A 57,671-nucleotide genomic window follows, 5' to 3' on the forward strand; every position below is an offset into this window, starting at 1 on the left:
ATGGGTGCTTGTGACAGTGTTAACATTGTAATTCGCCAGACGATACTGCAACTCACCCCGCCGAAAAATATGCTAGGACGTGTTGCTGCGATGAATGGCATCTTTGTTAGCTCAAGCAATGAACTTGGTGCATTACAATCCAGTGTAGTGACACGTTTTGTTAGCGTAATTCCCGCGATGTATATCGGAGGGTCACTGGCATTTGTCTGCGTTGTTTTTACCAAGCTCAAAACTAAAGATTTACTGAATTTTCGTTTTAGCCCTTAACGACTTTGATTTTAAACGCTAATCCATATGAAAGACTCATTGCCTGCGTCATCTGGCTCTTCTAAATTTATTAATTTTTCCATTTTTGTGTGGCTCATTTTACTGTGCCTGCAATCGAGCTATATCGTCATTATTGGTGGGCCTAGCTATCTGTTTTGGACGTCAACTGGCTTCCTATTTTTATATATCTTCAGTATTCACCCTAGCACTTTAAAAAATCGTATCATTTTATTATTAACAACTTTGCTCCTCATTTATTTAGCGCTGCACTCATTGTTCTGCACTTATCTCATGCTCGCTTTTTACTGCATTTTCTACCTCTACTCTGGTCCATATCGTTATAAAAAACTAATCAAACTCGGTGGATTATTCTTGATTATGATTGTCTTTGCACTCTACCAAACTCAATCTTTACATGAATTAAAAGAAAAATATGCACCTCATGAAACAGGTGAAACTTGGCAGCAATACGGCGCTCTTTAAAAGAATGATAAAAAACCCCGCTGATTACAGCAGGGTTTTATAAAATTAGTCTTGTGAATCAGGATACAACGGACGATTTCCGGGACTAATTCGATTGATATGTAGGAACGTCATATGACGCTCATACTTATCCAGAATGTCATTAATCACTTGCTCTTTGGTATAACCAACCAAATCATTATCCTGAGAACCTTCATACAAGAAAGTCTCTAAACGATAATAATGCTGCTTGCCACGTTTTCCACGCTCACTAAATGTTGGGGCGATATAACGTACTGGCCAGATCTGATAAACAAAGTTATGCTCTTCTTCGATATAAATCGTCAAATCTAGATGGTAAAGCGTATCGCTATCTTCGATTTCGGTCTGAGTAACTTCAACATTCATTCCGCGTTTCATTAACTCATCCGCAACCGTCTGTACCGCAGGTTTACATACACTGTCCAGCATACGTTGCGTTTCATGGCTACCGGGATGATGCATCACACGCGATAGTCGCTGTTTCCAATTCAGAATATCGACATTCCCCACCACAGGAGCAGCATTTAAACTGCGACTGGCTTTGCGATAATCCTCTAAACGTAAAGATTTATACAATCCAGCCATTACCAATAGCATCACAAAACTGAATGGCAGCCCCATAATCACCGTGGCACTTTGTAAGGCCGTGATTCCATTTGCCATCAACATGGCAATCGTCAACAATCCAATCGCAATTGCCCAAAACACACGTAACCAGCGCGGTGCATCATTGTCTACATTTGAAAACTTGGTGGTGAAGTTACCCAGTACTAAAGCGCCTGAATCGGCAGAAGTCACATAGAATAATAGTCCTGTAATCGTAGCGATTCCCGCAATAAAGGCAAAGCCGGGATATTGAGCCAACAAATCATAGAAACCATGTGCAGGATCGGTTAACACCGTTTGCGCCAAATCGTTATTACCATCAAAAATAACATTGTATAAAGCGCTATTCCCAAAGATAGATAACCACGTAATGGTAAAGAGTAACGGGATAATTAAAGTACCGCAGACAAACTCACGAATAGTACGACCACGTGAAATACGCGCCAAGAACAGCCCTACAAATGGCGACCAAGCCACCCACCATGCCCAAAAGAACAAAGTCCAACTATTCATCCATTCTTTTGGTTGTTCAAATGCAAAGCTATCTAAAGCCAAGCTTGGAAAACGGCTAATGTAGTCACCAAAGTTTTGTACCAGCGCATTGAGTAGAAACTCAGTATTCCCCAAGAACAACACAAATAGCATCAAACCAATGGCGGCATAAATATTGATCTCAGATAGGACTTTAATTCCCTTATTCACCCCTGCTGTCACTGAAATAATGGTGACAATCACCGCAACCAAGATCAAACTGGATTGAATCCATAAACCTTCTGGCCAGCCAAATAAAACATGCAGACCATAATTGATCTGAACAACGGCGATACCACAGGTGGTCGCAATACCAAAAATGGTACCAATAACGGCTGCAGTATCGACACTATGCCCAATCGGGCCGTCAATTTTGTTGCCGAAAATAGGGTACAACGCTGAACGAATGGTCAACGGCAGATTGTAACGATAACTGAAATAACCTAAAGCCATTCCGACTAAGGCATACATCCCCCAACCCGTTAAGCCATAGTGAAATAATGTCCACACCATGCCTTGACGAGCAGCTTCATAGGTTTGCCCCTCACCCACAGGTGGATTCATATAATGCGACAGTGGCTCAGCCACCGAGAAGAACATTAAATCTGTACCAATCCCTGCGGCGAATAGCATCGCCGACCAACTCAGTAAACTAAATTCAGGTTTGGAATGTTTTGGACCTAATTTGATATCGCCATAACGAGAGCAAGCGATAAAGACGACAAAGATTAAGTAAAGCGTAGCGGCTAATAAATAGTACCAACTAAACTTATCACTGACCCAAGCGAGCACCACATTCAACATGTGATTGGCGAAGTCATTGAATAAAATCGTAGTGAGTGAAAATATTAAAATAATGAGCGCTGAAACATAAAAGACCACACGATTTAACTGATCTTTTGTTTGAATAGATGAATCATCAACTGCTCTTGGATTATCTGTTACCATACAATCCTCAAGTAAAATTAAATTATAAAAATGTTGTTTTTCTCAATAACTCAACCACGATTTATTGACGAAAACAACGAGAAGGCACAGCAGCGAACAGTCATTTGGTGAATAACCTATCGCGAGTGAAGCTGTATTTTTGTAATCAACAGTATTGTAAAAAATGATTTCCCTTTGATGATCAGACCATTGATCCGAACACAAAATTCAATCAATTAAACCTACAATTCTGACACCTTAACAGGTATCTCCGATGATACCTTTAAGAGTTGTGTAAAACGACCCTGTTGCAAATATGATACTTTTTATTGATTGAACGTTCAATCAATAAAAAGTATCATTATATTGTGTTATAATTTTTGTGCATCCAGTGTTTTATATAACGCCTTAATTTTTATAGGCATTTATGGCATATACACATGACTAAACGCAGAGTTAAACCAGAGCATGAGCGGCGTGAAGAAATCGTAAACGCTGCATTTGAAGTGATTTATGAGGTCGGTTTGTCGCAAACCACCATCGCTCAAATTGCCAAAAAAGCCCAAGTTTCGACAGGTATCGTAAGTCACTATTTTGGTGATAAACAGGGCTTGATCAACAACTGTATGAGAGAAATGCTGAAGCGCTTGCATCTAATTTCTCTGCAATACAAGGCTGCCACAATAGATTCACAGCCAGAAAACCAGATTAAGGCAATTATTGACTCAAACTTTGACATTAGTCAGGTCAACAAAATCGCAATGCGCGTTTGGTTAGATTTTTGGTCTGCCAGTATGCATATTCCAGAACTTGCTCGTTTACAACGGATTAATGATCGACGTTTGTATTCAAATCTAAAGCACCAATTCTTGCAATTGATGCCAGAAGACAGAGCAAATATTGCGGCAAGCGGTCTTGCTGCACTGATTGATGGATTATGGTTACGTGGTGGTCTAATTGAAGATGACGGATTTGATCGTCAGGCTGCGCGAAGCATTGCATATGATTATTTAGATACGCAACTTGAACTTGCAAAACCAAAATTACAGGAGAGACAAAATGAATGATGTGCAGATTCATCCATTGTATATCCATGGTCAATACGTCAATGCCACCAGTGGTGTGAGCTTTGACAGCATCAACCCTGCCAATGGCAAAGTCATTGCCACAATTCAACAAGCCTCGCAACAAGATATTGAAACCGCTGTTCAAAGCGCCCAACAAGGACAAAAAGTTTGGGCAGCGATGACTGCGATGGAACGTTCTCGTATTTTACGCCGTGCTGTTGATATTCTTCGTGAACGTAATGACGAACTGGCGAAGCTTGAAACGCTTGATACTGGTAAAGCCTATAGCGAAACATCAACTGTTGATATTGTCACGGGTGCTGATGTACTTGAATATTACGCAGGTCTTGCAACGGCAATTCAAGGTGAACAAGTTCCTTTGCGTGAATCAAGTTTCTTTTATACACGCCGTGAACCACTCGGTGTGGTTGCTGGGATCGGCGCTTGGAACTATCCAATTCAAATCGCTTTATGGAAATCTGCTCCTGCCCTTGCCGCGGGAAATGCGATGATTTTCAAACCAAGCGAAACCACTCCATTGACTGCATTTAAACTTGCTGAAATCTATACCGAAGCAGGACTTCCAGACGGCGTATTTAATGTCGTACAAGGTGCAGGTCGTGACATCGGACAATGGCTCACTGAACACCCTGTAATCGAAAAAATCTCTTTCACGGGTGGTGTTGAAACAGGCAAAAAAGTAATGGCCAGTGCCGCAGGTTCTACACTTAAAGAAGTCACGATGGAACTCGGTGGTAAATCACCCCTGATTATTTGTGAAGATGCCGATCTTAACCGTGCCGCAGATATTGCAATCATGGCTAATTTCTTTAGCTCAGGCCAAGTTTGTACCAATGGCACGCGCGTTTTTGTTCCAAAATCACGTTTAGCCGAATTCGAAGCAGCGATTGTAGAACGTGTACAGCGTATCCGCCTCGGTGACCCGATGGATGCTGAAACAAATTTCGGTCCACTAGCAAGCTTCCCACACATGGACAAAGTGCTTTCCTATATCAATGCAGGCAAACAACAGGGCGCTAAATTGTTGATAGGCGGTGAGCGTGCAACGGGACAATTTGCCCAAGGCGCTTATGTGCTACCTACTGTTTTTAGTGATTGCACCGATGATATGCGTATTGTTCAAGACGAAATCTTTGGACCTGTCATGAGTATCCTCAGTTATCAAACTGAGGAAGAAGTGATTCGCCGTGCCAATAATACTAACTTTGGTCTCGCTGCGGGTGTCGTCACGCAAGATATTAGTCGAGCGCACCGTATTATTCATCAAATCGAAGCTGGGATCTGCTGGATCAATACGTGGGGTGAATCTCCTGCTGAAATGCCAGTAGGTGGCTATAAGCAGTCTGGTGTTGGTCGTGAAAATGGTCTCACCACTTTAGGGCATTACACCCGCATTAAATCCATTCAAGTTGAGCTTGGTGATTACCAAAGCATTTTCTAAAAAGCATCGCGCTTTATCTTCAGTTGATCAACTGAAACACCATGCTTTCAGTTGATCATACAAACAAATAAAGGCTAATTATGAATAAGCAAGAATACGATTATATTATTATTGGTGCAGGTTCAGCAGGTAATGTCCTTGCCGCACGTTTAACTGAAGATGCAGATATCTCAGTATTATTATTAGAAGCAGGCGGTCCAGATTATCGTTTAGATTTTCGTACACAAATGCCAGCCGCATTGGCCTTTCCCCTCCAAGGTCGCCGTTATAATTGGGCTTATGAAACTGATCCTGAGCCACATATGAACAATCGTCGTATGGAGTGCGGTCGCGGCAAAGGACTTGGCGGCTCATCTCTGATCAACGGCATGTGTTATATCCGTGGTAATGCGATGGATCTAGAACAATGGGCAAACATGAAAGGTCTTGAGGATTGGACCTACGCAGACTGCTTACCGTATTACAAAAAAGCTGAAACCCGCGATATTGGGGAGAATGACTATCATGGTGGTGATGGCCCCGTTTCAGTCACTACCCCAAAACAAGGCAATAATGAACTGTTTCACGCCATGATTGAAGCTGGCGTACAAGCAGGTTATCCGCGTACTGATGATTTAAATGGTTATCAGCAGGAAGGCTTTGGTCCGATGGATCGTACTGTGACACCGCAAGGTCGTCGTTCAAGTACCGCTCGTGGTTACTTGGATATGGCAAAAGGTCGTCCAAATCTCACCATCGTAACCCATGCAATGACCAATAAAATCTTGTTTAACAATAAACAAGCGGTGGGTGTTGAGTACATCATTGGTACTGATCAAGCCAATATGAAACAAGCACATGCCAAACGTGAAGTATTACTCTGTGCAGGTGCAATTGCATCACCACAAATCTTACAACGCTCAGGTATCGGTGAAAGCACCTTCTTAAAATCAATGGATATTGATGTGGTGCATGACCTGCCTGGCGTGGGTGAAAACCTGCAAGACCATTTGGAAATGTATTTGCAATACCAATGTAAAAAACCTGTGTCACTCTACCCGGCTCTGCAATGGTATAACCAACCTGCAATTGGTGCTGAATGGTTATTTTTGGGCAAAGGTATTGGTGCAAGTAACCAATTTGAAGCAGGCGGTTTTATCCGCAGTTCGGAAGAATTCGACTGGCCAAATATTCAATATCATTTCTTGCCAGTGGCGATTAACTACAATGGCAGTAATGCAGTAAAAGAACATGGTTTTCAAGCCCATGTCGGCTCAATGCGCTCACCTTCTCGCGGTCGAGTCAAACTCAAATCAAAAGACCCATTTGAGCATCCAAGTATCCTATTCAACTACATGTCAACCGAACAGGACTGGCGAGAATTCCGTGATGCGATCCGCATTACTCGTGAAATCATGGCTCAGCCTGCACTAGATCCATATCGTGGTGAAGAAATTAGCCCAGGTAAACACATTCAGACCGATGCGGAATTGGATGAGTTTGTACGTAATCATGCCGAAACTGCATTCCACCCATCATGTAGTTGTAAGATGGGTGAAGATGATATGGCAGTAGTAGATGGTCAAGGTCGCGTCCATGGTATACAAGGTTTACGTGTGGTCGATGCATCCATCATGCCACTGATCATTACAGGTAATTTAAATGCCACCACCATTATGATGGCAGAAAAAATTGCTGATCAAATTCGTGGAAAAAAATTACCACGTTCACAAGCACCTTATTACAAAGCAGGATCAAGTCCTGCTCGTCAAACACCTTTACGTCCATTTGCATAACCTAGTCCAGTTATGTTCAGCACCTTAAGTTTTAAGGTGCTGCCAACCATTAGGAAAATTCAAATGAAAAGAATTTTATTTACACTTCCTTTCATCGCTTTGATTCATACGGCGCATGCAACAGAAGCAACTACTGAAACAGCATCTCCATTCAGTGCCAATCTCACACTCGCAAGCCAGTATGTATCACGCGGTTTCCAACAAACTTGGGGCAAACCCGCATTACAAGGCGGTGTAGATTATAATCATCCAAATGGCTTTTTTGCTGGGACATGGGCTTCAAATGTCAGTGATGATTTTATTCGCGACGCTTCGATCGAATGGGATGTTTATACTGGCTATAGCCACAGTATTGGTGATTTGTCTCTAGGTATAACAGCAGCCTATTATTTCTATCCTGGTGCAAAAACCACAGCTGAAACAGGTCATACCAGTTTTGACTATGGAGAAATTATTCCAGAAATTAGTTATGGGCCGCTCACAGTCAAATATGCTGTGACCTATACCCAAGACTATTTTGGCAATAACTCGGATACACTCGCTATAGGTGATAACAAGCATTCTCGTGGATCAGGCTACCTAGATGTCAATTGGCATCAACCATTGGGGCAAGGTTGGTCTGCAGATGCACATTATGGTAACCAACGTATTAAAAACTTTTCGGCCGCAAGCTTTCAGGATGCAAGCTTCGCAATTAATAAGGAACTGCCTTATAACCTATCCAGCAGCTTGATCTATAGCAAAGCATGGGATAAAGAGGGCTTTTACCAACAGTATAGTAATGGCAATCCAAATGCTAAAGTTTCAAATCCAATTGATTCAACAGTAACATTCTCCATTACCAAGAGCTTTTAATTAAACCAATAAAAAGCTGCTCAATGCAGCTTTTTTATTACCTTTAAATTAGGCTTTAATCAATTGGATATCCGATCCTGCTCGTTTCGGATCAATCAAAATTTTTGCATGTTGTTCTGGATCACGTAAGGCTTCAAAGGCATTGCTCACCCCTTCCAAGCCCACCACACCTGTAATCAGTGGTGAAACATCAATTTTACCTTCCGCAATCATATGTAAGGTGTCACGAAACTCAAGTGGCGTATAACCCAATACATACTGGATTTCCAATTCTTTATTGATCGCCAATGCAGGTTCGATCTTATCGCTCTGCATACAAACCCCTACTCCCACGATACGTGAGAACAATGGTGCACCCTCCAAGATCTGCTGCATAATGCCTGCCACACCAACACACTCAAAAATCACGGGGCGCTTCGGTAATAGTCCGAGCTTGTCACCCACTCGCATCGCATTGACCCATGGCAATGAGAAGGTCTGCACTTTATCAAAAATCCCCATTCCCATATTAATCGCTTCAGAAACATTCCCCAACAAACCCAGCCCTTTCCAATTACTAAATGGAGATTGCTGTTTAGGATCAACCAATACATCTGCACCACACTGCTCAGCCAACCGACGACGATTTGGTGAAAAATCGCTGGCAACGACAGTTTTTACCCCCATCGCTTTGAGCATAATAATCACGCCCAAACCAACAGGACCACACCCCACCACGATTGCAGGCTCATTTTTCTTAATTCTGCTGCGACGAACTGCATGTAAAGCAACGGCCATAGGTTCTGTCAATGCAGCACGATCGGCATCCAAGCCATTAGGAACTTCAAACATTAGGCTGGATTGAACTAAAACTTGTTCTGCATAACCACCTGATGCAGTTGGTGAAAGTCCAGTTGGCACATAACCTTGAGGGTCAACATTTAATAGTGGCATTGCACAAACCAGAGTATCGGCTTTTAATTTGCGACGGGTTTTTGGACCATAATCTAAGACTTTGCCACAGAACTCATGACCGAAAACAAGTTTATCAGAGGATTTTGCTACCCCATTAAAACCGACTCGTGCTGCCAAATCATGCATATGATCACAGTGATGTTGCATATGTAAATCCGAGCCACAAATTCCACAACGTACTACCTCAAGTAATACTTGTCCTTTAGCTGGAACTAATTGAAGGCTATCTTCCAACTTCAGCTCAGTGTTATGGCAAACTAGCGATTTCATAGGATGCTTTCCTTATTGTTTTATTGCATTTGTTAGCCCTTCAATTTTTTCGATTGAAATCACCTGACTAACATATTTCATCCTAATTTTGACAAACTGTATTGTCAGAATCCATGACCCAAATATCAATATCTTTATCAAATGAGGTCAGCTCTTGCTCAGCAGCTCAACTCACCGAGCAAATAATAAACAAATAAAATGAATCGGTATGGTTATTAGATCAAAATAAGAATATTTATATTTTAAAGCCTAAACGTACTTTTGTGTTAAAGCCACATCAATCGTAATTTTGTGCTGCATGATTAAAAAAGAGCTAAGGCAAAACCTTAGCTCCATATAACTTACTTCCAAGTTTCACGGATCATATCAACAGCTTTTTCAGCAATCATAATCGCAGGTGCATTGGTATTACCATTCACTACTGTTGGCATAATCGACGCATCAATGACTCGAAGTCCTTCTATACCATAGACTTTAAGCTCTGGATCAACCACAGCCATCTCATCTACACCCATTTTGCAGCTGCCCACTGGGTGATATACCGTATCGACTCGCTGACGCAAAATCTCTCGAATATGATCATCAGATTGCACATTGGCAGTAAACATATCTTCTTTGATCTTTTCACTCAAAGCAGGTGCTTGCATCAACTTCTGCGTGACTTTAAATCCATCCACCATATCTTGAAGGTCTTGCTCATCTTCAAGGAATTTAAAATCAATTAATAGCGGATCATCTACATTTTTACCACTCAATTTGACCGAACCACGTGCACGTGGATTGAGCAAACACACATGGCATGAAATACCATGTCCTGTATGCATCGTTCTGGCATGGTTATCCACCACAGCAATCACAAAGTGCAACTGTAAATTAGGCTTATCCAATTCAGGACGAGTTTTTAAGAAACCACCACATTCAGCATAATTGGTCGTGATCAGACCACGGCGCTCTTTACGATAACGCCCAATCTGTTTAAGCAAATCCAGACTTCCGCCCATCGACATACCAAAAGTTCCGTCCATGAGTTTAGCTTTATAAGCAAAAATAAAGTCTGGATGGTCATGCAGGTTTTCACCCACACCTGCTAAATCTTTAATGACAGGAATGCCGTGTTTCTCTAATTCTTGACGGGGTCCAATACCAGAAAGCATCAATACTTGAGGTGATTTGAAAGCACCAGCAGACAGTAAAACTTCTTTATTCGCATCGATAACAATCGTTTGACCTTTATGTTTAAACTCCACACCTACAGCGCGGCCATTTTCGATCACAATCCGTGACACCATGGCTTGTGTAATCACATGCAGATTTGGACGCTTACCTAAATAAGGAAATAAATAACCTTTCGCCGCGCTCCAACGTTCACCATTTTTTTGCGTGACTTGATAAACACCCAGACCTTCTTGCTCTGCCCCGTTAAAGTCATCATTCAGTGGATAGCCCACTTGTTTAGCTGCTTCAATAAAGATTTTTTGATAAGGATTATCTGAACGTAATTCACTTACATTTAACGGACCATGCTGTCCATGATACTCATTCTTAATTCTTTCGTTATGTTCTGACTTTTTAAAATACGGTAGCACCTCATCGTACGACCAACCCGTATTCCCTAAAGCAGCCCAGTGATCATAATCATCCCGATGTCCACGAATATAGACCATTGCATTAATAGCCGAGCTACCCCCTAAACACTTTCCACGAGGTTGGTAACCTTTACGCCCATTTAAACCTTTTTGTGGAATCGTCTCTAAAGCCCAATTATTCAATTTCGTTGGAATACTGATGACCGCTGCCGCAGGTGTATTGACCAGCCAGCTATTTCCATCACCACCTGCTTCTAATAAACATACAGAAATATTTAGATTTTCAGATAATCGACCAGCCAGTACACAACCCGCTGAACCACCACCAATAATTACAAAATCAAAAGCTGTTTGTGTCATCTCTAATACTCTATTTTTTCTTTTTAAAAAGTGCATGCATTATGCCAAAGATGGCATTTAAATACTGTTGTCGTTGTCTAACTTTCTAAAATAATTGTAGACAAAACAGAAAGTACTTTTAAATTACTTACTCTGCCCATAAAATACCCCAAAATTCAATACATTAAAATAATGATGAAACACTTCCAACAGAATCACAGCCCCTTATTTCAGGCACATCCTCAAAAATTACGCTGGATGGGAATAAGTCTGATCATTTTTTCAATAACATTCATGCTACTGCCAATATTATTTATTGATCAGCACAACAACCATTCGAATAAGCAAATTTTTCATTTACTTTTCATGCTCATGACTGGGCTTGTACTTTACTTTATAAAATTTCAGCTCACTACAGAAAAAGCAGTCGTCTCTCTTGGCAAGATTTTCATCGCAACTACATTTCAAGCTGACTTAACCCATTCCATACACTTAAAGATGCCACAAAACCATCAACAGCTCGAACTTAATCGTAAACTAACCTTATTTAAACGCCCAGATCCTCAAACTTTTTGGCAACAACATGCCATACTGACATTTCCTCAAAACAAAGTTAATGGTTCTTTATTTCGTCCTCCCTTAAACCAGCTATATCTACACCTTTTTTCCAAAAAACAAGTCGATAAGCTCTTTCAAATTCTCAAACAAGAATGGCAATTTAATCCTGAATATATCGAAACACCATCACCACGACAATTACAACAGGAACGTCAGGCTCAAGACATTGGTAAACGAACACCATCCATTATTATGATTTCTGTTTTCATTGGAATTATAGGTGCAGTATTACCTTTCCAATTCTCAAATGGATTACATTTCGCTATTGAGCCTTATAGTCCACTTCCTATTTTTATGCTTTTAGCTTTGTTGATCATTTATCCCTTCATTAAAGCTGAAAAGAAAAAGTATCCATTAATCAGCGCCACAATCTGTAGCTTTGTTCTAGGCTGTAGCTTGTATTTCCTGGCTTTACAATGTAATCGTCTTTATAGCGAACACACCAGTAGCCAACAAGTCATCCATATGACCTTTGAGCAAATGGATCATCGTTCACAAGTCTGGCGACTTGACCCCATCTTGGCACAAAAATTTAAGCTACCTTATATTTATATCCATCAAGACTGGCAGGGCTATAATGCTGATTTAAAACAGGGAAAACATTATGAAGTGACCATTCGACAAGGTCTATTTAATGATTATTTTGTAGATATAGATAGTTTTAAAAAAGCGGAACTGGCGCGATAAAAATATCGATTTTTATCACAAAATATTATAGAAAATCACTGGTGCAATATAAATACGAGTGTTATGGCTTTTTATCCAACAACTCAATCACTGAACCCAAGGAGTTAAGCTTTAAAAAATCCAGACATAAAAAAACCGCTAAACTAGCGGAATTTTATCTCATCTTTAAGATGATGGTCGGAGCAGTAGGATTCGAACCTACGACCCCCTGGTCCCAAACCAGGTGCACTACCAGGCTGTGCTATGCTCCGTTTGTGGGGTGAATGACGGGATTCGAACCCGCGACAACCGGAATCACAATCCGGGGCTCTACCAACTGAGCTACATCCACCATAACGTTTGATTCTATGTACCAAGCTACCCATAAATGGCGCGCCTGACAGGATTCGAACCTGTGACCATCCGCTTAGAAGGCGGATGCTCTATCCAACTGAGCTACAGGCGCATAACGATGATAATACTATCAAGCGATACTTCGCCGATCTTAAACCAATGTTTTACAACATTATTTAAATGGTCGGAGCAGTAGGATTCGAACCTACGACCCCCTGGTCCCAAACCAGGTGCACTACCAGGCTGTGCTATGCTCCGATTTCTCTCAGCTTTTATTGTATCGCACATCGTGCGGTACGGTGTGCATTCTAGGCTTGACGCCCTAGAACGTCAACACCTATTTTTCAAAAATATTAAAAACCCTTATCAAATGTATATTTAACAAGCATTTTGGTTGTTTTTAACGCTTCAATGAAGCACTAAAGTTCAACATACGATCTAATGGTAATTTGGCACGTTCAGACAAAGCAGGATCAACGTGTATTTCTTGATCAGCATGTTGTAATACATGCAAAATTCCATCTAGTTCGTTCATTGCCATCCAAGGACAATGCGCGCATGAACGGCAGGTTGCACCTTCGCCTGCTGTCGGAGCTTCAAATAACTCTTTATCTGGCGCCGCTTGTTGCATTTTATAAAAAATACCGCGATCTGTTGCGACGATCATTTGTTTATGAGGCAAAGTCTGTGCTGCTTTGATCAGTTGCGAAGTACTACCCACTGCGTCAGCAATATCAACTACAGACTCAGGAGATTCTGGATGCACTAACACAGCAGCATCAGGATAAAGCGCTTTCATTTGGGCGATGCCACGCGCACGAAATTCCTCATGTACGATACAAGCACCATCCCACAATAACATTTCAGCGCCCGTTTTCTTTTGAATATAACGCCCTAAATGCTGATCAGGTGCCCAAATAATTTTTTCACCTAAACTATCCAAATGTTCAATGATCTCAACCGCACAACTTGATGTGACCACCCAGTCTGCACGTGCTTTTACCGCCGCTGAAGTATTGGCATACACCACCACAGTATGATCAGGATGCTGATCACAGAACGCAGAAAACTCATCTACAGGACAACCAATATCTAGTGAACAGGTTGCTTCTAAGGTTGGCATGAGAACCGTTTTTTCAGGAGATAAAATTTTTGAGGTTTCACCCATAAACTTCACTCCAGCAACCACAAGTGTTGTTGCTGGATGGTCACGACCAAAACGAGCCATTTCCAAAGAATCTGAAACACAACCACCTGTTAGTTCTGCAAGTTCTTGCACGTCAGGATCACAGTAATAGTGAGCCACGAGTACAGCATTGCGCTTCTTAAGCTCGGCTGCAATTTGAGCAAATTTTTCTTGTTTCACTTCTGGGCTGAGGCTATGGTCCTTTGGCTCACCCAAACGATCTAAATGCGCCTGCACAATATTTTTGGCTTCGTTCGCAATTAAATTCGTATCATTCATAAAACGTCTTCTCTATCCTGCGTGTTTGCATCACTGCAAACTTATAACGTGGGTATCAGGTGATCATTTGGGATAAATCACATCGTCCACAAACAAGCGATATTAAAAAAGCCTCACTGTGGAGGCTGTATTATAGCGCAAATTTACGAACGATAATCGGCATTAATTTTCACATAGTCATAAGATAAATCACAGGTGTATACCGTGTCTTTGGCCTGACCTCGACCTAAATTAACACCAATTGTAATTTCGGTTTGTGCCATAACCCGTGCACCAGCATCTTCTGTGTAATCTTCGGCTGCGCCGCCATCTTTACAGATTTGTACATCGTCTAGCCACACCTGAATTTTGGAGACATCTAAATCTTTGACGCCAGCATAACCAATCGCAGCCAAAATACGCCCCCAGTTCGGGTCTGATGCAAAAAGCGCGGTTTTCACTAAGGGTGAATGGGCAATACTATAGGCAATATCACAACACTCTTGGGTATTTGCACCACCTTCTACAGCAACGGTAATAAACTTGGTTGCTCCCTCACCATCACGGACAATCAACTGTGCTAAACGGTTCATGATACGTGCCAGTACCTCTAACACTTTGGTATACCGTGCATCATCTTTTGAGGTAATTTCAGTTCCACCTGCTTGACCCGTTGCTACAAGTATACAAGAGTCATTGGTTGAGGTATCACCGTCAATCGTAATTCGATTAAATGAATGTTCAACTGTGGTCTTTAATAAGCTTTGTACCAAATCACGACTAATCGGCGCATCTGTCGCAACGAAACTCAACATGGTGGCCATATTTGGACGGATCATTCCAGCGCCTTTACTGATCCCCGTCATGGTATAGGTGATCCCATCAATTTCAAATTGTTCAGATGCACCCTTTGGTACAGTATCTGTGGTCATAATGCCAGAAGCAGCATCCGCCCAAGCAGACGGTTGTAATGTATTTAGTGCGGGTTGAAGTCCAGCCAACAAGCGCTCCATCGGAAGCTGCTCACCAATAACACCTGTAGAAAAAGGTAAAACCTCAAAACTGTTTACCCCAGTCAGTTCAGCCAACTGCGCACAAGTATCTTGAGCATTTTTCAAGCCCGTTGGTCCGGTACCTGCATTGGCGTTACCAGTATTAATCACTAAATAACGAGGATTTCCTTGCGCGAGATGAGCTTTGGAAACATGGACAGGTGCAGCACAAAATGCATTTTGGGTAAATACACCCGCAACATTTGAGCCTTCTGCCAATTCAAAAATGACTAGGTCTCGTCGATTTGGATAACGTACATACGCCTCAGTTGAGCCAATTTTTACACCCTGCACCACATGCATAAGTGGCATCGTTACGTCACCAACAGCCATTTTTAAACTTCCATTCAATTTGTTATGAAAAAGTAAATGAATACATACCTTATATATGAGACTCGGAAAGGTCATCTACAACCTGCGTAGTGTTTGTAATATCCCGTTTCTGCGATAGATAAAACAAATGCAATAAGTGAACAGGTTTTGAAGAGACAATGCCTTTGGTTACTTTGGGCGAAACCAAAGTAACTCGAACCGAAGGTTATTCCTAACATTGGATTACGCTAAGCAAGACACCGCCTCGCTAATAAATGAGTTACGGTTCAAGTCATAAAATATGTTGATTCATATCTGCTTTGGTAGCTTATTCCAAAAAGAAATGAAAATCGAGTATTAACAATACAGATTATGGAATTTGGTTTTGCTCTAAACTCAGTAAAATCTGCTTCTTATCTAGACCACCTGCAAAACCCACCAATGCCCCACTCGAACCAATCACCCGATGACACGGCGCAACAATCGAAATTGGATTTTTCCCATTGGCAGCGCCCACGGCACGAACAGCTTTTACATTACCAATCTGAAGCGCAATATCCTTATAACTTCGAGTTTGCCCAAAAGGAATTGTCAGTAACGCTTGCCAAACTTGTTGTTGAAATGCAGTTCCTTGAAAATCTAAAGGCAAGTCAAATTGCTGACGTTGCCCTGCAAAATATTCATCTAATTGTTGCTTAACTTTAAGGAGAATGGGATGTTGATTGTTTTCAATCAACTGAGCTAAACGTACACGCTTATGATCTTCATTGTCCCACATGACAGCTACTAAGGCCTGATCATGAGCAACCAGCTTTAATGCACCTACTGGAGATTCCATATACATATAAACCAGTTGCATCAACGATTTCCTTTGAGCTATTCCACCTCTCTTGAAGAGAGCGTATTTTAATTTGAGGAGAGTTTCATCAATACCAGACCAGAAACAATCAACACGGCTGCAATCATCCGCATTGCCGTCATTGGTTCATTCAGTACCACAATTCCTATCACAAACGAACCAATTGCACCAATACCCGTCCAAACCGTATAAGCTGTACCTAGGGGTAAAGTTCTCATTGCAGTTGCAAGTAAGCCAAAGCTCAAAATCATAAAAACAAGGGTGATGACTGTCGGTGTTAAACGGGTAAACCCCTCTGACAGTTTCATTGAATACGCCCAAATAATTTCGAAAATACCTGCCAAAATTAAAATTGCCCACGCCATTTTGTCTCTCATACATAGCAAGGGTTGGGTCGTCCCAACATGATTCTTTAGCGAGAGGTCGTCCTACTCTGTGAATTAGTGTAATTTAAAATACGATGATTATGTGAATTGTTATGTATCTAAAACAGGTGATGTTCAAGAATTTTCACACTCTCAATGCCAAACTACACGATCTACTCGCATTAACTCACAGGCGCCACTGCCCGTGTCCTCACGAGACAAGGAACTCCGCCATCGCCAACCATCTGGTGCCTGAATCTCAATTAAGGCCCCTTTTAGGTAAACCAAATCATCTTTTTTAATCTGCTTAAGTTGCTTAGCAACCTCTTCAGTTGCAGGTACCAAATGCATATTGGCACTCTGCACAGCGATTTGCCGAAGTGCTATCGGTGGCTCAGAATCGACTCGCCAGTAATACCAACGATTCCGCTGAGAAATTTCAACTTGCTTATAAATTTCTGGCTTTGCCATATCGCCCCATCCTACAGCTAAATCAATTGGGGAAAACTCTGACTCACGACCAGCATGATAATCCTTACGAGCAAGTACCCGAAAAGCGCCCTCATAAGTTTCCAATTCTACAATCTGTACTCCCTGTGCAGTAACTTGAGTAAGATTTGGGACGGGTTTGAGCCAATTGGTCCAAACCAACCATATTAAAGCAATCCCCATTACGCCGTAGATCCATCTAGGCATGCTTACTTACCCTTGTTATTTCTGAGCAATATATCCAACCATTGTTTAAATCTGACAACAATAGTACGTATAACTTTTTGAAAGATATGTAGATCATTTTCTTCAGACTGAGTCTGACTAGACCATTCTGGGTCTGCTTTCGGTATAACAACCTCCAGCGGCTCATAATGCGTTGTTGTTTGTTGTAGTTCAGCACCTAAACTTAAACGTTGTAATGCAACTGTGACCACATCAATCGGATAGTGATGATAAACAGACAAATGTCGCGCTTCATAATCGATACTATGTTCCAATAACAAATCGGCAAATGGAACTAAAGCTGATCTTACTCGTTGTGCCTCAACTGCACTCGACATGTGGGGAATATAATAAAAACTAACACTCATGCGACCATCAGTAGGAATCAACTCCAGTTGGGAACGATTCAAATGCTGGATATGTTCTTTTTGCAAATTAGGTCGTTTTGTTTTCGCTGTTATTTGATCATCTTGTTGTTCTAAAGCCATTGATGCACCATAAATGACTCAAAAAAGATACTGTTAGTATAAACCAACAGTATCTCGAAAAAATGACATTTCTTAAGATATTTTAGATAAAAATATCAGAACTTTAGCGACAGACCTGCACCATAGAACCAACCCGTTTTAGAATCACTGGCTGTTTGCCAATTGGTTTCTTTACGTCCTTTGCTATAACCATAACCGACATCGATGAAAGGCATCACTCGATTCTTAACAATTTCATAGCGGGTTTTAATCCCCACTTCTGCATCCGCAAGACCCGTTTTGGAGGCATATTTAGACTCATCTCGCAGTACCCATTCCATTTCCAGATAAGGCTGTAGAATTAACTTTTGGGTCAGTAACAAATCTCGTTCTGTTTCCAATACAAAACGCCATTGTTGATTTTGTCCAATATACATATGTGCATCGGTTTCAAAAAAATACTGAGCCATACCATGCAAACCGATGACAGCCTCAGATTGTTCCTTATCAACCTTGCGATCAGGGTTATATCGGTAATTTACCCCTGCTTGTATATCCCAAAAATCTGCAATATTCCGACTGTATAAGGCAGCCAAACTTTGCTCCGATTTTTCTGACTCAGCCTTGGCATAATCTGCAATGATAAATAATTTATTCTCATCCGTTCCCACCCAAGTTTTCAACTTGGATTTGAGGGTGCCCTGCCCATCCTCATCAAGCAGCCATTGAGTATCTGACTGCGTCGCTTGATAAATCTGTCCGCCATGTTCCTTGAAATGGTCTGCATGCTCAGCTTTATTCTGCATTTGAGCGGAAATGTTTGGGCTTTGAAGCGGTGAGTGATCCTTCGTCTCTGATGCATTCATCGCCACGTTTTGTTGTGTCGATAGATCCATTTGCATCGAGTGATTATGTCCTTCATGTGCATAGCTCAATGCACTGAAAGTAGAGACGATGCCTCCTATTGCCAATAATTGGGAATAACGTTTCATCTCAGAAGCTCGCTTAATGATGTGCATGGCTTGCTCCTTGAGAAGATTGAATAGATGTTTTCTGTGGTGCTGCATTTGAATCATCGACATTTGCAACAATCAATTTACTCATCATGCCCGCTGACATATGAAACAGTAAATGACAATGTATCGCCCACTCTCCCAATTCATCTGCAGTCAACATTGCTGTGACAGTTTGTCCCGGTGGAACAACAATGGTATGTTTATTGGGCATGTTGGCCGCTTTTTGCCCATTTTCCAATTGCATAAACATGCCATGTAAATGCATAGGGTGAGCCATCATGCTTTCGTTCACAAACTTCAAACGAATACGCTCACCATATTTCACTTTCAAGGGTTCAAAATCTTTATCGCTAAATTTCTTACCATCAATTGTCCAAATATATCGCTCCATCGTACCGCCAAGACGAATAACTAACTCTCTTTCTGCTGGACGCGTATCGGGTTGAGATGTTAAAGATTTTAGATCAGCATACTGTAGAGCTTTGTGTCCCATTGGCGTTGCTGCATTTGCCCAACCATAAACCGTTTTAGATTTTGCCTTTTGATTCTCAGTTGATGATTGATGCGACTGATGTGCACTATGATCCATTTGATTATGCTTACTGTGATCCATCTGCTGATGTGCACTATGGTCTATTTGGCCATGCTTACTGTGGTCCATCTGCTGATGTGCGCTATGATCCATTTGATCATGCATACTGTGGTCCATCTGTTGATGTGAGCTATGGTCCATTTGACCATGCATACTGTGATCCATCTGTTGATGTGTACTATGATCCATTTGATCATGTGATCCATGCCCCATATCTTCCATGGTCAACAAAGCACGTGGACGAGCTGTGGGTATATGCACTTTGTGCTGTGATTGAGGATGCATTTCGTTGTGTAAAGATGCGATTGCAAAACCAGATCGATCGATCGACTCTGCTTCAATTTGATAATGTGCTTGTTGTGGCTCAACAATTACGTCATAAGTCTCCGCAGCGCCAATACGAAACTCATCTACAGATACAGGTTGCACAGGCTGACCATCCGCACTAACGACAGTCATTTTTAAATTTGGAATCCGAACATCAAAAAATGACATTGCTGATGCATTGATAAAACGCAAACGAACTTTTTCACCTGTCTTAAATGCACCAGTCCAATTCTGCTGCGGCGTTTTACCATTAACCAAAAAAGTATAACCAGTGACGTCCGATAAATCTGTTTTAAGCATCCGCATCTGATTCCACATCGAACGGTCTTGCCATGTCGCTTTTAAGCCTTGTTGCTTGATCTGTTTCCAAACATCTCCAACTGTTTCACGTTGATTTTGATAATACTCAGCAGACTTTTTAAGGTTTGCCATGATCTGATCACTTCCCGTTTCATGAAAGTCTGAAAGCATCACTACATAATCACGTTCAGCATTTTCATGTGCTGCAACAGGCTTTTTTCCTTTAGGATAAATGACAAATGCACCATACAAACCATCTTGTTCTTGTCCTTTACTATGTGCGTGATACCAATAAGTGCCGTTCTGACGAACCTTAAAACGATACTCAAAACTCCCATTAGGTTTTATCCCTTGGAAGCCATTAAACCCTGGTACACCATCCATCAAACCCGGTAAAAGTAAGCCATGCCAATGCAATGACGTATCTTGATTTTTTAGTTGATTATGTACATGAATAACCGCCTCATCCCCTTCTTCAAACTCTAAAAGAGGCGCTACAAATTTGCCATTTACCGTGATTTTTTTGACAGGTTTACCTGTGATATTGACTATCTCTTGATTGATATTCAGATGATACTCTTTAATTGCTGCCCAACTATAGGGTGCAAACAATAAGCTAACACTTGCGATAACACTCGCATAAATTTTGGTAGACATGATCTTTTCCTAATCTGTTAAAAAAATGCTTCTCCTTTCTATGAAAGGGAAAAATTCAACAGACTAGGCTTTGGGCGGGCGTAAAATTTCCTGCCAGTAGCCCGCAAGGTGGCGAGCTTGATAGTCCGTTTTCTTATCTATACTTAACTCCACAGACACCAATAACGATAAATCTGGAAGCTGTTGATCTAAAGCGAAACTGACAGTTTGACAATGGGAGGGATGATTACAGTCCTGACAATGCTGTTGACTCTGCATTTTCCCATCATGGCATGATGGCAGATTACTCACGTCATGCTTTTGCAAATGATGAGATTGATCAATCATTTTCTCATTATGACATGGCATCTTTGCCATAGTGGAAACTGAGGACGCTTGATCAGAATGCAATACTTGCGCTGCAGCAACAGCCACACTACTTCCCCCGATGAAAAATATCATCAGGAATACAAACCATACATGTTTGCATTTTTTCAGTAGTTGCACTGAGGGATCCTTTAGGAAAATTAAAATTTTAGATCAAGGTAGCATAAATTCTTTATTACTTATACACAATCCTCTTTATGTTCTGATTCTGCAATATAGAGTGGACTTATTAAATATGAATGCTGATTTATTCAACAACAGCACTCAAACAAGGTCATGAGTAAAAATAGAGCAAAATAAATAATTTAGCGCACAAAAAAAGGACAAAAACTTGCACTGCTGTCCCACAATTATTCCAAGAAGAACCTCAATTGAGGTTCTTCTTGTTTTCGCCACTTCTTATCGGGTAAAAATAATGCCTTTAGAAGTTTTCTTTCAAATAAATTGACCTGAATAATTCTTAATAATCTCTGGACAGTCCATCCCTCATGAGCCATATGTTTTGCAAAACTCACTAATAAATAGGCAATTAATGCAATCCATATTTGAGTTTGTATGGCATTTCGGCTTCGACCTAGAAATGATTTCAATTTTAAATTCTGTTTAATCGCTTTGAAAAATAATTCTACTTTCCAACGATCTTTGTAAATTGCTGCAATAGTCGATGCAGCTAGATGAAAGTTGTTACTTAGAAATTCAAATGTCCTTTTCTTTTCAACATCATAAAATTCTATTCGTCTTAATCGCTTCGGTGCACCACGCTTTTTAGCATAATCACTGCTCAACTCAATATATTCATCCGCAAGAATTCCTTTGCAAGCGTATACTTCACGTTTTGACTTTACTTCATAAACCGTCTTCGGTCTTAGCCGTGTCACAAAGCTGACTTTTCGGTCAGTCATCTCTGCAAACCACTGATAATCAACATACCCCTTGTCAAAAACTACGATACTTCCAGGTGGAAATTTGAGTAATCTGCCTTGCACCATATCATTTTCAATACCATCTCCGAGTGCAACAAATTCAGGAATCGTATTGCTGTGATTTAATCCAACTGTCAGTTTAATGCTCGCTTTGGATTCATGTACTTTTGCCCATTCGCATAAGGACAGTGAAAGATCAATGTGGCTTGCATCAAGTGAATACAGCGGATTCTTAAATCGAAATTTATGTGCAATCTTTGTGTTTTCACAATGCCGAAGTAACTGAGTAAATAATTGCTGATATAGGCTGGCAGGTTGTTCTTGATTGATTCTTGCCAAGGTGCTTCGTGCAATAGTCTTAGCACCGAGGTGATAGAGCTTTTCCTGCTGTGATTCGAGATTGGATTGAATATCTCTTAAGCTTTGCCGACAGGACAGCTGGGACATCAATATGGCAATAAACTGATCCCAGCGTGTGGCTGATCTTAATTTTTGTCCACAATGATGCTGCTTGGCAAGACGTTCAAAATCACATCGTGAAATAGGTTTAAGTAATTGATGAAATACGGTATTCTGATGTGACAAAACCTGAGTCCTTGTAGTTAAAGTGTTTGTTCGCACTTATATTTTAACTATTTTGGACTCAGGTTTTTTATTTAAACAAAACTATGGGACAGCAGTGCAAAAACTTGTCCTTTTTTCATCAATTCGATGTATATATAAACAACTGAAATCATTTTGTTTATTTTAACAACATCTTATCCACGTGGTTATCAACACGGTTATCCACCGAGTTATAAACAAAGTTATCCACATGCAAGACCTTGCGAAACATGTTCCTCATACGCTCGAATGGCGAGTCAAAAAAGCCCCCTATTGCGGAATATTTCCTCATGCTTTAGACGAGAACTTTGCTCGACCTGCGTTTAAAATAGTGTCAAATTTCGATCTGATTCACTTTGGCTAACTCTGCACGCATCTGGTCAATCACCGTTTTGTAGTCTGGTTGGCCAAAAATTGCAGAGCCCGCAACAAACATATCTGCACCAGCTTCTGCCACTTCGCGAATATTTGCAGGACCAACGCCACCATCGACTTCTAAACGAATATCACGACCACTCGCATCAATAATTTTACGAGCTTGACGCAATTTATCTAAAGTCATTGGAATGAATTTTTGCCCACCAAAACCAGGGTTTACACTCATCAACAAGATTTGATCGACTTTATCTAAAACATAATCAAGATAATGCAATGGTGTTGCTGGATTAAATACCAATCCTGCTTTTGCTCCACCAGATTTGATCAATTGCAAAGAACGATCAATATGCTCAGTAGCCTCTGGATGGAAAGTAATAATATCTGCACCTGCTTCTAAAAAATCACCAATCATTCGATCAACAGGTGACACCATAAGATGAACATCAATCGGTGCTTTGATTCCATAACTCTTCAGTGCCTTACAAATATGTGCACCAAAAGTCAGGTTTGGCACATAATGATTGTCCATTACATCAAAATGTACAACGTCTGCACCTGCAGCTAGCACTTTTTCTACATCTTCTCCTAAACGTGCGAAATCAGCAGATAAAATCGAAGGTGCAATTAAATAAGGCTTGGACATGGATGACCTGGCAAACTCTGAAAAAATGATTGATCAAGTATAACAAATTCAACACAGTGAAGTCTGTTATAAAGTGATCAAGATAGCATTGCAAAGATGCAACATCCCGTTGCAGGAATACTATTTCTAAAGCGAAATCGATTTGTTATTTTTATTTGCCTGTCATCAAAAGATTTTAGATCATGAATAGTTCAACACAATTGACAACAAACGAAGGTAAACGTATCAGCAAACGTTTAATAAATCATTGGAAACATAAATTTGAGGTATCTGAAACCGAAGCATATTCGAAAATATTTATGCCAACGGCAACGGTGACATTAACACCTCAAGAACAGCATTTAGATGTACTGATTGAAAATCAACAAGATGATGTTACACATTTAGAGCAAGTGGTGATTGACCATTTAAACCGCATGGCTCAACAAGAATTTATTGTTGAATGGAAACATAACTAAAAAAGGAACGCCCAAAACGTTCCTTTTAACCCTACGCTTTTTCTAGCTGTATTGCATGAAACTGCAAATGGTCATCAATAAAACTTTGGATAAAGTAATAACCGTGATCATAACCTTGGTGTAACCTTAAAGTCAGCGGCTGCCCTACATCCAAACATGTTTGTTTAAATTTTTCAGGGTTGAGTTGAGCATAAAACTGATCATCTTTACCCTGATCAATTAATATTTCATCAAACAATTTCCCTTTTTGCTGTACTAATGCCGTCGCATCATGCGCCAACCAAGAGTTTCGATCATCACCTAAATATTGACTAAAAGCCTTTTCTCCCCAAGCACATACGCTTGGAGCACAAATCGGTGCAAAAGCTGACACGGATTTAAATTGTTCAGGATACTTAAATGCTAAAGTCAATGCGCCATGACCGCCCATCGAATGCCCGAAAATTCCCACTTGATTTTCAATAATTGGAAACTTTTGCAATACCTGTGCATATAACTCATCCACCAAATAGGACTCCATTTGGTAATGCTCCGCCCAAGGTTGTTGTGTTGCATTGATATAAAAGCCAGCCCCCTGACCAATATCCCAATGATCGCCTTGTGCAACTTGGTCACCTCTAGGAGAGGTATCAGGCATGATCAATATCAAACTTAAGCGAGCTGCCATACGTTGCGCATGAGCTTTAATTGCAAAAGTTTCTTCAGTACAGGTCAACCCCGCAAGATAAAATATTGCTGAACATGGTTTTCCTTCCAAGGCTGCTGGCGGTAGGTAAACCCCAACTTTTGTCAAACCTTTAAGGTATTGAGACTGAAGCTGATAAGTTTGTTGCTCACCGTCAAAACAACGATTTTTTTGCAGTAATTGCATGTTCATTATCCTGTGTTTTTACTGGTTCAGATGCTAACCGCTGATTAGGAAATAAGTATGGCTCTAATTGCGGTAACATTAACTCCATATTCCGACCGATTGACCATTGTGGCTCAGAAGGTTCAACGCCCTGTGCGATTTCCCATTTAGTCACTGTTTGCTTAGCTTGCTCAAATGCCATTTTCATTGAGTCTTGTTCACGCATGGCTAAATCAAAAAATGCGCGACCAAAATAAGTATAATCCGCTTCGCTATTACAACCAAAAGAAGTCTTATCCGCAGCAGATGCGGTGATAATTAAGGTATCAGGTGACTGTAACGCAGGAATAAAACTGCCAGAATAACAAGCCGAGATCACAATAACACGCCAGCGAATACCAGCCTTATCTAGCGTCTCACGTAACCATTTAGGATCGATCTGCCCTAAATCCAATGGTGCATTTTCAAGCTCAAAATGGTTACGTTCCCCATGTGACGTCATATATAAAAATAAAACATCACTATCACGATTCATCTGCTGACCAATACGGCGCAAGGCCAACTCAATACTGGTTTTTGAAGCAATCGGGATATCTAAGCGTGTCGCTGGATTATTCACCAGCATAATCGAACGACCAAAAGTCCCAAAACGGGTATCAAACTGTTCTTTTATTCGTTCAATTTCAGAACGGAAAACATCAGCATAACTATCCCCTGCTACGCCTAAAAAATACCAATGACTTGTCGCAAGATCACTAAACTGAATTTGGTCCAATGCATTATTTAACAAATGACTTTGAGCATAAAAAGCATCTTCAGCAAAACTTGCTGGTCTCTCTTCAACTTTCCAAATCGGTTGGTCTTTTACGGAAAGCTGCCAAACAACCAAGGTTGCAATCGTTGCCACAAAAACTAAGGCGCGTTCCCACCATGGCCAATTCAATGCCCGAGAAATCACCCAAATCACGGCTAAACTTTGCCAAACAAAAAGAGCGGCAAATAACGGAGGTAAAAAGCCGTTATATATACTATCTGGGATAAAGTTGAGATAGCCGTTTGAACCAAGATACTGAACGAGGCACTGTAAAAGTAAAATATTGGTATCAAGCACTAACCACAACAATGCAGGCACCAACATTAAACGAGGTTGATTCATCCGTTGAGATAAGAAAATCCCAACGATCAATGCAATAAAAGGCCAAAGCGCGTAACCAATTAAACCTTGAGAATTAAAGTCTCCAACCTGTCCTGCCACTAACCAGCTATAGAGTGAGTTGGTACAAGCCCCCAATATTCCCCATAGAATCAACTGAGCAATGGATGGATGAACCACTTGTAAAGAACGGCGCGAACCTAGAAATAACCACATTCCAGCAATTTGGTTACTTTTAAAATCATGCCAGATATTTATCGATGGTTTGAGGTCTATCATAGAATTCTTCGGGACTAAACTCAAAATATGCCATTCTTTTTATAGAATGAATCTCATTTTTCAGAAAGATATAATGTGCAATGCTAGTGTATGCTGGGGCAGATTTTTTTAGCAATTATGCTTTGGCACTATATCACAAATCTTTACGGAGCATTGACCTAAGCCACACAATCATTTGAACAAAATTTAAAACTAATCTTTTGAAAAATAAGCATCAAAACGACAGGCATCACCTAACCATTGATGATCTGGCATTTGGTCAGCTAGAAAAACTGCATGTCGCGGACGCTTCACAATAACACGTTTAGCGACTTGGCGAGCCAAAGCAAGTAACTCATCACCTAAATCCATTTCTCCATCTTCAGGTAACAATAAATGTAAAAGCTGCATTTGCTTTTTAACTTGGGCTTGTTTTTTGATTGCCTGTTGGTTTTGATCTCGTTGTGGAAACATTGGATCTAAATACAGAACATCAATAGATTGATCCTGCTGTTTGAACTGTTGTAAATAACCAGCTGAATCTGAAAATACCAGTTGAATCCTTGACGCTGTTGCTTGCAAATATGTATCTTGCTGCGCCTGAAGATGCGCATCTTCCAACAAACTAAATAAAATTGGATTTCGTTCGACCAGTTGCACCGTCGCACCTAAGTGCGCCATCAACAAACTGTCATGCCCTAACCCAGCTGTTGCATCAAGCAGACTTGGTTTTTCAGACAACTGACATGCTCGTGCAAGCATTTCCGACTTCAAACTAGCACGTTTTAAACGAGGAATTTCTGCCTGCCAATCTGGTCGCATTTTCATGCCATTTGCACATAGCCATAATCCAGATGCATCAACACACAGACCTAATTCAGGATTCAAACGTAAAAAACGAGCATTTAATTGCTCAATCACACAAAGTTCGACCTGAACGCCACGTAAAGAAAGCACAGCATGATAATGCTGTGCTTTTTCAATATCTGTGGCTTGGTAAAATAAGCGAAACCCGCTTACCATAATTTCCAACCAGTAAAGAACAATAATAAAATCAATAAACCTGAAGCAATGCGGTACCACGCGAAAATCATAAAGTCACGCTTAGCCACATAGGCAACCAATGCACGGATCAGAAGTAAAGCAGAGATAAAGGAAACAACCAGACCTACCGCAATGACAGTCCAATCCTCTAGACCATCAAAGACATGATAACTCTGATATAAATCTAATAAACCTGCACCAATAATCACAGGAATACCCAAGAAGAATGAAAACTCGGTTGCCGCTTTACGAGACACCCCTAAATACATTGCACCGATAATCGTTGCACCAGAACGTGAAGTTCCCGGAATCAAAGCGAGCACTTGAATAAGACCAATCCAAACAGCTTGCTTAAAGGTAATATTCTCAACTTCTACTGCATTAATTTTAGGTGGATTCTTCTCAACCCAAATAATAATTAAACCACCAATAATTAAGCCTAAAGCGACAATAACATCATTAAAAAGTACTTCTTTAATGAATTGCCCAAAGGTTAAACCAACCAACACAATTGGAATCGACGCAAAAATAAGACTCAGCCCTAAACGACGACCTTTTTCCTCACCAGTCACCATCCCTGTCGCGGCATTCCACAAACGTGACCAGTATTCATAAATCACGGCTGCAATTGCACCAATCTGAATTGCGACAACGAAAACCGCACTTTTCTCAGTTGTCCAGAAATCCATCAATTCCGATGCCAAAATCAAGTGACCTGTACTTGAAATCGGTAAGAACTCAGTAATACCTTCGACAATACCCATGATCGCTGCTTTAAGCAGCAGTAACAAATCCATACCTAACCCGCTTTACCTTGTTCTGGAATCTTTTTCCATGCATCATCACGTAAATAAACAGGGAGTGCGTATTCTGCATCGACCCATTTCTGCTGTGTTGCATAAACTTTTGCAATACTGGCGATCTCTTGTGCAGTTGCCACAATTGTTTGCAAACTTTCCTGAGCAGTTTGGATAAGTGCAGCACCAGAACCAACCGCTATAAATTTACAATACGCCGTCGCTTGATCGTAATTTAATAGTTTCTCATCGTCGATTGCCTGCATGACACCATGTTCATCAAGGCTAAAATTGGCTATATAAACTTCTTGCATACGCGCATCGAGTACAGCCGTAACTTGCTGAAGCCCCGTATGGCGAAAAGCTGCTTGTGCTAAAGCCTGTAAACTAGAAACAGGAATTACAGGTAAGTCTTGTGACCATGCCAAAGCTTGTGTCACGGCAGCATTAATTCTTACTCCGCTAAAAGAACCTGGCCCACGGCTAAATGCAATTGCTGTAATATCTTTTAACTGTGTATTTGTTTGTAATAACGCATCTTCAATTAACGGTAAGATCGTTTGGGTTTGTGCTTTGGCACGCCCATCTAATTGAAAATAGAGTTCTTGAGTCATATCAACCAATGATACGGAACACTGCTCATTTGCAGTTTCCAACGCAAGCAACTTCATGCAAAACCTTAAGAGAAGTATGATGAAAAACGAGCGATATCATAACTCACTCCATTCTCATATTCGAGTTGTTCTCTCTATAGATACAAAAAAGCCAAACTTCTGTTTGGCACATTTTCATTGAAGAAAAATATCAATTAAAAGCTAAACGGCTCCAAATCTAAAAAGTTTTTATAATGCTCTGCATAATGCAATGCACTCAACCGTAAACGAGCTGCGCCTTGTTCATCTATGGTCTTTACCACTTTCCCAGGTGACCCCATTACGACAGAATTATCAGGAATGACTTTGCCTTCTGGGATCAATGCATTTGCCCCGATAATACAATTCTTACCAATAACGGCATTATTTAAAACAACTGCATTTATACCAATCAGTGAGTTATCCCCGATCGTACAACCGTGTAACATTGCCTGATGCCCAACTGTCACGTATTCACCGATATTGAGTTCAATACCTGCATCGGTATGTAAAACAGCATTCTCTTGAATATTAGAAAAATGACCAATACGGATCACACTATTATCTGCGCGTATTACAGCACCAAACCAGATACTGACTTGTCGCCCGAGCTCAACCTGTCCAATTACAGTTGCATTAGGCGCAGCCCAACCATCCCAAGGTTCATATAATGCTTTTGGACTCAATCCCTGATATTTATACATCATGATAAAAACTCGTTTGAATAGAAAAGTTAGAACTTAGATAAACCAAAATCTGGTGGATTAACAAGAAAAGGCCAATTCTTTTGATATCCCAATCCATATTGAAATAAAGAAATCAACATCCGAGCGGTCAGTCCCCATACAATTTCACTTTCCACTTGCATACTCGGAAAATAAATCGATTGTCGAGCTAAACGCACCTCATAAGGTAGTGGTGGTGCTTCGATCAATGCTTTCAGATCTGCAAAGAAAATACGATCAATTTCAGAAGGCTGAGGTATTAGATCCACATGTGCAGGAATCAAACCAACAATCGGCTTCACAGATAGGCCGCTCCGTGCGCGCTGAATCGGGAGATCACCTAAAAGTTTTACATCAAATGGATTCAAAGCCGTTTCTTCTTGTGCTTCACGTAGTGCAACCACAATGTTACTGGTATCACTCGGATCACGCTTACCACCAGGAAACGATACCTCACCCGCATGTTGTGATAACTGCATAGAACGGCGTGTCAACAACACACGAGGTTGTAGCTCCTGTGTAATTGCGATCAATACAGCTGCATCTGCTTGTTGGATTCGTTTGGAAAAACGCAACCGTTGTTCTAAAAGCTGTATTAACGATGCCTCTTCCATAGGACTCATCTCTTTTTTTCATTTTTGATTGTTCATCATCATAGCTGAATTTTTGACTGCAATCATAGATGATGATGCGAAGTCATCAAAATTCAGTTATGCTGAGCTATCTCTACCGCTGATGATAATTATGAGCTTTTGCGTTGCGTGTGGGCATCAAACCGAACAAAAAATTCCTGTAGGTGATCATAAATTAAGATGGGTCTGCACAAATTGTGGCAATATTCATTACGAAAATCCCAAAGTGATTTGTGGGGCTTTAGCCATTTGGGATGACAAGGTTTTATTATGCCGCAGAGCGATTGAACCACGCTATGGATTGTGGACATTACCAGCGGGTTATATGGAACTTTTTGAGACCATGGAACAAGGTGCCGCCAGAGAAACACGTGAAGAAGCTGAAGCTGAAGTCGAAATTGAACAACTCTATTGTATGTACAATATTCCTCGTATTGGACAAATCTACGTACTGTTCAAAGCACAATTAAAACAAGGTTTATTTGGTGCAGGCGAAGAAAGTCTCGAATGTCGTTTATTTGAAGAACATGAAATACCTTGGACCGAACTCGCGTTTCCAAGTGTAGAACAAACCTTAAAACATTATTTTTCGGATCGAAAGCAAGGTTTATTTCCAACTCACCTAGAAACACTAGGCACACGTTTAGACCATACAGGCTAAATAAAAAAGACCGCAAATTGCGGTCTTTAAACAAATTAAGGTTTTATTTTTATCGCATTACAAGCAGGGATGTTCTGATCTGCGATTTTGATACTTGCAGTACCTCTATAACCTTTTGCAAACTCACGTTCTTGGTCTGTTGGTTCGACATATTTGCTTTTGTCTGTATCCTTATGATCATAAACATTAATATATGTTGTCAGATATAAAGCATAATTATTTAACCATGAAGCAGTATTATTCGAAAAGTTTGTGAGGTTGATACCACTTGCTTGTCCGTTTAATAAATTGTGCACATTGATTTTTGCACCACCAATATTCAATTGTCCATCTAAAGATGTGAAGTTTAAACCTAATAACACCCCTTCTAATGCACCAAATCTTGGATTTGCTAGAATCATACGCACCGTAACAGATTTATCATTTGCTGAATACAAAGCTCCACCTGTTGTACCAATTCGATATTGTGTTACACCATATTCATCAATGAATGTTCCATCCTCTTGTGGTTCCGCTTTAGCACAAATGCCTGACATATCGGTAGCTGTTGCATCTTTTTTAATGTCAGTGCGGATATCACCATGTTCATCAATAACAATACCTAAATCAACAGGTGAAATGCTACTATCCTGAAATCTAAATGTTAAAGTTGCATATAGTGGGAATGCATAGCGCTTTCCAGACTCAACATTTCTTTCTGTAGTAAATACATCTTTCGGTAAGTAACTCGCTGGATTAATCTTAAAGACGTCAGTTACACCTTTATAATTAACTCCATTAATACTTTGCTTCCACTCCCCTAGATCTTTAGCATTATTAAATGGATCAGTCGCTTTCGCTTTTGTTAATTGTCGATAAACTGCTTCTGTACTTGCAATATTTGACCCATTAATTAATTTACCCTGTGTGATCAATAAATCCTCACTAGGAGTATTCACATTTAATGTAAAGCGTAAAGGTTGATCTGGGTTAATCTCTTGGCTAACTAAATTAAACCAATTTTTTTGTGCAGTGATTTGTAGCTTTTCCGGCTTCACTTTGGTAATTAATGCGAGTGGGGGGGATATAATATCATTCGTTATAGTTGGGGCACCTTTCCACTGTTGACCATAACCTAAGATATACCCTTGACGATCTGTCAGTAATTCAAAACGTCCCATCGAATGTCGTAAACTGGCTCCTTTATCTTCACCGATATTGAGGCAGTCCTTATAAAGCTCTCGATTACAACCAAATAAACCATCAGGGAAAACCCCACTCCCCTCATTCGGTAATTCAATTATGCCATCACTGCCTGCTTTAAAAATTGGCAACTCTGCATACCATACACCCATATTACTTAATCTGAGTAATTGATTAACAATTGCAAATGCCTGCTCATTATTGATTTTACTAACGTCTATCCATGGTTTAATTAGACCAACATATAGGCCATTATTAAATTCTGCCGCCCCAATCTCCTGAGTAATCTCCTTGAGCTGATTTCTTTTCTCCTGTGTGATTTCTGTAGGCTGAATATCACCAATCACATTACTTTTCTTTTCAGCGCCTAAACTTTGAAAAATCTTAACCAGGGCTATAGCAACCTTAGTCGTATCATCATTATTCATGTCCAATTCTGCAGGGTTTTTGCCTGTTAAAGCCATTGCTAAATCAATAACTCGAATACGTGCTGGCACACCCACTTTTGTTTTTGTTATATTATCCAGATGAATCGTACCTAAACTAACTCGAGGAGACTCCTCACCTTGAATATAAAAACTAACCCGATCACCTAGCTTACAAGCCCCGGTCACAGCATTACTATCAGATTTGGTTATAAAATGATTCACATTATCACTGCTACAGTCAAAATTAATACCAGCAATTGGATAATCTAGAACAAACTGCAAACAATTATCTTGTCTCACATCACAACTGGTATTTGATGTAACTCCAGTGACACCTTTCCGTGGATCTTCATTAATTTTAGCGCTTTCACCACCACATCCATTTAATAGAATAGCTAATGCTGAAAGTGCAAATGGCAATACAATCCTTTTTTTCATAAACACTTCATCCTAAATATAATTACTGTATAACAGAAATTTTGATTTGACCTTGATTGGTGAGCCTATTTTCAGGAAGATCAACTGCAGAAGCTAATGGGGTCATCATGACATATTTCACATTAGCTGGAACTTTAATAACACCATTAATTGCCGCATGCTGTAATAGATTTGCACGAGTTTCACCATTTTTGAAACCGCTAACTCCCTCTTTAACACACCCTTTTTCATCTAAAAAAACGACTAAAGGCCAATAATAGACTGGTTTTTCAGCACTTGCGGCATAAGAATCAATTTGTAAATATTGAATTGAGCTATCTAATTTCACGAGATCATATTCAAACTTTTCTTTTAAAGGCTTACGAGGCCATAGCCCAACATCCTTTTTAGACGTTAATGTTTTAATTGATTTTGAATAATTTTCCAAAAAACATTGATCATCTTCAAAAGCAAGTGCAAGATCTTGTGTTGACAACCGTATATAACTTTCAGATAACGCAATCGGTACAGTAGATTGAACAGAACGATTTAATAATTTATCTAAAACCGAACGACTCACACCTTTTTTACGTTCAACCGTTTCAAGGCGACCACTTCCGTCTGGCATCATATAGAATCGTTTTTTCCCGTCTAAATTAAACTCCTGATCTTCTAGATAATCGCTATTTACATATTCGATACCATCAATTTTCTCAAATGCACTATGAGACTTTTCTTTAGCGATTGGTTTATTCTGTGCAACAGCAATATTACTAGTCTCTGTAACAGATGAAGATTTTTGCGCTTGTACAATAGAAGCTTTCACTTCTTTTTCAACTTTAGAAGGCGGAGTATATTTTTGCTGTGTGGTAGGATTAACTCGCTCTGCCTGAATCACTGTCGGTATTGTTTCAGATTGAGTGTTATCAGCTTTTGATGCGAGAGATTTGACAGAATCGATTCGTGGAGCTAAAGGCTTGGTTGTACCTAAGTTTATTTCTGCTTGTTGAATTTGCGAAGATTCCGTTATATCAATATTTTTAACTTTACTTTGATTAGACAACACCTTATCTACTTGTTTTTTTTCAGCAACATTCTGTTTTGAATTACGCACAGGAACAATCATTGGACGACCATCAGGCCCAATGATTGTATAAAAACCATCTGCATAACTATTTGAGCCATGCGTACATGCGATAGTTAAAATTAAAATCGCAAACTTAGGTCCTTGTTTGATTATCTTTTGCATTACCATCTTGTTCTATAGTTAATACCGAGTAGAGTCACTTTAGTATTAGTCTTAATATCTAGCCCTGCATAAGGATTGAGTAAAATATTATTTACTCCAGTTTGGTTTGCAAGACTACTCGTATTTGCAGGAATATCATCACGACTACGCAAGAAGCCTATCGATAAATCTAAATCAGTGTCCTGATCAAATCGATATCCTAAGCCTAAACCAAACAATTGGGCATTGTTGATTGGAACCATAGTATTCCGCTTATCATCTGGAATAGAACTGGTTCGAGGCTCATAACCCATACGTAACTTTAAACGATCCGTTGCAGAATACTCAAAACCAATCCCCCATCGCCAAGCAGACTGAAAGCGTAATGGCAATGCAAGTGATCGATCTGTTACATCCGCTGACAACAACTTTGCAACTTTTAACAAAGAAATTTGTCGATCAAATTCAAATTTGAATTTATCCCATGCAGAGAAATCCGTCCAACCCACATCAAAATTCATTTGCAAGTCTGGAAAGATTTTATATTTTATTCCTGCTTTGAAGTGTTGAGGATATTTAAAGTCCATTGCTACTAGACCAGATTCAATATCTGGTACAAAACCTGGCAATCCCAAAATCGCTGCCAGAATTTGTCCAGTAGCTGAAGAGTTGAGACCAGAAACCAATTGTTGTGGAGCTACAGCATTATTAATTAAATATTTGCCGCGCAAACGCATTTTTGCTTCACTTTGATAAACCATACCAAAGCTAAAGTCATCCGTAGGCTCCCACAAAACACCTAAGTTGTAACTCGGACTTAATGATTGCTCCATAGCAATATCAAGTGAACCCATTTTATTAAATGGGTTCATCCCTTCTTTAGCATTACACATACCAAAAAGCAGTAAATCGGTAATAATATCGCCATTGCCTTTAAATGGAGCACAGACAACCTCATCAACCATACGCAATACCCCAATCATTTCATTGGGAAAGCGTAAATCAGTTTTCATTGCAATGGCTTGGTAGGACATACCAAATGAAGCACCAATGGCTAAATGATCATTAACTTGATAACCAAAAGACGGTGATAAATAAGTAATACGCTCTAATGCAACTTGTTGTCCCATGTAGTTACTTGGGTTACCATCTTCTGCGCCAAAGCCTGCTACCAGTGGAGCATAAATAGATGTCGCATACGTGACCTTAGAACCAGGCGGTTTATAGGAAATCCCAGCTGTAGGCGCTGCCAAAGGCATATTCGGCCCTAGGTCAACGATTTTCTTTAAAATTGGAACATAAATACTGGCATACTCGACATCTCCAGACACAGTTCCTTTAAAATCTGTACAGATTCGTGCATCGATCTCAGGGCCATCATTACAAACCAAGGGATCATCAGAGTAGCCAAAAACGTTATAACCTGCAGGTGCTGTATAGTCTCGTTTGATTGAAAAGTTAGCTAAAATCCCCTGAACATCGGTTTGTAAACCCTCTAGTTTCGCTAAAGCCGCAGGGTTGAAATGTACCGCACTAATTCCTGGAGGGTCTGCTGTTACGGCATTCCCCAATGCCAAAGATCTGAGATCAACAGATAAGTCTTGTCCAAGCTGAGCATGAGCAATATTGGATAGTCCCGCAATTAAAATACTAATCGTCAAGGGACATAATTTAGGATATTTCACCTTTACGTCTCCTTAACGCAGTTTCTTGCCGAAACCTATAATATCAAGCGGGAACGATAAACCTAATGAAACATCTGGCGCATCTTCCGTTAAACCAATTCCAACGGTCCCATTGACGATTGTTGCAGGTGAAACACGTACACCTAAAGCAAAGGACAACATCGAGCTACTTTGATCAGCAGACTTAAAACTTTCCCCATTCTTAAAGTAGAATTTCGCACCCGTATTAAAGCTTTGCTGGTATGACATCGTTAGTGAGACATCATAATTAAATGAATATGCAAAACCAAATGAGAAGCCACCACTCAAACCAGGATCAAAACTTTCTAAAATACGAGCTCCCTCCGCACCACCACCACGAAGTTGATTTAAACCGCTTTCTTTAAAGCCATAACTTGCTGAAACAGAACTAAATAAAACCACTGGATCAATATATTTACGGGTACTGACACCACCACCCACAGAATAATAGCCCTTACCTGTAGATAATTCATCAACAGCAATTTCATAAGGACTATCTCCCGTTTTGGTTGATGCACTACCAAATATAATCAAAGGAAGACGACCTTGTTTAAGAGGAAATGGTTCCCAACGCGCACTAAAAGAAATATCTCCTAAACCTGCAGCCGTTTTATCATCTATTAATTGTTTTTTTGCCATAAAGGGCAACGATGCAGATAAAGTCAGGTTATCCAAGACACCATATTGCAAAGTAAAGGTATTGGTCAGAGTATGGTTCGCATCCTCTTCAACACGTAAGTTATTTAAACGTCCATCTTCCAATGATGCATCAATACGGCTATCTCTATAATAGGTATAATCAATATCATAATATGAAGATATAGTCCCCTTCTTGATCAAAGAATATTGACGCTCGCTTGCCGTAAAGACCTCTTGTAAATTTGCTTCTTGTGATGCATCACCTTCTTGTTGTTGCAAAGCACTCGCTGCTTGATTCGCATCACCATCTGGCACAACAACCGACTCAACCACATCACCTGCTGATGTTTCTTGCTCAGCTTGCACTTGCTCAGCATAATCTACTTGAGGTTGTTCTTCAGCATAAAGAGTTGTTGTGATTGCACTTAAACTTAAGGCAAGCACACTCATATTCATCCATTGATTATTCATTCTAACATCCTACTTATGCATTTAATTTACTAAAACTTAAGAACTATTTGCGCTTATAGTACATTCGCATATAAGTCGTTACTGGTTGGTTATAACGAGTTGAATCTGGATTGGTATCTATAACTCGGCGCATCGTCGAAGCACGATCGGCTAAACGTTCAAAACGCGGCGTTTGAAACTGAGTATCCACAAGTGCATATTTATTGATTGTCGCATCTTCAACATGTCGCATATCCGCATCTTGTAAAGCCAAAAGATTCTTTCGATATTGTTCAGGTACATCAACCAAAAAGAGCGTGTTATTATCCCAGACCTCTTTGAAACGTGTCTCATCAAAACTGATATTTCCTAATGCCGGATCAGCGACATAAACACGCCCATCTTTATATGCCTTATAAACAACGAAATGCTTAAAGCCAGCATAAGTAATTGGAACAATTGCAGGCTGCTTTAATGCAGTAAGGTCAGAAAACTGCCCTCGATAGCCCCCGCTATTTAACCCTAATGCAGCCACAAACCTTTTCATATCTAACAAAGAAAAGCTACGACGCTCAATGATTCGCTGATATTCACCATACTGTAGTAAACCAGACATTGTTTGCTGTTCTGTTAAACTCAAACCAGCATAACCATTTAACAATGTAGTTAATGCTGCTGAACCACAGCTATAATCGTAAACCTGACGTACAATACCGCGGAACTGATCTTCCACAGCAGGCTTAATAGTGACGGCTTCGCGGTGATTCCGTGTAAACGAAGGATTACGAGAGTCTAGGGTTTCTGTATAATACACAGTCCCATCCGGTTTTTTTTCTATTTCAAAGGCTTGCGTTGTAAAGTAATACATCAATGCCGAGCCTAAAGCGATCTCTAACATAAGTCTCTTTTTCTAACCGTGGCAGCACTTGCCTTATTCATTTTATTTTTAGTGTTTCAATCATTAAAACACTACGTCCCTGCATGTTGAAGATACCTTTTTTTATGAAAAAATACAGCTTTTTTTTATTTTTTTTGACGAAATGTATATTTTCTTTAATAAGACCAGCTTTATGTATCCATAAAAATATCTGTAAGGTACTTTTAGTTCATAAAGATTATTTCAATAAACAAAAAAAGCGCAAATTGCGCTTTTTTTGTTTGGAAACTGATTAGTGACCAGAAATCGTGATAGTTGATGTACCAACATTTAAACCTTGGATTTCCACATCACCAATAGATGCATTAGTAGAACCAGTCGCCTGAGCACCCAAACGTACACCTTCTAAGTAAACATTCATACCTTGAGTACTATTATTTTTTAACTGAAGCCCATTTTGCGTCACAGAAATATCTGTATCAATATCAAGATCACCAGTGGTATTACCCGTACCACGAACATAAATATTGTCTAGGTAGATTTGACCACCACCAGCAGCATCATTAATACCAAGGTTAGAAATCGTCAAGCCACCTTCTAGAGTAGAATCAAGTTTGATCATCGCACCTTGTGGCGTAGCACCCAATTGAACATTAGCAGAGATTGCACCTAAAGATAGGTCTAATCCTGTTAGAATTTCAGTTGGTGTTCCTGTAACACCACGAACAGCCGTTGTAGTATCAGTCAAACTAGCACCGTTTGATGGCGCAACACCAATTGAACCAATACTAATATCTACTGCACCAACACTTGCAGCGATGTTAAGGAATGCTTCACCAGATGTACCCGCATCAGTATCAATCACTAAATCAAGTAAATTATCTGTACTAGTTTGAGTGATCGTAATACCATCAATTGCAATTGCACCCGCTACGCCAGTTGCACCAGTGATACCTGTTGATGTTTGTAAACCATCATTATCATGAAGGTATAATTTATCGATAGAAATACCAGTAGAATCTAAAGCAATACCGATATTAATCCCATCTTGACCTGTTGCAGCGCTTAGTGCAGCATCATCCATTGACTGCATAGCCATTGCATTTGCGCTAATCGCCATTGAAGAAACTAAAACTAGTTTAGTAAACATTTTCATTGAGCACTCTCCCAAGAGCATTTATTTTTTTGACTTTCACTACTCTAAACTGTCCACTGTCGTTTTTCTTTAATGACAATCTGAACTTCCAATCCTTGAGTAGTTCGCTTAGCAAGTACTAAATTACTCGTTTGTTATTTTATGTTCAACTCCTGTTAAATGTTTTTTACCAATAAACCGATAAACGGCTGAATCATTAAAAACTTGACTAAGAGCTACAGACAAACAATAAGCATTTAAAATATATAATAATTTAAAGAAATATATGCTTGTTTTTAAGTGCGCATTTTCAAGAGATGCCGCTTTATTCTACTGACAGAAGCTCAATATCAGGGATGTAACAAAATACAAATGAGCATCAACAATATGTAGAAAAAATCAGTTTGATTAAAATTTATTTTTCGATATTCATTCAAACAAATATTCGATGTTTTTTTAATCTGACGTATCAGTAGATTTTTATTGGTTGTAGTACAATTTGATACCTCAAATACAGATGAAGTCATTGTTGTTTTATGTCTTATTTTAATCGCAAGCTTAATACGCAACTCACATCTGCATTTGACCTGCTATTACAATTAGATGGTTTGACTGGTTTAACCTATTTGTATGATCAAAACAATCCAATTATCGCATTTACACCTAAAGCATTCTTAATTATAGAGCGTTCGACACTACAACAATTTGATCGTATTGAATTTGATCAATATCAGAAGAGCACCACGACATCAATTTTAGAATTCACCAATTTAGACCCAACCTCGCCTCCAAAGGCAAACAATGTCAGTTTCCAAGGGGGCTATATTGGATTTTTTAGTTATGACTATGCAGCACAAATCAATATTGACAATACTATCCGCTCACAACCTTGTTTTTTCTTAGGCAAATATCAAACGTTCTTAAAGTTCCAAAATAATGCTTGGTATTTCCATAGCGATGAAGACGAAGCGCAATACATTTATGATCAAATCTGTCATCGATTAGAACAGCCCAAAAAAAATGTGAAACTTAACTTAGTTTCAAAATGCCATCCGCGCTGGTCAAAACAACAATATATGGATGCTTTTGATGAGGTCCAAGAATATATTAAAGCTGGGGATTGCTATCAAATCAATCTAACGCAAGAATTTAAAGCGAAAGTTGAGGGATCATTGTTGAGTCAGGCCCAAACTTTGTGGGATCTCACACATGCACCTTATGCAGGGTATCTTAATATTAGTAATTTTGAGTTACTAAGCTGCTCTCCTGAACTATTTATTGAGTTTCAGGCCGAACGAAAAATCAAAACACGTCCAATCAAAGGCACCATGCCGCGCTTTAATGATCCTGAACAGGATCAAATCTCTAAGAACAAGCTAAGTCAATCTGAAAAAGATCAAGCTGAAAATGTGATGATCGTAGATTTGCTGCGAAATGATTTAAGCGTTTATGCAGAAATAGGATCTGTAGAAACAACAAAACTGTTTGAAATAGAAAGCTTTAACCAAGTTCATCATATGGTCAGTGAAATTACAGCAATACTAAAAGAAGAAATTAATCCAATGCAAATGTTGTTGTCCGCCCTTCCCGGTGGATCAATTACGGGTGCACCGAAAATCCGTGCTATGCAAATCATTGAGCAGTTAGAAGGCGCTCCACGTGGTGCATATTGCGGTAGTCTCGGTTATTTTAATTTTGATGGAACAGGTCGCTGGAATATTTTGATCCGCAGTATTCAAAAATATCAAAATGAATTATCAATGTGGGCTGGAGGCGGTATTACGATCGCATCAGATGCGGAAGCCGAATATCAAGAATGTTTTGATAAAATTTCTGCCATGATTGATTTACTCAATACATGGCAGAAATCCGAAAAATAAATATCGGTCTATAATATCTTTGTTTTGAGCGTCTCAACCAAACGTTGATTTTGCTCATCCGTACCGATCGTGATACGCAAGAATTGATTAATTCTTGGTTTATTAAAATAACGAACAATAATTCCCTGTTCGCGAAGCTGCTGAGCAAGCTGTGCTGCGTCATGTTGAGGGTGCGTAGCAAAAATAAAATTTGCCTTTGATGGTAAAATATTGAAGCCGAGCGCATTTAAATCACTGACCAATTTCTCTCGACTTTGAATCACTTTTTGGCATTGTGCTTCAAAATAACCTTGATCTTCAAATGAAGCTACTGCTACTGCAATCGCGAAACGATCAATTGGATAAGAGTTAAAACTATTTTTTACCGCTTCAAGTGCAGCAATTAAATGACTTTGTGCAATCGCAAAACCCACACGCAGACCCGCAAGCGAACGTGACTTAGATGTCGTTTGGCAAACGACGAGATTGTCATAACGACTGACTAATTGAACAGCTGTCTCAGCACCAAAATCGACATAAGCTTCATCTATCACAACCACACGATTTGGATTTGCCTGTAATACTTTTTCTATCTCCGCCAATCCCAACGCAATACTTGTAGGTGCATTGGGGTTGGTAATAATAATGCCGCCATTTTCTTGCTGATAGTCTGAAATCTCAATTTCAAAATTTTCATTCAATGGAATTTGCTTCGTTTCAATCCCAAAAAACTGACTATAAACAGGATAAAAACTATACGTAATATCAGGATAAAGGATCGGTTGTTTTTGAATGAAGAAGGCTTTAAAAATATGAGCTAACACCTCATCCGAACCATTACCTACAAAAACTTGCTCAACATCTACATTTTGCTGTTTTGCAATCGCTTGTTTTAATGCAGTTGCATCTGGATCAGGATATAGACGTAAAGCATCGGCTTGATTGGATAATACAGCTTGAACAGCTTCTACCACCTTTGGTGAAGGCGGATATGGATTTTCATTGGTATTAAGTTTAAGTAAATTCTGAATTTTTGGTTGTTCACCAGGCACATACGGCTCTAGTTCACGAACCTCAGGACTCCAAAAACGCATTTGTTCTGTTGTAAACGTCATTTTCTATTCTCTTGTTACCCCCTCCTAACCTCGCCCCAAGGGAGAGGAGTCTTCAAACCTATTTCACATGTATCGTGACAAGTCCCCTCTCATTTTAGGAGAGGGTCAGGGAGAGGTTTATATTTTTTATAGTGCTAGGCTACAGCACTCACTTCTAGTTCAAACTTCATAACGGTAACGTGCTGAACGTGCGTGAGCATCAAGATTTTCTTGCACTGCGAGTACATCAGCAGTTTTCGCTAGGGTTTTAACCCCATCTTTTGAGCACATAATCAAACTTGAGCGCTTTTGAAAATCATATACACCTAATGGCGATGAGAAACGTGCAGTGCCCGATGTTGGCAAGACGTGGTTTGGTCCTGCACAATAGTCTCCGATTGCTTCTGGTGTATAACGTCCCATAAAGATCGCACCAGCATGACGAATGTCTTGACTCATCAATTCAGCATCATCCAAACAAAGTTCCAAATGCTCAGGGGCCACTTGGTTGATCAACTCAACCGCTTCTGCTCGGTCTTTGACCAGTACCAATGCACCACGATTTTGAATTGAAGTTCGCGCAATTTCTGCTTTCGGCAATTCATTTAAATGTTTTTCAATCGCAGCTTCAACGGCATTGAGAAGCGCTTCATCAGGTGTAATGAAAATCGCTTGAGCAACTGTATCGTGTTCGGCTTGAGATAACACATCCATTGCTAACCAATCGGCATTATTTTCACCTTCAGCATAGACCAAAATTTCAGAAGGCCCCGCGATCATATCAATACCGACTTGACCAAATACGGCACGTTTCGCTGCTGCTACAAATCGATTGCCTGGTCCAGTAATTTTGTCTACAGGAGGAATAGTCTGTGTGCCATACGCCAACGCAGCAACAGCCTGCGCACCACCAATGGTAAAAACTCGACTAACACCAGCCAAATATGCTGCGGCTAAAACCAATGGATTCAGTTCACCATTCGGTGCCGGAACCACCATAATAATTTCAGGTACACCCGCAACATGTGCAGGTAAAGCATTCATCAGCACAGAGGATGGGTAAGAAGCTAACCCACCTGGCACATAGATTCCCACTCGATCAAGCGGAGTAACCTTCTGCCCTAAGGTATTACCTAGTTCATCTACGTAAGTCCAACCCTCTTGCTTCTGCGCCTGATGGAATGAACGAATACGTTTTGCTGCCAACTCTAAGGCTTCACGGATTTCAGTACTTAAACCGTCAAAGGCAGTCTTAAGTTGTGCTTGTGTCAGTTCTAAATCAGAAAATTGATGCGCTGGATGTCGATCGAACTGCTGCGTTAACTTAAGTACATGATCATCGCCATGCTGACGAACATCGGCAATAATCTGGTCTACAGTTTGAATTAGTTGAGGATCATTCACAGTTTCAAATGCCAAAAGCTCAGCAAATGTTTGTTTAAAATTCTGATCCTGAGTCGATAAACGTCGCATCAATTTACCTACAAGGTGAAAAAGAGAAAGCTAAGTTTACTCTTTTTAATCAGATTTGTGGGGGCAATATCTGCTTAAAAAATCAATAGTAAAGAGCGAATTCTTCAATAAACCATGAATACCGCTTCATCAAGACAAAACCCTAATAAACAATAATAAAATTTATCAATTAAAAACAATATCTTATAAAATATTTTAAATTTTCTGTCACAACTTCACTTTCTGAATCGTCAATTTAGTAACGCTATTGATTTAAACGAGGAACATTAAAAATGGCAAAGCTAAATACTCATCCGAAAACACATTTACCAGAAGCGATTCGGTCTCTCTATCAAGTACATCAAAATATTGACGACTCTGCTTTACTGGAACGATCGCTCTATCATCTTGTTCTGCTACAAGCCTCGCAAATCAACCAGTGTGCTTTCTGTGTCAAAATGCACATTGTAGAAGCACTAGCTGACGGGGAAACACAAACACGTTTAGATCGCTTGATTGTTTGGCGTCACTGTTCGGATTTTAGTGCGCAAGAAAAAGCTGCATTTGCCTGGGTAGAAGCACTCACCCATTTACAACCGCAAACAGATTACCAACCACTTCGTGTCGAGTTACTTAAATACTTCAATGAACAGCAAATCTCTGCTTTAACTTTATTGATTGGCATGATTAATTTGTGGAATCGCATCGGCATTTCGCAACACTAAAATTAAATGAATAGACCAACCAATATCAGTCAAGACGACTTAAACCTATTTCAGGCAAGCCGAACATTTTTGTTTGGTCTTGCCTATCGACTTTTAGGTTCAACAAGTGATGCTGAAGATGCTTTACAAGATGTTTTTATAAAATGGCAACAGCAACCCAAACATGAAATTATCTATCCACAAGCTTGGCTTACCACCATATGCACAAGACATTGTATTGATCTATTGCGCTCTCATCACAAATCTCGGACAGATTATATCGGAACATGGTTGCCTGAACCCTATCATCATACTGAAGAGTTATTGGTCGAATCAGATTACACCCTTTCCACTGCCTTTCTGCTCATCTTAGAAAAACTGTCTGTCAAAGAGCGTGCCGCTTATATATTGCATGAGATATTCAATCTTGATTATGCTGAAATTGCAGACATACTTTTAGAACAGCAAAATTATTGTCGCCAATTGGTGACTCGCAGTAAGAAACGGATTGCAGAGCAGCCCAAAGTACTTTCGACCATACCGACTTCTCATCAGATAACTTTGCTGAATGCATTCAAAGATGCGATTCATTCACACAATCTAGAGCAACTTAAAGCACTTTTAAGTGAAGATATTTTATTTACAGCCGATGGCGGTGGTAAAGTTTCCGCAATTCGGCAACCCTTTACGGATCTGAACAGTGTATTACGCTTTTTTGAACGTTTACTCTTTCAAGCATGGACTGAGTTATCTTGGGAAATGTGTTATTTGAATGGCAATATCGGTTTCAAACTATATGATCAGCAACATCATTGTGTGATCGTACTAACTTTTCATTTTGATCAACAGCACATCTCCGACATTTATGTTTTGCGCAACCCTGAAAAACTCTAATAAAAAAGGCCAACCTTAGTTGACCTTCAATATTTCATTCGAAATTTTTTAGCGATTATTAATCGCCTGCTCAAGCTGCGTCAGAATCGGATTGAGTAAAGCTTGTTTACGCTTAAAACTTGCTTTGTTGACGATCAAGCGAGATGATACTTTGCAAATTTCTTCCAAAGGCTCCAAACCATTGGCACGTAAAGTATTACCTGTATCCACCACGTCAACAATGTAATCACCTAAACCAACCAAAGGTGCAAGCTCCATTGATCCGTAAAGTTTAATCACATCAACCTGCTCACCTAAGCTTGCATAGTATTGACGGGTTAGATTGACATATTTAGTCGCGATCTTTAAACGACCTTTCGGACGTTCCATACCTACTTTACCTGCAGTCATTAACTTACAGTTTGCAATTTTTAGATCAAGCAACTCATAAACATGTTGTGCACCATGTTCCATCAATACATCTTTGCCCGCCACACCAAAATCTGCTGCGCCATTTTCAACATAAGTCGGCACATCAGAAGCACGTAAAATTAAAATACGAACTTTTTTATGGGTGGTTGGAAAAATTAATTTACGAGATTTATCAGGATCTTCAAGTAAATTGATACCTGCATTTTCTAGTAACGGTAATGTTTCCTTTAAGATACGACCTTTACTGAGTGCTAAAGTTAAACCATGATCAAAATTGCCCATCACATCAAAATTTGGATCATCGTTTCTTAAGTCATTCATCCTTTTACTCGCTTAATCTGAGCGCCTAAACTTTGCAACTTTTCTTCCACGTGTTCATAACCACGATCTATATGATAGATACGATCAACTAGTGTTTCCCCCTCTGCAACCAATGCAGCAAGAACTAAAGAGAAAGAAGCTCGTAAATCAGTTGCCATTACAGGTGCTGCTTGAAGTTTTTCGACGCCTGTTACAACCGCATCATGTCCTTCAACTTGAATGTTAGCACCCATACGTGAAAGTTCAGGGACATGCATAAAACGGTTTTCGAAAATCGTTTCTGAAATCGTTGCAAAACCGCGACCAATCGCATTGACAGCCATAATTTGTGCTTGCATATCGGTCGGAAATTCAGGGTGTGGTAAGGTTCTAAAACTCACAGCTTTAGGACGCTTGCCCTGCATATCTAATTCGATCCAGTCATCACCACGTGTGACTTCTGCACCCATTTCCTCAAACTTATCCAACACTGCTTCAAGCAAGCTAGGATCAGTATGCGTCGTTTTGACTCGACCACCCGTAATCGCAGCTGCAGCCAAATATGAACCCGTTTCAATACGATCAGCAACTACCGCATATTCACAACCATGTAAGCTTTCGACGCCCGTTACCACAAGCGTATCAGTATCCAGACCTTCAATCTTGGCACCCATCTTAATCAACATTTGCGCAAGATCAGTAATTTCAGGCTCACGTGCTGCATTACGAATCGTGGTTACACCCTCTGCTAATGCTGCTGCCATCAAGATATTTTCGGTACCACCCACGGTCACCATATCAAAAATGACTTCACCACCTTTTAAGCGACCATCAACTGAAGCATGCACATAACCATTTTCAACTTCAATCTGTGCACCTAAAGCCTCTAACGCTTTTAAATGCTGATCAACTGGACGTGAGCCGATTGCACAACCACCTGGTAATGATACTTTTGCATTTCCATAGCGCGCCAATAATGGTCCAAGCACCAAAATAGATGCACGCATGGTTTTTACCAGTTCATAAGGTGCAAACTGATTGTCTAATGTCGAAGCATCAGCACACACCGTTTCACCTTCATAACTCATGGTCACACCGAGACCAGCAATTAATTTTACTAATGTATTTACATCTTTTAGATTTGGAACATTGGTAAGCGTAATCGGAGAATCAGCTAGAATCATCGCTGCAAGTAAAGGTAAAGCTGCATTTTTAGCACCAGAAATGCGCACTTCACCCTCGAGCTTAACACCGCCCGTAATTAAAAATTTATCCATTAATATTTAAGCTCCGAAAAGGCTTGCTTTGCGCCATTCGTCTTTTGTCATTGCACGAATCGTTACAGCATGGACTGCACCGCTCGCAATATAAGAATTTAAAGGTGCATAAACCGCTTGTTGACGACTAACGGTACGTTTACCTTCAAACTGATCATCAACAATACGTAGGTCAAATTTTCCAGCTTGTCCACTCACTGCTACTTCTGCTTCAGGGAAAGCTTCTTTTAAAATTTGCGTGAGCTGCTCACTATTCATTACCAAGACCTCTTATACAACCATTGGTGTAAAACGCGTTATTTTACTATAACTTTTTCACATAATTCAGTATACAGCTTCTTTTTTATCAATAAAAAAAAAGAGGCTCAACAAAAAGCCTCTTTTATAAAATAAAAATCAACTTATAAGAGCCAGCTCATGTTGATAAGAACATTGTATTTTTCTATGTTTTGCAAGTTGTCTTTTTAATTTTTCTGTTAATTTTTTAATCGAAGTATACATATCATCAGCTGTTGCTTGTGCAAACAATTCTACCCCTGGAAGGCGAATAATCGCCTCTGCAATATGGTTTGCACTCCCCTTATGTGACCGTTTATCTACTTGATGATCCTTAGCCAATTTGATTTGCATACTGTTCACCTGATCCAGATGCTTGGTCATTTGACTAAACTTCTCTTTTATATTTTCTTCAATTGCTGGTGTAATGGTTAAATGGTGTCCACGAATTGTTATTTGCATAATTCTATCCCTCACCTTCTTCTCAGGATTCAAGAACGTCGCTTAAGCAAATTTAATGCACATTTTGTGGTTCAATATCCATTAAATCATTTTCAGCGACTCCTCTAGTGATCATTAAAAGATTCATTATTTCGTAATAATGAACCCCTAGAATAGTCACACCTTGAAATTCAGATCAAGACTTTTCTTTCAGAAGATGATGGAATATGTAACGATTCACGATATTTTGCGACCGTGCGTCGTGCGACCTCAATCCCTTCCACTTTCAACATTTCAGCAATTGCGTTATCTGACAACGGCTTACATGGATTCTCATTTGAAACTAGCTTTTTGATCATAGCGCGGATCGCAGTAGAAGATGCTTCCCCACCTGTTGTCGTTCCCACATGACTAGAAAAAAAGTATTTCAATTCGAATAGACCACGTGGCGTAAGCATATATTTATTGGTTGTCACACGAGACACAGTCGATTCATGCAATTCCACCTCTTCCGCCACATCGCGTAAAACCAAAGGTTTCATCGCTTCAGGACCTTGCTCTAAAAATGCTCGTTGATGTTCAACAATACAGGTCGCAACCTTTAATAACGTTTTATGGCGCTCATCGATGCTTTTTATAAAATTCTTGGCCTCAAGCATTTGATTACGCAAATAGACATTATCATCACTTTGATCCGCACGACGAATCATTCCAGAATAAAAGGAGTTAATACGCAGTTTTGGCATAACATCAGGATTGAGCTGAACCTGCCAATGTTGATCTTTTTTCGCAACAACCACATCGGGAACTTGATACTCAGATTCTTGTTGATTGAATTCCAGCCCTGGATAAGGCTTTAATGTTCTTAATAGATCAACTGCTGACTTTAATTGTTCTTTTGACAAGCCAGTTTGTTTCAATAATTTATTTAAATCATTTGAAATAAGTAACTCGTAATATTTAAGAAGATTCTTCGCCTCACTCACATAAGGCGCATGCTCATTCAATGCTTCAAGTTGAATTCTTAAGCATTCGGCCAAATTTCTCGAACCTACCCCAATCGGATCTAAGTGTTGAATATGTTTAAGAACAACGATAATTTCATCCAATTCAATCTCTTCATCGCTGTCCATCTCTTCTAAAAAGCGTGTAGTTGCCAATTGAATATCTTCAAGTTCAGCATCTAAAAAGCCCTTTTCATCAAGAGAGTCAACAATGCAATAAGCGATTAACTTATCAATAGATGAAAAATGCAATAAATTAACTTGTTCTAAAATATGTTCTTTTAAATTATGTTGAACCTGCCGATTATCTTCTCGTTCTTCATATTCAGGAGATCCCAATGCCGTTGATTGGTGTGTATAAACATCATCCCACTCTGTATCAACAGGCAAATCATTTGGCAAATGATCAGCATTTAACTCCGTCGTCAAATCAGCATTTTCTTTACTTTCCAATGTAGAAAGACTTTCTGTTGTTCCTGATTCTTCTATTTTTTCCAGTAAAGGGTTACTATCAAGCTGAATTTGAATTTCTTGTTCCAGCTCTAGGCTTGATAACTGTAGAAGACGAATCGCCTGCTGTAATTGAGGAGTTAACGACAAGCTATTCGCAACTTTCAATCCAACAGATAATTTCATAGAGCCTTCCTTTTAATTAAACAAGCAAAAAACATGCCCATAAAAATATTTATAACATAAAGTAATGTTTACGCATACAAGGAAAATTCTTTTCTACTGACTGATTTGTTCAAAAAACTAGCGAAAGTATAAATATTTATGCAATACGGAGTCTACTTTAACCTCAACGCTCTCTGGAAAATGATAGTTCAAGTTAAATGGGAACACTTATTAGAGCAGATTGAATCTTTTTATGATGAGGAAATATCAGCTACTTTATATTTTGCTGCTTTAGGCATTCAATCATTTCATCCAATACTTTCTGCCCCATGGTTGTTCGCACAAGCTCATTTAAATCCCCCTAAGAGAAAATCAGACCAAGTCGTACTTGCTGAACCAGAAGAATGTGCATAACGTCCACAAGCAGACCAGACCTTTTGATCTGATGTAATATACGCTACATATAGCTCACCTTCAGGATCATCCAATATCCATTCGCGAATAACTCTAGGTACTTGATATTTTTTCTTAGGTTTCTAACAACTTCCATACTAAAAAACCTAAATAGACAATTCCAATAGCAGATAAAAGTTCATAGAGAATCATATCACTCCTAATAACATTTCTTATTTAGCATCTAATTAGGATAAAAACAGCACGACTCGTTAAATATTGGCTTCATAGGTAGTATATAAAATTCCGCCCAATAAAAAACACCCCTAACCGTTAGGTTAGGGGTGTTTGAATTTAAAAGCTGGCGATGACTTACTCTCACATGGCAAGTGCCACACTACCATCAGCGCGAAGAGGTTTCACTTCTGAGTTCGGGAAGGGATCAGGTGGTTCACTCTTGCTATTGTCGCCAGCAAACTGTTTTGGCTTTGGGTGGTCTTACTTTTGAACTTATTAAGTTCATGCCACTTAGTACCGAAAGAGTTATTAACGGATTAGTTTAATCGAGTCGTATTGTAACTAGTTTTGACACTAAATCAAGTTAAGTATTGAATTTATCTTGAATACAACAACTGTTTGGGTGTTGTATAGTCAAGCCTCACGAGCAATTAGTATTGGTCAGCTTCACACGTCACCGTGCTTCCACACCCAACCTATCAACGTCCTAGTCTCGAACGGCTCTTTAGAGGAATAAATTCCTAGGGAAATCTTATCTTGAGGTAGGCTTCCCGCTTAGATGCTTTCAGCGGTTATCCCTTCCGAACATAGCTACCCGGCGATGCGACTGGCGTCACAACCGGTACACCAGAGGTTCGTCCACTCTGGTCCTCTCGTACTAGGAGCAGATCCTCTCAAATTTCCAGCGCCCACGGTAGATAGGGACCGAACTGTCTCACGACGTTCTAAACCCAGCTCGCGTACCTCTTTAAATGGCGAACAGCCATACCCTTGGGACCTGCTTCAGCCCCAGGATGAGATGAGCCGACATCGAGGTGCCAAACACCGCCGTCGATATGAACTCTTGGGCGGTATCAGCCTGTTATCCCCAGAGTACCTTTTATCCGTTGAGCGATGGCCCTTCCATACAGAACCACCGGATCACTAAGACCTACTTTCGTACCTGCTCGACTTGTGGGTCTCGCAGTTAAGCGCGCTTTTGCCTTTATACTCTACGCGTGATTTCCGACCACGCTGAGCGCACCTTCGTACTCCTCCGTTACTCTTTAGGAGGAGACCGCCCCAGTCAAACTACCCACCAGACATGGTCCTCGTCCCGGATAACGGGACAGAGTTAGAACCTCAACATTACCAGGGTGGTATTTCAAGGACGGCTCCATTGGAACTAGCGTTCCAACTTCAAAGCCTCCCACCTATCCTACACAAGTAAGGTCAAAGTTCAATGTCAAGCTGCAGTAAAGGTTCACGGGGTCTTTCCGTCTAGCCGCGGGTACACTGCATCTTCACAGCGATTTCGATTTCACTGAGCCTCTGCTGGAGACAGCGCCGCCATCATTATGCCATTCGTGCAGGTCGGAACTTACCCGACAAGGAATTTCGCTACCTTAGGACCGTTATAGTTACGGCCGCCGTTTACTGGGGCTTCGATCAAGAGCTTCGCTTACGCTAACCCCATCAATTAACCTTCCAGCACCGGGCAGGCATCACACCCTATACGTCCACTTTCGTGTTTGCAGAGTGCTATGTTTTTAATAAACAGTTGCAGCGGCCTGGTTTCTGTGGCTGCCAATAGCTCAGGGAGCAAGTCCCATCACCGTCAGCAGCGTACCTTCTCCCGAAGTTACGGTACCATTTTGCCTAGTTCCTTCAGCAGAGTTCTCTCAAGCGCTTTGGTCTACTCGACCTGACCACCTGTGTCGGTTTCGGGTACGATTCCTGTGTAACTGAAGCTTAGAGACTTTTCCTGGAAGCATGGTATCAGCCACTTCACTGTACAAGTACAGCTTGCTATCAACTCTCAGCATAGAGCACCCCGGATTTGCCTAAGATGCATGCCTACTGTCTTCCACCTGGACAACCAACGCCAGGCTGACTTAACCTTCTCCGTCCTCTCATCGCATTACACAGAAGTATTGGAATATTAACCAATTTCCCATCGACTACGCCTCTCGGCCTCGCCTTAGGGGTCGACTCACCCAGCCCCGATTAACGTTGGACTGGAACCCTTGGTCTTTCAGCGAACGGGTTTTTCACCCGTTTTGTCGTTACTCACGTCAGCATTCGCACTTCTGATACCTCCAGCATACTTCTCAATACACCTTCATCGGCTTACAGAACGCTCCCCTACCACTTGACTTAAAGTCAAATCCGCAGCTTCGGCACATAGTTTTAGCCCCGTTACATCTTCCGCGCAGGCCGACTCGACTAGTGAGCTATTACGCTTTCTTTAAAGGGTGGCTGCTTCTAAGCCAACCTCCTAGCTGTCTATGCCTTCCCACATCGTTTCCCACTTAACTATGATTTTGGGGCCTTAGCTGGCGGTCTGGATTGTTTTCCTCTTGACTACGGACGTTAGCACCCGCAGTCTGTCTCCCGGATAGTACTCATTGGTATTCGGAGTTTGCATCGGTTTGGTAAGTCGGGATGACCCCCTAGCCGAAACAGTGCTCTACCCCCAATGGTATTCGTCCGAGGCGCTACCTAAATAGCTTTCGGGGAGAACCAGCTATCACCAGGCTTGATTAGCCTTTCACCCCTATCCACAAGTCATCCCCTGGCTTTTCAACGACAGTGGGTTCGGTCCTCCAGTTAGTGTTACCCAACCTTCAACCTGCTCATGGATAGATCGCCTGGTTTCGGGTCTATACCCAGCAACTAAACGCCCTATTAAGACTCGATTTCTCTACGGCTCCCCTATTCGGTTAACCTCGCTACTGAATATAAGTCGCTGACCCATTATACAAAAGGTACGCAGTCACACCACGAAGGTGCTCCCACTGCTTGTATGCATGCGGTTTCAGGATCTATTTCACTCCCCTCACAGGGGTTCTTTTCGCCTTTCCCTCACGGTACTGGTTCACTATCGGTCAGTCAGGAGTATTTAGCCTTGGAGGATGGTCCCCCCATATTCAGACAAGGTTTCACGTGCCTCGCCCTACTCGTCATCATTGTGTGTGCCCTTTCGTGTACGGGAATATCACCCTCTACGTTCGCACTTCCCAGAGCGTTCCACTAGAACACACACAACTTAATGGGCTGATCCCCGTTCGCTCGCCGCTACTAAGGGAATCTCAATTGATTTCTTTTCCTAAGGGTACTGAGATGTTTCACTTCCCCTCGTTCGCCTCAATAACCTATGTATTCAGTTATTGATACCCGCCTTATAGCGGGTGGGTTCCCCCATTCAGATATCTCCGGATCAAAGGATATTTGCCGCCTCCCCGGAGCTTTTCGCAGGCTATCACGTCTTTCATCGCCTCTGACTGCCAAGGCATCCACCACATGCACTTAATTACTTGACTATACAACCCCAAACAGTCGCTAACCCTTACAAGTAAGGTTAGGACAGATTGCTATGTTTGTTTTTCAACTCACATCGCTCTCATCCAGTTTGTTGCCTCGTGCACTTAAGCACCGTACAGCTTCAATCTAAATTCATATACCAAAACGCTTGATTCAGTGTTTTTGCTAGTTCTCAATATGTTTAAATCAATCAAATTACTTCGATCAATCTAAATTCTTGAGTGAACAATTTATTTCAGACTCAATTCTACTAATCTGTTAATGATTAACTACAGCCTCGTCAGCTTGCAGTAAACTGTGATAAATCACAGAAGTTAATAAACTCAAATCAAAATCTCTTTTGATTTATTTAGATATTTATTAATTTCTATAATTTACTTTAGCTCGTACTTCGTAAAGTACGTGGTGGAGACTAGGAGAGTCGAACTCCTGACCTCCTGCGTGCAAAGCAGGCGCTCTACCAACTAAGCTAAGTCCCCAGCTTTAATCATAATGAACGATATATCTTTTTATCTAGCAGCTTGTGATTATTCATCACTTCGTCAGTAGTGGTGGGTCTGACAAGACTTGAACTTGTGACCCCACGCTTATCAAGCGTGTGCTCTAACCAACTGAGCTACAGACCCTCAGATACATCTTCGAAGAACAACTTGTTGTGGATTCTTACCAGCCATCAATCTTTCGTTAAGGAGGTGATCCAGCCGCAGGTTCCCCTACGGCTACCTTGTTACGACTTCACCCCAGTCATCGGCCACACCGTGGTAAGCGTCCTCCTTACGGTTAGACTACCTACTTCTGGTGCAACAAACTCCCATGGTGTGACGGGCGGTGTGTACAAGGCCCGGGAACGTATTCACCGCGGCATTCTGATCCGCGATTACTAGCGATTCCGACTTCATGGAGTCGAGTTGCAGACTCCAATCCGGACTACGATCGGCTTTTTGAGATTAGCATCCTATCGCTAGGTAGCAACCCTTTGTACCGACCATTGTAGCACGTGTGTAGCCCTGGTCGTAAGGGCCATGATGACTTGACGTCGTCCCCGCCTTCCTCCAGTTTGTCACTGGCAGTATCCTTAAAGTTCCCGGCTTAACCCGCTGGCAAATAAGGAAAAGGGTTGCGCTCGTTGCGGGACTTAACCCAACATCTCACGACACGAGCTGACGACAGCCATGCAGCACCTGTATGTAAATTCCCGAAGGCACCAATCCATCTCTGGAAAGTTCTTACTATGTCAAGACCAGGTAAGGTTCTTCGCGTTGCATCGAATTAAACCACATGCTCCACCGCTTGTGCGGGCCCCCGTCAATTCATTTGAGTTTTAGTCTTGCGACCGTACTCCCCAGGCGGTCTACTTATCGCGTTAGCTGCGCCACTAAAGCCTCAAAGGCCCCAACGGCTAGTAGACATCGTTTACGGCATGGACTACCAGGGTATCTAATCCTGTTTGCTCCCCATGCTTTCGTACCTCAGCGTCAGTATTAGGCCAGATGGCTGCCTTCGCCATCGGTATTCCTCCAGATCTCTACGCATTTCACCGCTACACCTGGAATTCTACCATCCTCTCCCATACTCTAGCTGACCAGTATCGAATGCAATTCCTAAGTTAAGCTCAGGGATTTCACATCCGACTTAATCAGCCGCCTACGCACGCTTTACGCCCAGTAAATCCGATTAACGCTCGCACCCTCTGTATTACCGCGGCTGCTGGCACAGAGTTAGCCGGTGCTTATTCTGCGAGTAACGTCCACTATCTCTAGGTATTAACTAGAGTAGCCTCCTCCTCGCTTAAAGTGCTTTACAACCATAAGGCCTTCTTCACACACGCGGCATGGCTGGATCAGGCTTCCGCCCATTGTCCAATATTCCCCACTGCTGCCTCCCGTAGGAGTCTGGGCCGTGTCTCAGTCCCAGTGTGGCGGATCATCCTCTCAGACCCGCTACAGATCGTCGCCTTGGTAGGCCTTTACCCCACCAACTAGCTAATCCGACTTAGGCTCATCTATTAGCGCAAGGTCCGAAGATCCCCTGCTTTCTCCCGTAGGACGTATGCGGTATTAGCATTCCTTTCGGAATGTTGTCCCCCACTAATAGGCAGATTCCTAAGCATTACTCACCCGTCCGCCGCTAGGTTAGGTAGCAAGCTACACTTCCCCGCTCGACTTGCATGTGTTAAGCCTGCCGCCAGCGTTCAATCTGAGCCATGATCAAACTCTTCAGTTTAAAATCATTAGTAGCTTATGGCTACAAATCTTGACTCATCAATTTTCTGACATTAATTTCTCAAATAAACTTCGAGTAATTTCTACCATTCAATCAATGAAATATTTTCAATCGATTAACCAGTAAAAATCCACACAAGTTGTTCTTCTATTCTCTTAATGATCTTCTCGATGATTCGTCATCATCAAGCTAGGTCGGCTATATTACTCTTAATCTCTTAAAAGTCAACAGGTAATTTAGATATTTTTAAAACTTATCAACCAACCCAAGAATCTAACCACTTTAGCCAAACCCTTGTTTCTCAACAAGTTTTTATCTGCATCACCGCCGATGGATGTGCATTCTACAGTATTTCCCACCCAATGCAACACCCTCCTCTATTTTTTATTTCCAAGTGAACGTTTTTAGATCAAATTTACATTTCTTCTTATATTTTGTTAGTGAATTTGCTTTAATAAAGAGTGAATAATTAAATCGTATTCCTTTTACATAGCTATTGCGTTGAGTGACGCAATCACTTTATGACAGTATTTCGCTCAAAGCGATTAAGGATTTATATGCATTACTCCAATTTTATCTTGCTTGGGTTGTTAACTGCTGGAGCATGTTCATCCGTATTTGCTCAAAATGAAGTAGCAAACGCAACGAGCCCAGCTACAGAAGCAACTGCAAGCCCAACAACTCAAAGAATAACCACAATTCAAGCAATCAAAGATTTAAAACACTTAACCAAAGATGATCTAAAAGTAAATGCAAATGCAGCCCAACCAGATGAGGTAAAAGATCCTTTACAGGGATTAAATCGAAAAATTTTTACTTTTAACGATGCTCTAGATCGTAATTTACTCAAACCTGTCGCTATACAATACGCAGCTAAAGTTCCAGAACCTGTTCGTAGCCCTTATCGCCAATTTAGAAAGAATTTAGGCGAACCTTGGAATGCTGTAAACCAAATTATTCAAGGCAAACCTAGTCGTGCTGCAAAAACATTAGGCCGCTTTACCATCAACACATTAACAACTTTAGGCTTTGCCGATCCGGCACGCCGCTTAGGTTTACAAACTGAAGAAGAAAGTTTTGGTGTGACATTAGGCTATTATGGAGTCCCTTCTGGTCCTTATGTCATGTTACCTTTTTTTGGTCCAAGTACTTTTCGTGATGGCGCTGGCCTAGCAGCTGATAGTTTTGGTCGTCCCCAAAAATATCTACTTGATGATCAAGACGGCATTTATTGGTCAACTAATGTATTACAAGCCATTGATACGCGGTCACAAATTCTAGATATTGAAGAAACGCTTAGAGGCGATAAATATTCCATGATTCGTGATTTTTATTTACAGCGTAAAGCATTCCAAATCGCTGAGAAACGAGGTGATGCGAATGATATTTCCTTTGTAAATGGAGAAGATGATTTTGATGACGATACTTCACTCGATAGTGATACTGAATAATTGATTAATAATATTGTCTTACAAACTTCAGTGTTACTATGTCATTTCGACTATAGTAACACTATGTTTTAGGTCATCTTTCATCTATGATGAATTAAAAAATGATCACCCAAAGGATTGACTATTCGTCTATGTATTTCATCCAACCTACGCGCTCAATACCTTTCTTAGATCAAGCTTTAACAGAGTTACCGACTCTACAAATCATTCAAGTTCATGATTTGGATTTATACGATCAAACGATTATTGCGATTGCTGATGTACAAGATTTTTTAAAATATCAGTGGAAACTCCCAACGATTGTGCTCGCTTTCGAGCATGAAGGCGCTGCCTTGGCTCAAGCTTGGGAAATGGGAGCTTTAGCTGGTTGGATGTGGGACAATTTGCCTAAAAATCCTAAACACGCTTTATTTAAAATTGATGCCCAATACAAACGCAATCAAGATAGTCGAGATTTGCCTTCAGCAGCTGAACTACAAAAACGCTTATTGCCAAATCCAATCACACTGCCAAATTATCAATTTGAATCTTTTTTCCAACCCTCTGCCTATTTGTCAGGTGATTGGTATGATTATTGGCGTTTGAATGATAAAGAAGTCTTATTTTATCTTGCGGATGTTTCTGGGCATGGTGTGACGAGTAGTTTATTGACTTCATGGATGGCTG

The 57,671-nt window shown here is 40.5% G+C and carries 47 protein-coding genes, 6 tRNA genes, 3 rRNA genes and 2 pseudogenes (2 of these 58 cut by a window edge); 14 read left to right on the forward strand and 44 right to left on the reverse strand.

Going from position 1 to position 57,671, the window contains the following annotated elements; genetic code table 11:
* Window positions 1–267: pseudogene (locus tag AAC851_RS05750) on the forward strand (MFS transporter); its annotated part reaches 471 nt to the left of the window's first position; the annotation flags it as partial.
* A 27-nt stretch (window positions 268–294) separates the two neighbouring features.
* Entirely contained in the window at window positions 295–750 is a 456-nt protein-coding gene (locus tag AAC851_RS05755; RefSeq protein WP_161401422.1) for a hypothetical protein, read from the forward strand.
* Between the two features lie 45 nt (window positions 751–795).
* On the opposite strand, the gene AAC851_RS05760 is transcribed toward AAC851_RS05755, so the two are convergent.
* Complete coding sequence (locus tag AAC851_RS05760) at window positions 796–2,856, reverse strand: choline transporter (protein ID WP_075316095.1); 2,061 nt, start codon at window positions 2,854–2,856, stop codon at window positions 796–798.
* 419 nt (window positions 2,857–3,275) lie between these two features.
* Here AAC851_RS05760 and betI point away from each other — a divergent pair, with 419 nt between their 5' ends.
* The 4 genes from betI (at window position 3,276) to AAC851_RS05780 (ending at window position 7,994) form a co-directional block, all read left to right on the forward strand.
* Window positions 3,276–3,902, forward strand: a complete 627-nt coding sequence (gene betI / locus AAC851_RS05765; protein WP_007480908.1) for a transcriptional regulator BetI — start codon at window positions 3,276–3,278, stop codon at window positions 3,900–3,902.
* Window positions 3,895–5,364 (forward strand): betaine-aldehyde dehydrogenase, encoded by a 1,470-nt coding sequence (gene betB / locus AAC851_RS05770; RefSeq protein WP_075316096.1) that lies wholly within the window; start codon window positions 3,895–3,897, stop codon window positions 5,362–5,364. Before betI ends, betB begins: the two co-directional genes overlap by 8 nt.
* A gap of 80 nt (window positions 5,365–5,444) precedes the next feature.
* The gene (betA, locus tag AAC851_RS05775; protein ID WP_075316097.1) at window positions 5,445–7,139 is read left to right on the forward strand and encodes a choline dehydrogenase; all 1,695 of its coding nucleotides are present in this window, start codon (window positions 5,445–5,447) and stop codon (window positions 7,137–7,139) included.
* Between the two features lie 63 nt (window positions 7,140–7,202).
* Window positions 7,203–7,994 carry a TorF family putative porin gene (locus AAC851_RS05780; RefSeq protein WP_075316098.1) on the forward strand — a complete coding sequence of 264 codons (792 nt, stop codon included), beginning with the start codon at window positions 7,203–7,205 and terminating at the stop codon, window positions 7,992–7,994.
* Window positions 7,995–8,042: 48 nt separating this feature from the next.
* On the opposite strand, the gene AAC851_RS05785 is transcribed toward AAC851_RS05780, so the two are convergent.
* Together AAC851_RS05785 and AAC851_RS05790 are read right to left on the reverse strand one after the other, a co-directional pair.
* Window positions 8,043–9,218 carry a zinc-binding dehydrogenase gene (locus tag AAC851_RS05785; RefSeq protein WP_340600645.1) on the reverse strand — a complete coding sequence of 392 codons (1,176 nt, stop codon included), beginning with the start codon at window positions 9,216–9,218 and terminating at the stop codon, window positions 8,043–8,045.
* Window positions 9,219–9,559: 341 nt separating this feature from the next.
* Complete coding sequence (locus AAC851_RS05790) at window positions 9,560–11,164, reverse strand: GMC family oxidoreductase (protein WP_100833296.1); 1,605 nt, start codon at window positions 11,162–11,164, stop codon at window positions 9,560–9,562.
* Window positions 11,165–11,641: 477 nt separating this feature from the next.
* On the opposite strand from AAC851_RS05790, the gene AAC851_RS05795 reads away from it, so the two are divergent.
* Window positions 11,642–12,448, forward strand: coding sequence for a hypothetical protein (locus AAC851_RS05795; protein ID WP_340600646.1), 807 nt, complete (start codon window positions 11,642–11,644; stop codon window positions 12,446–12,448).
* A gap of 174 nt (window positions 12,449–12,622) precedes the next feature.
* On the opposite strand, the gene AAC851_RS05800 is transcribed toward AAC851_RS05795, so the two are convergent.
* From AAC851_RS05800 to rpe, 15 genes are all read right to left on the reverse strand, one after another.
* Window positions 12,623–12,699: transfer RNA gene (locus AAC851_RS05800), tRNA-Pro, on the reverse strand.
* Between the two features lie 4 nt (window positions 12,700–12,703).
* A tRNA-His gene (locus tag AAC851_RS05805) sits at window positions 12,704–12,779 on the reverse strand.
* Between the two features lie 37 nt (window positions 12,780–12,816).
* Window positions 12,817–12,893: transfer RNA gene (locus tag AAC851_RS05810), tRNA-Arg, on the reverse strand.
* A 69-nt stretch (window positions 12,894–12,962) separates the two neighbouring features.
* Window positions 12,963–13,039, reverse strand: a tRNA-Pro gene (locus AAC851_RS05815).
* 142 nt (window positions 13,040–13,181) lie between these two features.
* Window positions 13,182–14,246, reverse strand: coding sequence for a quinolinate synthase NadA (gene nadA / locus AAC851_RS05820; protein WP_125501224.1), 1,065 nt, complete (start codon window positions 14,244–14,246; stop codon window positions 13,182–13,184).
* A 143-nt stretch (window positions 14,247–14,389) separates the two neighbouring features.
* Window positions 14,390–15,610 carry a bifunctional glutamate N-acetyltransferase/amino-acid acetyltransferase ArgJ gene (gene argJ, locus AAC851_RS05825; protein ID WP_340600647.1) on the reverse strand — a complete coding sequence of 407 codons (1,221 nt, stop codon included), beginning with the start codon at window positions 15,608–15,610 and terminating at the stop codon, window positions 14,390–14,392.
* A 349-nt stretch (window positions 15,611–15,959) separates the two neighbouring features.
* Window positions 15,960–16,448: a methylated-DNA--[protein]-cysteine S-methyltransferase gene (locus tag AAC851_RS05830; protein WP_262444720.1), complete on the reverse strand. Its 489-nt coding sequence runs from the start codon at window positions 16,446–16,448 to the stop codon at window positions 15,960–15,962.
* A 47-nt stretch (window positions 16,449–16,495) separates the two neighbouring features.
* Window positions 16,496–16,813, reverse strand: coding sequence for a DMT family transporter (locus AAC851_RS05835; RefSeq protein WP_005081305.1), 318 nt, complete (start codon window positions 16,811–16,813; stop codon window positions 16,496–16,498).
* Window positions 16,814–16,966: 153 nt separating this feature from the next.
* A complete protein-coding gene (locus tag AAC851_RS05840; RefSeq protein ID WP_100833293.1) occupies window positions 16,967–17,509 on the reverse strand; it encodes a hypothetical protein in 543 nt (180 codons plus the stop codon).
* A 2-nt stretch (window positions 17,510–17,511) separates the two neighbouring features.
* Window positions 17,512–18,015 (reverse strand): cobalt transporter, encoded by a 504-nt coding sequence (locus AAC851_RS05845; RefSeq protein ID WP_100833292.1) that lies wholly within the window; start codon window positions 18,013–18,015, stop codon window positions 17,512–17,514.
* A gap of 95 nt (window positions 18,016–18,110) precedes the next feature.
* Complete coding sequence (locus tag AAC851_RS05850; protein WP_340600648.1) at window positions 18,111–19,013, reverse strand: copper resistance protein B; 903 nt, start codon at window positions 19,011–19,013, stop codon at window positions 18,111–18,113.
* The gene (locus AAC851_RS05855; protein ID WP_075316107.1) at window positions 19,000–20,886 is read right to left on the reverse strand and encodes a copper resistance system multicopper oxidase; all 1,887 of its coding nucleotides are present in this window, start codon (window positions 20,884–20,886) and stop codon (window positions 19,000–19,002) included. The genes AAC851_RS05850 and AAC851_RS05855 overlap by 14 nt, the downstream gene beginning before the upstream one ends.
* Before the next feature lie 63 nt (window positions 20,887–20,949).
* Complete coding sequence (locus tag AAC851_RS05860; RefSeq protein ID WP_075316108.1) at window positions 20,950–21,372, reverse strand: hypothetical protein; 423 nt, start codon at window positions 21,370–21,372, stop codon at window positions 20,950–20,952.
* 230 nt (window positions 21,373–21,602) lie between these two features.
* On the reverse strand, window positions 21,603–22,760 hold the full coding sequence (locus AAC851_RS05865) for an IS4 family transposase (protein ID WP_008942576.1): 1,158 nt from the start codon (window positions 22,758–22,760) through the stop codon (window positions 21,603–21,605).
* Between the two features lie 352 nt (window positions 22,761–23,112).
* Window positions 23,113–23,799, reverse strand: coding sequence for a ribulose-phosphate 3-epimerase (rpe, locus tag AAC851_RS05870; protein ID WP_004638020.1), 687 nt, complete (start codon window positions 23,797–23,799; stop codon window positions 23,113–23,115).
* A 182-nt stretch (window positions 23,800–23,981) separates the two neighbouring features.
* Here rpe and AAC851_RS05875 point away from each other — a divergent pair, with 182 nt between their 5' ends.
* A complete protein-coding gene (locus AAC851_RS05875) occupies window positions 23,982–24,257 on the forward strand; it encodes a DUF2218 domain-containing protein (RefSeq protein ID WP_004638019.1) in 276 nt (91 codons plus the stop codon).
* A gap of 31 nt (window positions 24,258–24,288) precedes the next feature.
* Here the strand turns inward: AAC851_RS05875 and fghA are convergent, their stop codons facing one another.
* From fghA to AAC851_RS05910, 7 genes are all read right to left on the reverse strand, one after another.
* The gene (gene fghA / locus AAC851_RS05880) at window positions 24,289–25,128 is read right to left on the reverse strand and encodes an S-formylglutathione hydrolase (protein WP_118903180.1); all 840 of its coding nucleotides are present in this window, start codon (window positions 25,126–25,128) and stop codon (window positions 24,289–24,291) included.
* A complete protein-coding gene (locus AAC851_RS05885; protein WP_118903182.1) occupies window positions 25,097–26,539 on the reverse strand; it encodes a C13 family peptidase in 1,443 nt (480 codons plus the stop codon). Before AAC851_RS05885 ends, fghA begins: the two co-directional genes overlap by 32 nt.
* A 192-nt stretch (window positions 26,540–26,731) precedes the next feature.
* Window positions 26,732–27,541: a class I SAM-dependent methyltransferase gene (locus AAC851_RS05890; protein ID WP_340600649.1), complete on the reverse strand. Its 810-nt coding sequence runs from the start codon at window positions 27,539–27,541 to the stop codon at window positions 26,732–26,734.
* Window positions 27,535–28,359, reverse strand: coding sequence for an undecaprenyl-diphosphate phosphatase (locus AAC851_RS05895; protein ID WP_005081292.1), 825 nt, complete (start codon window positions 28,357–28,359; stop codon window positions 27,535–27,537). The genes AAC851_RS05890 and AAC851_RS05895 overlap by 7 nt, the downstream gene beginning before the upstream one ends.
* Before the next feature lie 2 nt (window positions 28,360–28,361).
* Window positions 28,362–29,030: a tRNA (adenosine(37)-N6)-threonylcarbamoyltransferase complex dimerization subunit type 1 TsaB gene (gene tsaB / locus AAC851_RS05900; protein ID WP_125501228.1), complete on the reverse strand. Its 669-nt coding sequence runs from the start codon at window positions 29,028–29,030 to the stop codon at window positions 28,362–28,364.
* A 137-nt stretch (window positions 29,031–29,167) separates the two neighbouring features.
* The gene (locus tag AAC851_RS05905) at window positions 29,168–29,695 is read right to left on the reverse strand and encodes a gamma carbonic anhydrase family protein (RefSeq protein ID WP_167365862.1); all 528 of its coding nucleotides are present in this window, start codon (window positions 29,693–29,695) and stop codon (window positions 29,168–29,170) included.
* A gap of 29 nt (window positions 29,696–29,724) precedes the next feature.
* Entirely contained in the window at window positions 29,725–30,339 is a 615-nt protein-coding gene (locus tag AAC851_RS05910; RefSeq protein WP_125501230.1) for an NUDIX hydrolase, read from the reverse strand.
* 121 nt (window positions 30,340–30,460) lie between these two features.
* Here AAC851_RS05910 and AAC851_RS05915 point away from each other — a divergent pair, with 121 nt between their 5' ends.
* Entirely contained in the window at window positions 30,461–31,009 is a 549-nt protein-coding gene (locus AAC851_RS05915; protein WP_005081281.1) for an NUDIX hydrolase, read from the forward strand.
* 35 nt (window positions 31,010–31,044) lie between these two features.
* Here the strand turns inward: AAC851_RS05915 and filF are convergent, their stop codons facing one another.
* The 6 genes from filF to filA all read right to left on the reverse strand — a co-directional run bounded on the left by filF (window position 31,045) and on the right by filA (window position 39,092).
* Window positions 31,045–33,057 carry a putative pilus system protein FilF gene (gene filF, locus AAC851_RS05920; RefSeq protein ID WP_262444725.1) on the reverse strand — a complete coding sequence of 671 codons (2,013 nt, stop codon included), beginning with the start codon at window positions 33,055–33,057 and terminating at the stop codon, window positions 31,045–31,047.
* Window positions 33,058–33,079: 22 nt separating this feature from the next.
* Entirely contained in the window at window positions 33,080–34,285 is a 1,206-nt protein-coding gene (filE, locus tag AAC851_RS05925; RefSeq protein WP_125501255.1) for a putative pilus assembly protein FilE, read from the reverse strand.
* The gene (filD, locus tag AAC851_RS05930) at window positions 34,285–35,949 is read right to left on the reverse strand and encodes a putative pilus system OmpP1/FadL family transporter FilD (protein ID WP_262444726.1); all 1,665 of its coding nucleotides are present in this window, start codon (window positions 35,947–35,949) and stop codon (window positions 34,285–34,287) included. Before filD ends, filE begins: the two co-directional genes overlap by 1 nt.
* 12 nt (window positions 35,950–35,961) lie before the next feature.
* Window positions 35,962–37,080 (reverse strand): transporter, encoded by a 1,119-nt coding sequence (locus AAC851_RS05935; RefSeq protein ID WP_005091602.1) that lies wholly within the window; start codon window positions 37,078–37,080, stop codon window positions 35,962–35,964.
* Window positions 37,081–37,123: 43 nt separating this feature from the next.
* Complete coding sequence (gene filB, locus AAC851_RS05940; protein ID WP_125501240.1) at window positions 37,124–37,957, reverse strand: putative pilus system C39 family peptidase FilB; 834 nt, start codon at window positions 37,955–37,957, stop codon at window positions 37,124–37,126.
* A gap of 271 nt (window positions 37,958–38,228) precedes the next feature.
* Window positions 38,229–39,092 (reverse strand): putative pilus system protein FilA, encoded by an 864-nt coding sequence (gene filA, locus AAC851_RS05945; RefSeq protein ID WP_340600650.1) that lies wholly within the window; start codon window positions 39,090–39,092, stop codon window positions 38,229–38,231.
* A gap of 515 nt (window positions 39,093–39,607) precedes the next feature.
* Here filA and AAC851_RS05950 point away from each other — a divergent pair.
* On the forward strand, window positions 39,608–40,951 hold the full coding sequence (locus AAC851_RS05950) for an anthranilate synthase component I family protein (protein ID WP_262569697.1): 1,344 nt from the start codon (window positions 39,608–39,610) through the stop codon (window positions 40,949–40,951).
* 8 nt (window positions 40,952–40,959) lie between these two features.
* Here AAC851_RS05950 and hisC read toward each other — a convergent pair whose 3' ends face one another.
* Together hisC and hisD are read right to left on the reverse strand one after the other, a co-directional pair.
* Window positions 40,960–42,045 (reverse strand): histidinol-phosphate transaminase, encoded by a 1,086-nt coding sequence (gene hisC / locus AAC851_RS05955; RefSeq protein WP_262569696.1) that lies wholly within the window; start codon window positions 42,043–42,045, stop codon window positions 40,960–40,962.
* Window positions 42,046–42,204: 159 nt separating this feature from the next.
* The gene (hisD, locus tag AAC851_RS05960; RefSeq protein WP_109441603.1) at window positions 42,205–43,497 is read right to left on the reverse strand and encodes a histidinol dehydrogenase; all 1,293 of its coding nucleotides are present in this window, start codon (window positions 43,495–43,497) and stop codon (window positions 42,205–42,207) included.
* Window positions 43,498–43,769: 272 nt separating this feature from the next.
* On the opposite strand from hisD, the gene AAC851_RS05965 reads away from it, so the two are divergent.
* Both AAC851_RS05965 and AAC851_RS05970 read left to right on the forward strand, forming a co-directional pair.
* The gene (locus AAC851_RS05965) at window positions 43,770–44,201 is read left to right on the forward strand and encodes a carboxymuconolactone decarboxylase family protein (protein ID WP_160127268.1); all 432 of its coding nucleotides are present in this window, start codon (window positions 43,770–43,772) and stop codon (window positions 44,199–44,201) included.
* Between the two features lie 6 nt (window positions 44,202–44,207).
* Window positions 44,208–45,074: a sigma-70 family RNA polymerase sigma factor gene (locus tag AAC851_RS05970; RefSeq protein ID WP_109441601.1), complete on the forward strand. Its 867-nt coding sequence runs from the start codon at window positions 44,208–44,210 to the stop codon at window positions 45,072–45,074.
* 48 nt (window positions 45,075–45,122) lie between these two features.
* Here AAC851_RS05970 and hisG read toward each other — a convergent pair whose 3' ends face one another.
* The 11 genes and pseudogenes from hisG to AAC851_RS06025 all read right to left on the reverse strand — a co-directional run bounded on the left by hisG (window position 45,123) and on the right by AAC851_RS06025 (window position 55,554).
* The gene (gene hisG, locus AAC851_RS05975) at window positions 45,123–45,806 is read right to left on the reverse strand and encodes an ATP phosphoribosyltransferase (protein ID WP_004799890.1); all 684 of its coding nucleotides are present in this window, start codon (window positions 45,804–45,806) and stop codon (window positions 45,123–45,125) included.
* Window positions 45,803–47,062, reverse strand: a complete 1,260-nt coding sequence (murA, locus tag AAC851_RS05980) for a UDP-N-acetylglucosamine 1-carboxyvinyltransferase (RefSeq protein WP_004637998.1) — start codon at window positions 47,060–47,062, stop codon at window positions 45,803–45,805. Before murA ends, hisG begins: the two co-directional genes overlap by 4 nt.
* 6 nt (window positions 47,063–47,068) lie before the next feature.
* Window positions 47,069–47,320: a BolA family iron metabolism protein IbaG gene (gene ibaG / locus AAC851_RS05985; protein WP_004637997.1), complete on the reverse strand. Its 252-nt coding sequence runs from the start codon at window positions 47,318–47,320 to the stop codon at window positions 47,069–47,071.
* A gap of 138 nt (window positions 47,321–47,458) precedes the next feature.
* Window positions 47,459–47,800: a ribosome hibernation-promoting factor, HPF/YfiA family gene (gene hpf, locus AAC851_RS05990; RefSeq protein WP_004637996.1), complete on the reverse strand. Its 342-nt coding sequence runs from the start codon at window positions 47,798–47,800 to the stop codon at window positions 47,459–47,461.
* 170 nt (window positions 47,801–47,970) lie between these two features.
* Window positions 47,971–49,419 carry an RNA polymerase factor sigma-54 gene (locus AAC851_RS05995; protein WP_161411368.1) on the reverse strand — a complete coding sequence of 483 codons (1,449 nt, stop codon included), beginning with the start codon at window positions 49,417–49,419 and terminating at the stop codon, window positions 47,971–47,973.
* Between the two features lie 250 nt (window positions 49,420–49,669).
* Window positions 49,670–50,004 (reverse strand): annotated as a pseudogene (locus AAC851_RS06000) (hypothetical protein).
* 146 nt (window positions 50,005–50,150) lie between these two features.
* Window positions 50,151–50,265: ribosomal RNA gene (gene rrf / locus AAC851_RS06005) — 5S ribosomal RNA — on the reverse strand.
* A gap of 173 nt (window positions 50,266–50,438) precedes the next feature.
* Window positions 50,439–53,330 (reverse strand): 23S ribosomal RNA (locus AAC851_RS06010).
* 404 nt (window positions 53,331–53,734) lie between these two features.
* A tRNA-Ala gene (locus AAC851_RS06015) sits at window positions 53,735–53,810 on the reverse strand.
* A 70-nt stretch (window positions 53,811–53,880) separates the two neighbouring features.
* Window positions 53,881–53,957 (reverse strand) — tRNA-Ile (locus AAC851_RS06020).
* A 59-nt stretch (window positions 53,958–54,016) separates the two neighbouring features.
* A 16S ribosomal RNA gene (locus tag AAC851_RS06025) occupies window positions 54,017–55,554 on the reverse strand.
* The 16S, 23S and 5S rRNA genes sit together here with 2 tRNA genes alongside, the layout of an rRNA operon.
* Window positions 55,555–56,111: 557 nt before the next feature.
* On the opposite strand from AAC851_RS06025, the gene AAC851_RS06030 reads away from it, so the two are divergent.
* Window positions 56,112–57,005 carry an MlaA family lipoprotein gene (locus AAC851_RS06030; protein ID WP_004637992.1) on the forward strand — a complete coding sequence of 298 codons (894 nt, stop codon included), beginning with the start codon at window positions 56,112–56,114 and terminating at the stop codon, window positions 57,003–57,005.
* 131 nt (window positions 57,006–57,136) lie between these two features.
* Window positions 57,137–57,671, forward strand: partial view of an RsbU family protein phosphatase GigA gene (gigA, locus tag AAC851_RS06035; RefSeq protein ID WP_004637991.1) — the 5' portion only. Its footprint extends 434 nt past the window's final position; only the first 535 of its 969 coding nucleotides appear in the window; it begins with the start codon at window positions 57,137–57,139; the stop codon falls past the right edge of the window.

It is taken from the genome of Acinetobacter sp. HZNU-JH01, from assembly GCF_037996845.1.
In the GTDB taxonomy this organism is placed as follows: Bacteria; Pseudomonadota; Gammaproteobacteria; order Pseudomonadales; family Moraxellaceae; genus Acinetobacter; species Acinetobacter haemolyticus.

What these genes read in the sequence shown, in the direction of transcription:
- AAC851_RS05760 (WP_075316095.1), bottom strand. Translation starts at nt 2,856, where the DNA reads ATGGTAACAGATAATCCAAGAGCAGTTGATGATTCATCTATTCAAACA.
- AAC851_RS05755 (WP_161401422.1), top strand. Translation starts at nt 295, where the DNA reads ATGAAAGACTCATTGCCTGCGTCATCTGGCTCTTCTAAATTTATTAAT.
- AAC851_RS06030 (WP_004637992.1), top strand. Translation starts at nt 56,112, where the DNA reads ATGCATTACTCCAATTTTATCTTGCTTGGGTTGTTAACTGCTGGAGCA.
- hisD (WP_109441603.1), bottom strand. Translation starts at nt 43,497, where the DNA reads ATGCGACGTTTATCGACTCAGGATCAGAATTTTAAACAAACATTTGCT.
- AAC851_RS05915 (WP_005081281.1), top strand. Translation starts at nt 30,461, where the DNA reads ATGAGCTTTTGCGTTGCGTGTGGGCATCAAACCGAACAAAAAATTCCT.
- AAC851_RS05850 (WP_340600648.1), bottom strand. Translation starts at nt 19,013, where the DNA reads ATGCACATCATTAAGCGAGCTTCTGAGATGAAACGTTATTCCCAATTA.
- AAC851_RS05795 (WP_340600646.1), top strand. Translation starts at nt 11,642, where the DNA reads ATGCCACAAAACCATCAACAGCTCGAACTTAATCGTAAACTAACCTTA.
- AAC851_RS05790 (WP_100833296.1), bottom strand. Translation starts at nt 11,164, where the DNA reads ATGACACAAACAGCTTTTGATTTTGTAATTATTGGTGGTGGTTCAGCG.
- AAC851_RS05855 (WP_075316107.1), bottom strand. Translation starts at nt 20,886, where the DNA reads ATGTCTACCAAAATTTATGCGAGTGTTATCGCAAGTGTTAGCTTATTG.
- AAC851_RS05835 (WP_005081305.1), bottom strand. Translation starts at nt 16,813, where the DNA reads ATGGCGTGGGCAATTTTAATTTTGGCAGGTATTTTCGAAATTATTTGG.
- ibaG (WP_004637997.1), bottom strand. Translation starts at nt 47,320, where the DNA reads ATGAATAGTGAGCAGCTCACGCAAATTTTAAAAGAAGCTTTCCCTGAA.
- betA (WP_075316097.1), top strand. Translation starts at nt 5,445, where the DNA reads ATGAATAAGCAAGAATACGATTATATTATTATTGGTGCAGGTTCAGCA.
- AAC851_RS05875 (WP_004638019.1), top strand. Translation starts at nt 23,982, where the DNA reads ATGAATAGTTCAACACAATTGACAACAAACGAAGGTAAACGTATCAGC.
- filE (WP_125501255.1), bottom strand. Translation starts at nt 34,285, where the DNA reads ATGCAAAAGATAATCAAACAAGGACCTAAGTTTGCGATTTTAATTTTA.
- AAC851_RS05950 (WP_262569697.1), top strand. Translation starts at nt 39,608, where the DNA reads ATGTCTTATTTTAATCGCAAGCTTAATACGCAACTCACATCTGCATTT.
- betB (WP_075316096.1), top strand. Translation starts at nt 3,895, where the DNA reads ATGAATGATGTGCAGATTCATCCATTGTATATCCATGGTCAATACGTC.
- AAC851_RS05905 (WP_167365862.1), bottom strand. Translation starts at nt 29,695, where the DNA reads ATGTATAAATATCAGGGATTGAGTCCAAAAGCATTATATGAACCTTGG.
- AAC851_RS05845 (WP_100833292.1), bottom strand. Translation starts at nt 18,015, where the DNA reads ATGGCTTTAGAACAACAAGATGATCAAATAACAGCGAAAACAAAACGA.
- fghA (WP_118903180.1), bottom strand. Translation starts at nt 25,128, where the DNA reads ATGCAATTACTGCAAAAAAATCGTTGTTTTGACGGTGAGCAACAAACT.
- AAC851_RS05965 (WP_160127268.1), top strand. Translation starts at nt 43,770, where the DNA reads ATGGCAAAGCTAAATACTCATCCGAAAACACATTTACCAGAAGCGATT.
- AAC851_RS05910 (WP_125501230.1), bottom strand. Translation starts at nt 30,339, where the DNA reads ATGAGTCCTATGGAAGAGGCATCGTTAATACAGCTTTTAGAACAACGG.
- nadA (WP_125501224.1), bottom strand. Translation starts at nt 14,246, where the DNA reads ATGAATGATACGAATTTAATTGCGAACGAAGCCAAAAATATTGTGCAG.
- AAC851_RS05830 (WP_262444720.1), bottom strand. Translation starts at nt 16,448, where the DNA reads ATGCAACTGGTTTATATGTATATGGAATCTCCAGTAGGTGCATTAAAG.
- betI (WP_007480908.1), top strand. Translation starts at nt 3,276, where the DNA reads ATGACTAAACGCAGAGTTAAACCAGAGCATGAGCGGCGTGAAGAAATC.
- hpf (WP_004637996.1), bottom strand. Translation starts at nt 47,800, where the DNA reads ATGCAAATAACAATTCGTGGACACCATTTAACCATTACACCAGCAATT.
- AAC851_RS05970 (WP_109441601.1), top strand. Translation starts at nt 44,208, where the DNA reads ATGAATAGACCAACCAATATCAGTCAAGACGACTTAAACCTATTTCAG.
- AAC851_RS05780 (WP_075316098.1), top strand. Translation starts at nt 7,203, where the DNA reads ATGAAAAGAATTTTATTTACACTTCCTTTCATCGCTTTGATTCATACG.
- hisC (WP_262569696.1), bottom strand. Translation starts at nt 42,045, where the DNA reads ATGACGTTTACAACAGAACAAATGCGTTTTTGGAGTCCTGAGGTTCGT.
- AAC851_RS05785 (WP_340600645.1), bottom strand. Translation starts at nt 9,218, where the DNA reads ATGAAATCGCTAGTTTGCCATAACACTGAGCTGAAGTTGGAAGATAGC.
- filA (WP_340600650.1), bottom strand. Translation starts at nt 39,092, where the DNA reads ATGAAAATGTTTACTAAACTAGTTTTAGTTTCTTCAATGGCGATTAGC.
- murA (WP_004637998.1), bottom strand. Translation starts at nt 47,062, where the DNA reads ATGGATAAATTTTTAATTACGGGCGGTGTTAAGCTCGAGGGTGAAGTG.
- filB (WP_125501240.1), bottom strand. Translation starts at nt 37,957, where the DNA reads ATGTTAGAGATCGCTTTAGGCTCGGCATTGATGTATTACTTTACAACG.
- rpe (WP_004638020.1), bottom strand. Translation starts at nt 23,799, where the DNA reads ATGTCCAAGCCTTATTTAATTGCACCTTCGATTTTATCTGCTGATTTC.
- AAC851_RS05995 (WP_161411368.1), bottom strand. Translation starts at nt 49,419, where the DNA reads ATGAAATTATCTGTTGGATTGAAAGTTGCGAATAGCTTGTCGTTAACT.
- tsaB (WP_125501228.1), bottom strand. Translation starts at nt 29,030, where the DNA reads ATGAAGTTGCTTGCGTTGGAAACTGCAAATGAGCAGTGTTCCGTATCA.
- AAC851_RS05890 (WP_340600649.1), bottom strand. Translation starts at nt 27,541, where the DNA reads ATGGTAAGCGGGTTTCGCTTATTTTACCAAGCCACAGATATTGAAAAA.
- AAC851_RS05935 (WP_005091602.1), bottom strand. Translation starts at nt 37,080, where the DNA reads ATGAATAATCAATGGATGAATATGAGTGTGCTTGCCTTAAGTTTAAGT.
- AAC851_RS05840 (WP_100833293.1), bottom strand. Translation starts at nt 17,509, where the DNA reads ATGCCTAGATGGATCTACGGCGTAATGGGGATTGCTTTAATATGGTTG.
- hisG (WP_004799890.1), bottom strand. Translation starts at nt 45,806, where the DNA reads ATGAATGACTTAAGAAACGATGATCCAAATTTTGATGTGATGGGCAAT.
- AAC851_RS05885 (WP_118903182.1), bottom strand. Translation starts at nt 26,539, where the DNA reads ATGATAGACCTCAAACCATCGATAAATATCTGGCATGATTTTAAAAGT.
- filF (WP_262444725.1), bottom strand. Translation starts at nt 33,057, where the DNA reads ATGAAAAAAAGGATTGTATTGCCATTTGCACTTTCAGCATTAGCTATT.
- argJ (WP_340600647.1), bottom strand. Translation starts at nt 15,610, where the DNA reads ATGGCTGTTGGTGACGTAACGATGCCACTTATGCATGTGGTGCAGGGT.
- AAC851_RS05895 (WP_005081292.1), bottom strand. Translation starts at nt 28,359, where the DNA reads ATGGATTTGTTACTGCTGCTTAAAGCAGCGATCATGGGTATTGTCGAA.